At 71.4% G+C, this 57217-nt stretch carries 49 protein-coding genes and 1 tRNA gene (1 of these 50 cut by a window edge); 17 read left to right on the top strand and 33 right to left on the bottom strand.

Annotated features, from left to right (window positions below):
• Together GPA03_RS07720 and GPA03_RS07715 are read right to left on the bottom strand one after the other, a co-directional pair.
• On the bottom strand, positions 1 to 277 hold the 5' end (the start) of the coding sequence (locus GPA03_RS07720) for a helix-turn-helix transcriptional regulator (RefSeq protein WP_162458295.1). The gene continues 2612 nt to the left of window position 1, outside the view; the window shows 277 of its 2889 coding nt (coding positions 1-277); its start codon is at positions 275 to 277; its stop codon lies beyond the left edge, outside the window.
• Positions 278 to 425: 148 nt separating this feature from the next.
• Positions 426 to 587: a hypothetical protein gene (locus tag GPA03_RS07715; protein ID WP_156251438.1), complete on the bottom strand. Its 162-nt coding sequence runs from the start codon at positions 585 to 587 to the stop codon at positions 426 to 428.
• A 173-nt stretch (positions 588 to 760) separates the two neighbouring features.
• Here GPA03_RS07715 and fgd point away from each other — a divergent pair, with 173 nt between their 5' ends.
• Positions 761 to 1768 (top strand): glucose-6-phosphate dehydrogenase (coenzyme-F420), encoded by a 1008-nt coding sequence (gene fgd, locus GPA03_RS07710; RefSeq protein WP_156251437.1) that lies wholly within the window; start codon positions 761 to 763, stop codon positions 1766 to 1768.
• On the opposite strand, the gene GPA03_RS07705 is transcribed toward fgd, so the two are convergent.
• Positions 1765 to 3321: a sugar ABC transporter permease gene (locus tag GPA03_RS07705; protein ID WP_156251436.1), complete on the bottom strand. Its 1557-nt coding sequence runs from the start codon at positions 3319 to 3321 to the stop codon at positions 1765 to 1767. The two genes, fgd and GPA03_RS07705, sit on opposite strands and share 4 nt — an antisense overlap.
• 181 nt (positions 3322 to 3502) lie before the next feature.
• Between GPA03_RS07705 and GPA03_RS07700 the strand changes: the two genes are divergently transcribed.
• Positions 3503 to 4450 (top strand): alpha/beta hydrolase, encoded by a 948-nt coding sequence (locus tag GPA03_RS07700; protein WP_156251435.1) that lies wholly within the window; start codon positions 3503 to 3505, stop codon positions 4448 to 4450.
• Positions 4451 to 4481: 31 nt separating this feature from the next.
• Entirely contained in the window at positions 4482 to 5810 is a 1329-nt protein-coding gene (locus GPA03_RS07695) for a hypothetical protein (RefSeq protein ID WP_156251434.1), read from the top strand.
• On the opposite strand, the gene GPA03_RS07690 is transcribed toward GPA03_RS07695, so the two are convergent.
• From GPA03_RS07690 to GPA03_RS07680, 3 genes are read right to left on the bottom strand one after another with little or no spacing between them, the layout of a single operon-like run.
• Positions 5786 to 6448, bottom strand: coding sequence for a hypothetical protein (locus GPA03_RS07690; RefSeq protein WP_156251433.1), 663 nt, complete (start codon positions 6446 to 6448; stop codon positions 5786 to 5788). The genes GPA03_RS07695 and GPA03_RS07690 overlap by 25 nt on opposite strands.
• Positions 6445 to 7026, bottom strand: a complete 582-nt coding sequence (locus GPA03_RS07685; RefSeq protein ID WP_156251432.1) for a hypothetical protein — start codon at positions 7024 to 7026, stop codon at positions 6445 to 6447. Before GPA03_RS07685 ends, GPA03_RS07690 begins: the two co-directional genes overlap by 4 nt.
• Positions 7026 to 7688, bottom strand: a complete 663-nt coding sequence (locus tag GPA03_RS07680; RefSeq protein WP_156251431.1) for a hypothetical protein — start codon at positions 7686 to 7688, stop codon at positions 7026 to 7028. The genes GPA03_RS07685 and GPA03_RS07680 overlap by 1 nt, the downstream gene beginning before the upstream one ends.
• Before the next feature lie 143 nt (positions 7689 to 7831).
• On the opposite strand from GPA03_RS07680, the gene GPA03_RS07675 reads away from it, so the two are divergent.
• Positions 7832 to 8155, top strand: a complete 324-nt coding sequence (locus GPA03_RS07675) for a histone-like nucleoid-structuring protein Lsr2 (RefSeq protein WP_156251430.1) — start codon at positions 7832 to 7834, stop codon at positions 8153 to 8155.
• A 12-nt stretch (positions 8156 to 8167) separates the two neighbouring features.
• Here GPA03_RS07675 and recD read toward each other — a convergent pair whose 3' ends face one another.
• The 13 genes from recD to GPA03_RS07610 form a co-directional block, all read right to left on the bottom strand.
• Positions 8168 to 10015 (bottom strand): exodeoxyribonuclease V subunit alpha, encoded by a 1848-nt coding sequence (recD, locus tag GPA03_RS07670; protein WP_170296880.1) that lies wholly within the window; start codon positions 10013 to 10015, stop codon positions 8168 to 8170.
• Entirely contained in the window at positions 10012 to 13398 is a 3387-nt protein-coding gene (locus GPA03_RS07665) for a UvrD-helicase domain-containing protein (RefSeq protein WP_156251428.1), read from the bottom strand. The genes recD and GPA03_RS07665 overlap by 4 nt, the downstream gene beginning before the upstream one ends.
• Positions 13395 to 16793, bottom strand: a complete 3399-nt coding sequence (gene recC, locus GPA03_RS07660) for an exodeoxyribonuclease V subunit gamma (protein WP_156251427.1) — start codon at positions 16791 to 16793, stop codon at positions 13395 to 13397. Before recC ends, GPA03_RS07665 begins: the two co-directional genes overlap by 4 nt.
• A 209-nt stretch (positions 16794 to 17002) precedes the next feature.
• The gene (locus tag GPA03_RS07655; protein ID WP_156251426.1) at positions 17003 to 19630 is read right to left on the bottom strand and encodes an exo-rhamnogalacturonan lyase family protein; all 2628 of its coding nucleotides are present in this window, start codon (positions 19628 to 19630) and stop codon (positions 17003 to 17005) included.
• Positions 19627 to 20295, bottom strand: coding sequence for a DUF1961 family protein (locus GPA03_RS07650; protein WP_156251425.1), 669 nt, complete (start codon positions 20293 to 20295; stop codon positions 19627 to 19629). Before GPA03_RS07650 ends, GPA03_RS07655 begins: the two co-directional genes overlap by 4 nt.
• Positions 20292 to 20975 (bottom strand): rhamnogalacturonan acetylesterase, encoded by a 684-nt coding sequence (locus GPA03_RS07645; RefSeq protein WP_241681154.1) that lies wholly within the window; start codon positions 20973 to 20975, stop codon positions 20292 to 20294. Before GPA03_RS07645 ends, GPA03_RS07650 begins: the two co-directional genes overlap by 4 nt.
• The gene (locus GPA03_RS07640; RefSeq protein ID WP_156251424.1) at positions 20972 to 21856 is read right to left on the bottom strand and encodes a carbohydrate ABC transporter permease; all 885 of its coding nucleotides are present in this window, start codon (positions 21854 to 21856) and stop codon (positions 20972 to 20974) included. The genes GPA03_RS07645 and GPA03_RS07640 overlap by 4 nt, the downstream gene beginning before the upstream one ends.
• Positions 21856 to 22833, bottom strand: coding sequence for an ABC transporter permease (locus GPA03_RS07635; protein WP_156251423.1), 978 nt, complete (start codon positions 22831 to 22833; stop codon positions 21856 to 21858). The genes GPA03_RS07640 and GPA03_RS07635 overlap by 1 nt, the downstream gene beginning before the upstream one ends.
• 40 nt (positions 22834 to 22873) lie before the next feature.
• Positions 22874 to 24430 carry an extracellular solute-binding protein gene (locus GPA03_RS07630; protein WP_156251422.1) on the bottom strand — a complete coding sequence of 519 codons (1557 nt, stop codon included), beginning with the start codon at positions 24428 to 24430 and terminating at the stop codon, positions 22874 to 22876.
• Positions 24431 to 24457: 27 nt separating this feature from the next.
• A complete protein-coding gene (locus GPA03_RS07625) occupies positions 24458 to 25132 on the bottom strand; it encodes a YesL family protein (RefSeq protein ID WP_156251421.1) in 675 nt (224 codons plus the stop codon).
• 636 nt (positions 25133 to 25768) lie between these two features.
• Entirely contained in the window at positions 25769 to 26935 is a 1167-nt protein-coding gene (locus GPA03_RS07620; RefSeq protein ID WP_241681153.1) for an ROK family protein, read from the bottom strand.
• Between the two features lie 103 nt (positions 26936 to 27038).
• Complete coding sequence (locus GPA03_RS07615; protein WP_156251420.1) at positions 27039 to 28079, bottom strand: DNA polymerase IV; 1041 nt, start codon at positions 28077 to 28079, stop codon at positions 27039 to 27041.
• A gap of 46 nt (positions 28080 to 28125) precedes the next feature.
• Positions 28126 to 28608, bottom strand: coding sequence for an aminoacyl-tRNA deacylase (locus GPA03_RS07610; RefSeq protein WP_194239513.1), 483 nt, complete (start codon positions 28606 to 28608; stop codon positions 28126 to 28128).
• A gap of 56 nt (positions 28609 to 28664) precedes the next feature.
• Here GPA03_RS07610 and GPA03_RS07605 point away from each other — a divergent pair, with 56 nt between their 5' ends.
• Together GPA03_RS07605 and GPA03_RS07600 are read left to right on the top strand one after the other, a co-directional pair.
• The gene (locus GPA03_RS07605) at positions 28665 to 29225 is read left to right on the top strand and encodes a GNAT family N-acetyltransferase (RefSeq protein ID WP_156251418.1); all 561 of its coding nucleotides are present in this window, start codon (positions 28665 to 28667) and stop codon (positions 29223 to 29225) included.
• 10 nt (positions 29226 to 29235) lie between these two features.
• A complete protein-coding gene (locus GPA03_RS07600; RefSeq protein WP_156251417.1) occupies positions 29236 to 29979 on the top strand; it encodes a glycerophosphodiester phosphodiesterase in 744 nt (247 codons plus the stop codon).
• A 9-nt stretch (positions 29980 to 29988) separates the two neighbouring features.
• On the opposite strand, the gene GPA03_RS07595 is transcribed toward GPA03_RS07600, so the two are convergent.
• A complete protein-coding gene (locus GPA03_RS07595; protein WP_156251416.1) occupies positions 29989 to 30450 on the bottom strand; it encodes a VOC family protein in 462 nt (153 codons plus the stop codon).
• A complete protein-coding gene (locus GPA03_RS07590; protein WP_156251415.1) occupies positions 30447 to 31022 on the bottom strand; it encodes a DinB family protein in 576 nt (191 codons plus the stop codon). Before GPA03_RS07590 ends, GPA03_RS07595 begins: the two co-directional genes overlap by 4 nt.
• 61 nt (positions 31023 to 31083) lie before the next feature.
• On the opposite strand from GPA03_RS07590, the gene GPA03_RS07585 reads away from it, so the two are divergent.
• On the top strand, positions 31084 to 32055 hold the full coding sequence (locus GPA03_RS07585) for a helix-turn-helix transcriptional regulator (RefSeq protein WP_156251414.1): 972 nt from the start codon (positions 31084 to 31086) through the stop codon (positions 32053 to 32055).
• Positions 32056 to 32477: 422 nt separating this feature from the next.
• Here the strand turns inward: GPA03_RS07585 and gndA are convergent, their stop codons facing one another.
• From gndA to GPA03_RS07555, 7 genes are all read right to left on the bottom strand, one after another.
• Positions 32478 to 33926 carry an NADP-dependent phosphogluconate dehydrogenase gene (gndA, locus tag GPA03_RS07580; protein WP_156251413.1) on the bottom strand — a complete coding sequence of 483 codons (1449 nt, stop codon included), beginning with the start codon at positions 33924 to 33926 and terminating at the stop codon, positions 32478 to 32480.
• 225 nt (positions 33927 to 34151) lie between these two features.
• Entirely contained in the window at positions 34152 to 35573 is a 1422-nt protein-coding gene (locus GPA03_RS07575; RefSeq protein WP_156251412.1) for a dicarboxylate/amino acid:cation symporter, read from the bottom strand.
• 142 nt (positions 35574 to 35715) lie between these two features.
• On the bottom strand, positions 35716 to 35808 hold the full coding sequence (locus GPA03_RS23135) for a putative leader peptide (protein ID WP_421958405.1): 93 nt from the start codon (positions 35806 to 35808) through the stop codon (positions 35716 to 35718).
• 73 nt (positions 35809 to 35881) lie between these two features.
• Positions 35882 to 36694 (bottom strand): ABC transporter ATP-binding protein, encoded by an 813-nt coding sequence (locus tag GPA03_RS07570; RefSeq protein ID WP_156251411.1) that lies wholly within the window; start codon positions 36692 to 36694, stop codon positions 35882 to 35884.
• Positions 36691 to 37743, bottom strand: coding sequence for a FecCD family ABC transporter permease (locus GPA03_RS07565; RefSeq protein ID WP_156251410.1), 1053 nt, complete (start codon positions 37741 to 37743; stop codon positions 36691 to 36693). The genes GPA03_RS07570 and GPA03_RS07565 overlap by 4 nt, the downstream gene beginning before the upstream one ends.
• Complete coding sequence (locus GPA03_RS07560; protein ID WP_156251409.1) at positions 37740 to 38780, bottom strand: FecCD family ABC transporter permease; 1041 nt, start codon at positions 38778 to 38780, stop codon at positions 37740 to 37742. The genes GPA03_RS07565 and GPA03_RS07560 overlap by 4 nt, the downstream gene beginning before the upstream one ends.
• Before the next feature lie 46 nt (positions 38781 to 38826).
• Entirely contained in the window at positions 38827 to 39885 is a 1059-nt protein-coding gene (locus GPA03_RS07555) for an ABC transporter substrate-binding protein (RefSeq protein WP_156251408.1), read from the bottom strand.
• A 182-nt stretch (positions 39886 to 40067) separates the two neighbouring features.
• Here GPA03_RS07555 and GPA03_RS07550 point away from each other — a divergent pair, with 182 nt between their 5' ends.
• The gene (locus GPA03_RS07550) at positions 40068 to 41741 is read left to right on the top strand and encodes a thiamine pyrophosphate-binding protein (protein ID WP_156251407.1); all 1674 of its coding nucleotides are present in this window, start codon (positions 40068 to 40070) and stop codon (positions 41739 to 41741) included.
• Between the two features lie 41 nt (positions 41742 to 41782).
• Here GPA03_RS07550 and GPA03_RS07545 read toward each other — a convergent pair whose 3' ends face one another.
• Positions 41783 to 43678 carry an FAD-dependent monooxygenase gene (locus GPA03_RS07545; protein ID WP_156251406.1) on the bottom strand — a complete coding sequence of 632 codons (1896 nt, stop codon included), beginning with the start codon at positions 43676 to 43678 and terminating at the stop codon, positions 41783 to 41785.
• A 99-nt stretch (positions 43679 to 43777) separates the two neighbouring features.
• Between GPA03_RS07545 and GPA03_RS07540 the strand changes: the two genes are divergently transcribed.
• From GPA03_RS07540 to GPA03_RS07510, 7 genes are all read left to right on the top strand, one after another.
• Positions 43778 to 45250 carry a fumarylacetoacetate hydrolase family protein gene (locus tag GPA03_RS07540; protein WP_156251405.1) on the top strand — a complete coding sequence of 491 codons (1473 nt, stop codon included), beginning with the start codon at positions 43778 to 43780 and terminating at the stop codon, positions 45248 to 45250.
• Complete coding sequence (locus GPA03_RS07535; protein ID WP_156251404.1) at positions 45247 to 45936, top strand: GntR family transcriptional regulator; 690 nt, start codon at positions 45247 to 45249, stop codon at positions 45934 to 45936. The genes GPA03_RS07540 and GPA03_RS07535 overlap by 4 nt, the downstream gene beginning before the upstream one ends.
• Positions 45937 to 45965: 29 nt before the next feature.
• Positions 45966 to 47507, top strand: a complete 1542-nt coding sequence (gene hpaE, locus GPA03_RS07530; protein ID WP_156251403.1) for a 5-carboxymethyl-2-hydroxymuconate semialdehyde dehydrogenase — start codon at positions 45966 to 45968, stop codon at positions 47505 to 47507.
• Positions 47504 to 48667: a 3,4-dihydroxyphenylacetate 2,3-dioxygenase gene (gene hpaD / locus GPA03_RS07525; protein WP_156251402.1), complete on the top strand. Its 1164-nt coding sequence runs from the start codon at positions 47504 to 47506 to the stop codon at positions 48665 to 48667. Before hpaE ends, hpaD begins: the two co-directional genes overlap by 4 nt.
• 130 nt (positions 48668 to 48797) lie before the next feature.
• Entirely contained in the window at positions 48798 to 49592 is a 795-nt protein-coding gene (locus tag GPA03_RS07520) for a 2-keto-4-pentenoate hydratase (protein ID WP_156251401.1), read from the top strand.
• Positions 49589 to 50371 (top strand): aldolase/citrate lyase family protein, encoded by a 783-nt coding sequence (locus tag GPA03_RS07515; protein ID WP_241681152.1) that lies wholly within the window; start codon positions 49589 to 49591, stop codon positions 50369 to 50371. The genes GPA03_RS07520 and GPA03_RS07515 overlap by 4 nt, the downstream gene beginning before the upstream one ends.
• Positions 50372 to 50376: 5 nt before the next feature.
• Positions 50377 to 51849, top strand: a complete 1473-nt coding sequence (locus GPA03_RS07510) for an NAD-dependent succinate-semialdehyde dehydrogenase (RefSeq protein ID WP_156251399.1) — start codon at positions 50377 to 50379, stop codon at positions 51847 to 51849.
• Positions 51850 to 51922: 73 nt separating this feature from the next.
• On the opposite strand, the gene GPA03_RS07505 is transcribed toward GPA03_RS07510, so the two are convergent.
• The 4 genes from GPA03_RS07505 to GPA03_RS07490 all read right to left on the bottom strand — a co-directional run bounded on the left by GPA03_RS07505 (position 51923) and on the right by GPA03_RS07490 (position 55063).
• Positions 51923 to 52867, bottom strand: a complete 945-nt coding sequence (locus GPA03_RS07505) for a hypothetical protein (protein ID WP_156251398.1) — start codon at positions 52865 to 52867, stop codon at positions 51923 to 51925.
• A gap of 131 nt (positions 52868 to 52998) precedes the next feature.
• Positions 52999 to 53071, bottom strand: a tRNA-Arg gene (locus GPA03_RS07500).
• Between the two features lie 94 nt (positions 53072 to 53165).
• Entirely contained in the window at positions 53166 to 53459 is a 294-nt protein-coding gene (locus GPA03_RS07495; protein WP_156251397.1) for a hypothetical protein, read from the bottom strand.
• Between the two features lie 68 nt (positions 53460 to 53527).
• Positions 53528 to 55063 (bottom strand): molybdopterin-dependent oxidoreductase, encoded by a 1536-nt coding sequence (locus GPA03_RS07490; RefSeq protein ID WP_162458294.1) that lies wholly within the window; start codon positions 55061 to 55063, stop codon positions 53528 to 53530.
• Between the two features lie 111 nt (positions 55064 to 55174).
• Between GPA03_RS07490 and GPA03_RS07485 the strand changes: the two genes are divergently transcribed.
• Both GPA03_RS07485 and GPA03_RS07480 read left to right on the top strand, forming a co-directional pair.
• A complete protein-coding gene (locus GPA03_RS07485; protein WP_156251395.1) occupies positions 55175 to 55894 on the top strand; it encodes a response regulator transcription factor in 720 nt (239 codons plus the stop codon).
• A gap of 8 nt (positions 55895 to 55902) precedes the next feature.
• Entirely contained in the window at positions 55903 to 57036 is a 1134-nt protein-coding gene (locus GPA03_RS07480) for a sensor histidine kinase (protein ID WP_162458293.1), read from the top strand.
• Positions 57037 to 57217 lie beyond the last annotated feature (181 nt).

Below are 57217 nucleotides of genomic sequence, written 5' to 3'. Positions count from 1 at the left end.
CGGAGGCCTCGTGGAGCTGGGAGGCGATCTCGAGCACCGGCAGGAACGGCGGTGCCGCCTGGCCGAGCCCCAGGCAGTGCCCGAGCAGCACAAGCCCGCCCTCGCCGGCTACCTGATCCGCGAGCTCGGTGATCAGCCGGGTCTTGCCGATGCCCGCGTCGCCGGCGAGCACCACAGCGCCGGCATCGCCCTCGAGGGTCCGTTCCCACGCATCGCGCAGCGCGCCGATCTCGCTCTCGCGTCCGATCAGCGGTGCTGTGAGGGCGGGCGTTGCCACATCCGGCATGGTCTCATGCAGCGCCGACACGGCGCTGGGCAGGGCCGTCATTCACCTACCCCAGAAAAGCCGAAAGCCCGGTGGTTGTGAAACCACCGGGCCGTCGGGTCGAGTCCGCCGGGGAGACATCCCCCGGCTCGCCGGGCGCTCATGCGACGCGGACGAGAGTCTCGCGTGCCTGCCGCTCAGCTCGCCGCTGCAGCAGCAGTGCCCGGAGGCGTGCGACCTTCCGGAGCGCCTGCGCGCGCCGGACGTCGCGAAGCTGCTCGCGTCGATACTCGTGCTCAGATGCATAGAACTGCGGTTCCATGACCGTTCCTTCCTTCGTGGTGTGCCACCTACTCTGGCGGTGAGGCCCCAGTCAGGGCTATGGGAATTCCGCGCACCGTTGTGCCTGAGGACCCCTTACCCCGTGCCCGACGGCGGTCGCCGGGGGTAAGGGGTCATGTCGCCTCCGGGTCGGGGAGGTGCGAGGATCGACCCATGACGCTTCCTCTTCGTCTCGGTTACAAGGCATCGGCTGAGCAGTTCGACCCGCGGGAGCTGGTCGAGCTCGCCGTGATCGCGGAGCAGCGCGGCTTCGAGTCAGCGACGGTCTCCGACCACTTCCAGCCGTGGCGCCACGAGGGCGGTCACGCACCGTTCTCGCTGTCGTGGCTGGCCGCCGTGGGTGAACGCACCAGCACGATCCAGCTGGGTACCTCGGTGATGACGCCCACGTTCCGCTACAACCCTGCCGTCCTCGCGCAGGCGTTCGCCACGATGGGCGTGCTCTACCCGGGGCGCATCTTCCTGGGTGTCGGCTCGGGCGAGGCGCTGAACGAGATCGCCTCCGGCTGGACCGGCGACTGGCCGGAGTTCAAGGAGCGGTTCGCCCGGCTGCGGGAGTCGGTCGAGCTGATGCGGGCGCTCTGGACGCAGGACCGGGTCACCTTCGAGGGCGAGTACTACCGCACCCAGGACGCCTCGATCTACGACCGCCCCGAGGGCGGCGTCCCTGTGTACATCGCCGCCGGTGGCCCGATGGTCGCGCGGTACGCCGGCCGCCGCGGCGACGGCTTCATCTGCACCTCCGGCAAGGGCGCCGAGCTCTACACCGAGAAGCTGATCCCCTCCCTGGCGGAGGGCGCGGAGAAGGCCGACCGGGACGTCGAGACCATCGACCGCATGATCGAGATCAAGCTGTCCTACGACACCGACGGCGATCTCGCGCTGGAGAACACCCGCTTCTGGGCGCCGCTGGCGCTGTCGAAGGAGCAGAAGCACGACATCACCGACCCGGTCGAGATGGAGCGCGCAGCCGATGCGTTGCCGATCGAGCAGATCGCCTCGCGCTGGATCGTGGGCTCGGACGCTGACGAGGTCGCCGCTCAGGTCCGCCAGTACATCGACTGGGGCCTGAACCACCTCGTGTTCCACTTCCCCGGCCACGACCAGCGCCGCGCCATGGAGCTCTTCGAGCGCGACCTCGCGCCGCGGCTGCGCGCCTAGGCGTACCCGTGCACGGACGGCTGCTGCGGGTGCGGCGGCTGCAGCGCCGCCCGCCGCAGCCCTAGCTGGCCCAGGACACCCAGCGCAGCCACCACCAGCAGCATCGGGAGCGGGTAGAGCAGGCCGAGCAACCAGGCGTGCTCCTCGTTGTGGAACCCCAGCGAGCCGGCCATGCGCACGAGCGTCATCGGTGCGGTGGCGAGGTCGGGATCGTTGCTGACGATCAAGGCGGGCAGCAGCGACTGCGCCTGCGTCACCAGCAGCACCGCGCCCAGACCTGCCGCCGCTGCGCCGAGCACTCGGCCGTCCGCGCGCGAGCGCTCGCGCATACCCGCGAAGAGCATCGCCATCACGATGACAGCGCCGACCACGATCGTCGGCCCGGGGATCAGGCCGGTCCAGGTGTTGAGCGTGCCCATGTCACGCTGGTGCAGGAACCGCGCCAGCGTCAGCGGACCCGGCCCGACGAACAACCAGGGCGCGAGCGGGAGCAGCAGCCACATGCTGTGTCGCCCTGCCGGCTGGCACCAGCCGATCGCTGCGCCGGCGGCGACGGCCACGGAGACCTGCAGCACGGTCGCGATCGCCACCGGGCCCCACGTGGCGAGCATGACCCGGACCGGGGTGACCTGCCCGTCCGGGGCGGTGCTGAGTCCGCCGGTCAGCACCGGAAGGAAGACCACCAGGCAACCGAGCAGCACCAGGACGGCGACGACCGCCCCAGCGACACCGAGGCCAGCGGATGGCGCCCGGGTCGCGGCGACCTCGCCCTCGACGCCCAGCCGCATCCGCAGGAGCAGCACCGCGACCACCGCGATGACGCCCAACGCACCGGCCAGGAGCAGCAGCGCGCCGGCGACGGCAGCACCTCTGCCGAAGTCGGCCATCATGTATGCCAACCGATACATCAGCGCCATCGGGGTCTGGGTGGCCTGCTGCGGGCCGGTGAAGGTGTAGGGGACGTCGAACAGCTGCGCACCCAGTGCCAGCGCCCCCGTGACCCCGAGGATCAGGACCGCGGCCACGCCGCGCCCGGGCTCACGGACCCTCAGCACCAGTGCGAACGCCGTGGCGAACCCGGCGGTCAGCAGCGGCAGTGCCGCGAGCGTGATCGCGACGACGACGAACGTCCGCGCCTGCTCGGGAGAGCCGATCCCGTCGCCGGCGAAGAACCGGGACAGCCCGATTCCCAGCGGCGCGAACAGGGCCGCCAGCACCCCGACCACGACGCGGACCACGAGCGAGAGCCGGTGCGGCGTCGTCATCGCGGCGCCGATGACAAGGCCGAGCGCCGCTGCGGCCACGGTGACAGGCAGCACCGTGAGGATGCTGAACCCGAGGGCCGGTACCAGCTCCGGCATGATGCTTGCCCAGTTCTGCAAGCCGGCCGGGTCGGAGCCGCCGCTGAACGGGCTGCCGCTCCTGGTGCTCTCGGTCAGGGTCCTCACCGTCGGGACCAGGAGCTGCCAGATCACGAGCGCGTACAGCGCCGCCACCCCGATCCAGCCGACCGTTCGTCGGTTCGACGGCTGCGCCGGCTGTGCGTAGCCCACGTCACCTGGCTGTGCGTGCGGCTGGCCGCCGTACGGCCCGGCGGCGGGTGGGTACGAACCAGAGTCTGTCGGCGGCATCGACATGGGTCTCCTCTTCCTTGACGGCCACCACCTAAGCAGAGCCGCACCTGCGAGCACAGGTCACAGCTCCCCATCCGACACGATGGGCGAGGATGGGTCGATGACGTGGAGCGAACCGCAGCCCGATGTCCTCGGCGGCGACTGGATGGCCCGCACGCTCGAGGTGACCGACGACAGCGGACCCGGTGTGGCCACCCTCGTGCACCGGACCGATGCCGGCACCCGCCCGCGGGCGATGGTCTACCTGCACGGCTTCGTGGACTACTTCTTCCAGGAGCAGCACGCCCAGCGCTGGATCGATCACGGCTACGACGTGTACGCGCTCGACCTGCGCGACTACGGTCGCTCGATCCGGCCCGGCCGCACCCCGAACTGGATCACCGACCTGCGGGACTACGACCTCGAGCTCGACGCCGCACTGGCGTTCGTGCGCGCGCAGGGGCACGAGACCGTGGTGCTGAACGGGCACTCGACCGGCGGGCTGATCGGCGTGCTGTATGCGCACGACCATCCCGGCGCGGTCGATGCGCTCGTGCTGAACAGCCCGTGGCTCGACCTCAACGCCTCCTGGTTCGACCGGGTGATCACCACGAGAGTCGTCGATCGGATCGGCGTCACCCACCCCCGGCAACAGGTCTCCTCCGTGGCTGAGCCCTACGGGCGGTCCCTGCACTCCGGTTCGGGTGGTGAGTGGGACTTCGACCTCGCGTGGAAGCCCCACGCGGGCTTCCCGGCACTCGCCGGCTGGGCGCGTGCGATCCGGCGCGGCCATGCCCGGGTCGCGAAGGGGCTCGCCATCGTGGTGCCCGTGCTGGTGGCCACCTCGGGGCGCAGCGGGCACCGCAAGAAGCCGACCGAGCAGGAGCTCGCGAGCACCGACGTGGTGCTCGACGTGACCCAGATGTGGAGGCGTGCCCCGCTGCTCGGTCCGCGGGTGCGGGTGCTGCGCGTCCCCGGCGGACGCCACGACCTCACCCTGTCGAGCAAGCCGGTTCGCGAGCGCTACGAGACGCTGCTGTTCGGCTGGCTGGAGCGCGCACTTCCCTGAGGTGGTCCTCGCTCCCCTACAGTGACCACCGATGACCCAGACCGTCGAGGCGCAGGCGCAGCAGGAGAGCTGGTCACAGCTGCTGGGACTCGGACTGCTGCGCACGAGCTGGCGGCTGCTCGCAGCGCACTGGTGGCGCCTGCTCGCGATCGCCGCGTGCTCGTACGTGGCGCACGACCTGGTGATGCGGCTCGCGGTGCTCGCATACCGGGGCGGTGCGCTGCCCGGGCTGCTGGTGTTCTCGTTCGTGCCGTTGGTGCCGCTGCTCGCGATCGTGGCGATGCTGCTGGTGCTGCGCAAGCGGCAGGGGGCGCGGGGTGGTGCGGGAGCGGTGATCGCCGCGATCGGCAGCGTCCTGGTCCCGTTCCTGGTCGTCTACGAGAACCGGGGTCAGTTCTCCGACGACCTCTCGGAGTTCCTCCTCGGGGGCTTCACCCAGGTGCAGGAGGAGCACTTCGCCAGCGGTTCGCTCGATCAGGCGGCGTACGACAACCTCGTCCCGGACGGCAGCGCGCCAATGGTGATCGCCGTCGTGGTCGTCGCATTCTTGCTCCGCGCGGTCGGTGCCCGGGCCGCCGGCAAGGACTCGCTGTGGCAGGGCGGTGCGGGCAGGCGGGGGCTTCGTGCGGTGCTGCGCGCGCTCGTCGGCTACGCCGAGATCGTCTGGATCGTCATCGGTGTGGTCGTCATCAACACGGCCCTCAAGGGCCTGCACGACTGGTGGCAGCGGCGTCGCATCGGCCGCTCGCTCGCCGACTGGTGGGAGTCGGTGGACGTCTCCTTCCCGGCCTTCGGCGCTGTCGGCGAGTGGGGCGTCACCGTGGCCGGGACGATGCTCGACGGCGTGGTGACCGGTCTGGTCACGCCGCTCGCGTGGTTGACGATCGGGGTGGTGATCTACGGTCTCTCGGCAGCCGAGGGCATCTCCGACGACGAGGTCGTCGCCGCGATGCAGCGGCAGAACCGGCTCGCTCGGGTGACGCAGAAGGTCAACCCTGCGCTCGTCACGGCCGCCTGGCACAGGATCGCCGACACCGAGGGGCACTTCGGGGCGCTGCTCGGCGGCGTCGCGATGATCCTGCGGTCCCGGTTCGTGCCGGTGCTGGTGTTCTGCGTGGTCTACGCGCTGCTGACCACGTGGCTGCCGTTCGCCGTCTGGGACCTGCTGCGGAATCTCTTCCCGCGCTTCTCCTACATCGACTGGCTCGCCACCTACGGCCCGGCCCAGGCGTTCGCGCACATCCTCGTGCTGTGCGTGACCGCTCCGCTGCTCGCCGCGTTCACCGACGCGCTGCTCGCGCGGTTCGGCGCAGCCTCGCAGCTACGCCTGCCGGATCAGCCGATCTCGAGCTCGATGTAGCCCGGGTCCAGCGTTGCCTCCGTGATCCTCACCGAGCGCGGCTCCGCGTCGGCGGGCACGAGAACCAGCAGGGCTTGCTCGGGCCCGATGTCGTCCTCGGGGCTCAGTCTGCGGCAGGTGTAGCTCCACTCGTACCCGTCGGCGAAGCTCTCCACGAAGTGGTTCGCGAGGAACTCCCGCCCTCGGTCGTCGACGAGCGCGACCTCGCACGCACTCACGTCGTCGTTGGTCGACTCGGTACGCAGCACCACCCGCCAGGCGTGGAACCCGGCGGGCGGACGCCACTCGCTGCCCCCCAACGATGGCGAGTCGCCCAGGTCCCTCGCCTCGACGAGAGAGATCGTGATGCCCGCCAACGTGGCCGCGCCGTTCGCGTCGACCGCCGCGGGCTCGCGCGGCTGTGACTGCAGCCAGTACGTGCGGAAGTAGTCGGTGGAGATCCACGCCGTGCCGAGCAGCCCGATCACGAGCGCCACGGCCCAGAGCACGCGAGCGAGGGGGAGCACCGTGCGCCGAGGCTGGTCCGGCCGCGGTTGCGAGCCCCAGACCTGGGCCGGCGGCTCAGGAGCACGGACACCCCGCGGCGGGGTGGCGATCTCGGCCTCGGGGCGTGGGTCCCGCGCGGCCGGCTCGGTCATCGCTTACCCACCGGGAGGGTCTCGGTCTCGGTGAGGTCGAGCACCTCGACCACGTCGTCCGGGTCGAGGTCGAGGGGGATCTGCGCGTACTGCATCGGCATCGGCCCGTAGATCTTCAGCTCGGGGTCGAAGACGAGCATCAGGCCGTCCAGCGTGTCCGGCGCCACCTCGAACGCCAGGTCTCCGCGCACCCAGATGTCGGCACCGGCCAGCCACGGCCTCGCCGGGCTGCGGTTGGAGACCGGGAACTGGCGGCCGTCCTCGGCGCGCAGCACGAGGGCGGAGCTGCCCGGAATCCGGACCTCGTCCTCGGTCGCGTAGGACAGGTTGACCACCACCCAGACGCCGTCGGTCGTGGTGGGCGGCGGGGGCTCGAACCGGCCCGCCTCCACGATGCTCGCCGCGGCCTGCGCATGGTTGACGTGCACCGTGTACGGGAACGCCGACACGTCCTCACCCATGGCGCCGGTGGCTGCGACCGGGCCGTAGGGCAGCAGCCGCGCGTCGGCGAGGTTGCTGGTGATCCCGACGACCACGGCGAGCACGGCCAGCGCGATGATGACCCAGCGGCGGCGCATCAGAGATCGTCCTCGGGCTCGAACATCGTCGCTGGCAGCTCGGTCCGCGGCAGCGCCACGTGCCACGTGTCGCCCAGCGACATCCACCGTTCCTCGTTGGACATCGGGCCGAACATCCAGAGCGACTCGGTCATGACGGCGTCCAGCACCTCCGGCACCGCCGCCGCGTCGGAGACCGGCCACAGCAGCGCCACCTGGGTGCGCACGCCGGGCAGCGCTGCGGTTCCCGAGGTGCCGTCGGCCACCCGGACCGCCTCGGCCGCCACGCTCAACGTGCTGAGCAGCACACCCTGGGGCAGCTGCGGCTCGATCGCGTCGCTCGCGGGGCCGGCGAACGTGAGCGAGATGGGGCTCTCGGTCGTGTTCTCGACCTCCACGACGATCCCGAGCCATGCCTGCGCGCCGTCCACGTAGTCCAGCCCGGAGCGGCGCGTCTCGTCCGAGACGAAGAACGCGAGCGGGCGCATCGTCAGGGGCCCCAGGTCGATGTCCTCGCCGGCACTCGCCTCGAAGGATCGCGGCTCGGTGCTGCCGAACCCGCCCAGGGCACCCACGATCACGGGGATCAGCAGCAGCCCTCCGAGGAGCAGCCGCCGCGGCCACGTGGCGAGCAGCACGGTCACCACGGTCCGCGCCGTGATCGCCCCCGCCTCCATGCTCACGCCCGCAGGCTACACACCTGTTCCCCTCCGGCTCCGGGTCACGTCCTGCTCGATGGACAGAGCTGACCACCCGTTCCGGCCGGCCGTAGCCGGGCGGCGCCATATCATCGGCGCAGCACCAACGGACGATCCGAGAGGACCGCATGGCCACCAAGACGGTGACGCTGCTCGTCGACGACGTCGACGGGACCGCCGCAGACCGCACGGTCGAGCTCGAGCTCGACGGCGAGTACTTCGAGATCGACCTGAGCACAGCGCACCACCACGAGCTCGTCCGCGATCTCGCCCGCTACATGGCGGTCGCCCGCAAGGTGGCCGGCGACGGCGCACCCACCCCGTTCTACGCCAGCACCAAGGCCGACCCCCGCGCTGTGCGTCAGTGGGCCCGCTCGAACGGGATCGACCTCCCGAGCGGCAAGCGCGTCCCGAAGGATGTCATCGAGCAGTTCCACGCCGCGGGCAACTGACCGCGGCGGACCTCATCGCGTGAGCCGCTCCGCGAGACCCGACGCTCGTGGCGCCGTCTCCCCGACGGCGGCCCGTACCGCCGCTGCTGCCCGCTCGCGATCGTTGCCCGTCACCACCCGCACCCGGCTCTTCGCGCGCGTGACCGCGGTGTAGAGGAGCTGGCGCGTCAGCAGCCGCGAACCATCTTCAGGCAGCAGGACCGTCACCTCGTCGACCTGGCTGCCCTGGCTGCGGTGCACCGTCATGGCGTGCGCCGAACGCACCTCGGGCAGCCGGCCCACCGGGATGAGCTTGGGATCCGCCCCACCCGATGCCACAGCGGCCACGAGGCGGGACCGCTCGGGGTCATCGACCGGCAGCACCACGGCCAGGTCGCCGTTGTACAGCCCCAACCCGTAGTCGTTCTCCGTGACGATGACCGGCCGACCCACGTACCAGGTGCCCAGGCTGTGCCGCTGCCGCGCCCCCAGCGCGCGCTCGATCCTGCGGTTCCAGTAGCCCTCGCCGAACGGCCCCTCACGGTGGGCGCACAGCAGCCGGTGCTGGTCGAGCACCCTGATGACGGCAGCGGCGCCGGCGTCTCCTGACGCCGCCTCCTGCAGCGCGACCGCATGGTCGATCAGCATCTCTTCGACGTCGTCGATCGTGACGAGCTCGACGACGCCCGCATCCTCGTCATCTGCGGCGGACGAGGTGGTGAGCAGCTCGACGGCCCGGTCGGCATCGCCGTCGCGGATCGCGGCTGCGAGGCCGCCGATGCGGCCACCGAACCGGTGGCTGTGCAGCAGCCTGCGCACCTGTGCCGACTCCTCGCCCATGTCGAGGCCGGTCACGAGATCACCGAGCACGGCGCCGGCATCCACCGACGCGAGCTGATCGGCGTCGCCCACCAGCACCAGCCGGGCGTGCGGCCGCATGGCGTCGAGCAGTCTGGCCATCATCGTGAGCGAGACCATCGAGGTCTCGTCGACCACGACCACGTCGTACGGCAACCGGTTCGAGCGGTTGTGCCGGAACGGCCGACCGGGCACGGCGCCGAGCAACCGGTGCAGGGTGCGCGCCGACTCCGCGACCGCCATCACCCGGTCGGTGACAGGACCGGCGGGGAACCAGCGCTGCCCCGTCGTCTCGGTGACGGCCTCACCCATCCGGGCGGCCGCGCGACCCGTGGGCGCCGCGAGCGCGATCCGCAGCGAGGGGTCGCTCTCGATCAGCACGCCCAGCAGACCGGCGATCGTGGTCGTCTTGCCCGTGCCTGGACCTCCCGTGATCACTGTGGTCCAGCCTCGGCACGCAGCCTCCGCCGCGGCACGCTGCTCGGCGAACGTGTCGCCGCCGCTGGCGCTCGCCGGGCCGTCGATGCTCGCCGGGAAGTACCGGTGCAGGATCTCGTCGAGCCCGTCGGCACTGGAGGGCGCTGTGGCACCACGCTCGCGCAGGTCGCGCACGACCTGGCCCTCCTCTGCCCAGTACCGGTCGAGGTAGAGCCGGTTCGCGTCGAGCACGAGCGGTGTCACCGCGTCGTTCCCGGGTTCCCGCACCAGCGTCGAGGACAGCAGCGCGGCGCGCCACTCCTCGACCTCCCACTCCTGGTCGAGCAGCTCCCGCACCCGGCTGCCGCCGAGATCGAGGCACACCGACCCCTGCCGCACGGCCCGCACCGCCAGCGCGGCGGCCACCAGCACACGTTCGTCCTCGCAGCCGCCGAGCGCGGCGAGCCGGCGCGCGACGTGCACATCCGCGGCGCTCAGGCCGTCCGGGTGGTTGAGCTCGGCGAGCAGCCCGGTCGCCGACCGCGCCCGCTCGCGCCCGAACGGGTCGATCTCGACCGTGGCTCCACCGGCTTCCACCTCGCTCACACCGTCACCCCCACGCCGTCGAGAAGATCCGAGATCTCGGTGACCAGCGCGGCCGGCGGCTGCCAGGAGAAGACGCCGCACGGGTGTCCGTCGACGACAGGGGTCTCGGGCCCGCACATCCCCCGCACGTAGAGGTAGAGCACCCCGCCGAGGTGGCGCTCGGGCTGGTAGCCGGGCAGCCGCCACCGCAGGAACCGGTGCAGCACCACGGCGTACAGGAGCGCCTGCAGCGGGTAGGAGGAGTGGGTCATGGCCTCCGCGAGCCGCACCGGGGCGTACGCGCTCGCCCGCAGCTCCTCGTCGAAGGACCCGAGCCAGTTCGTCTTGTAGTCGACCACGAGGTAGCGCTCGCCGACCCGCAGCATCACGTCCACCGACCCGGTGAGGTAGCCGCGCAGCCGTTGCGCGGCGTACGCCGGGTCGGACACGATGTCCGCGTACGGGAGCAGCGGGTCGCCGGGCTGCAGGTGCCGCCGCAGCAGCGGACCGAGGTCGGCCAGCGTGGAGTCAGCACCGCTGCCGCCCTCGGCGGGGCCGGCGTCGCCACCGTGCAGCGGTAGCTCGAAGTCGAGCTCGGCGAGCCTGTTGGTCAGCCCGATCTCGCGCAGCGTCGTGCCGGCGAGCGGCCCGAGCGGGGTGTCGCAGACGGCGACCAGCGCATCCGCGAGCGCCTCGGTCTTGGCCGGGTCGGCGAGCTCGGCCACCGGCCACCGCACCCGCGCCTCGGCGATCCTGGCGAGCATCTCCTCCCGTAGATCGCCGCCGTGCTCGGGGGCAGCAGGGTCGGCGAGCTCGAGCACCTCGTGCACGAGCGAGCCGAAGGTGGCCCCGGCCGGCAACGCGGCCATCGGCGAGACCAGGTCGTTCTCGAGCTCGGCGTGGCTCCTCGGCTCGACCGTGGGCTCGTCCTGGCGGGTGGTGTACTCCGGCTCGCTGTCCACCATCGGGCCATCCGCCGCCGTGACCCGGGTGGCCAGCTCGGCCTCGGCGGCCGCGCTGAGCGCCGAGTAGGAGGTGCGCCGCCACACGGTGTCGATGCGTCGGTCCCACCGCCGGGCGCTGAGCTCGCGCCGCACAGGCTCGCCCACGGTGTCCGCGAGCTGCGCAGGTTCGGCGGTCTCGACGCTGAACGCGCCGACCTTCTCCCAGCGCCGGGCGTACTCCTCGGTGGTGGCGTGGTCGAGCACGGGCACGCTCTCGGGAACGGCCGCGGCGTTCGGTGCCCGGCCGAACACGAGCCGGTGCAGAGCAGACTGCGGGGTGTTCCGGTTGCTCGGCAGCCACCAGGCGACCACCTGGGACTTCGCGCGCGTCAGCGCCACGTAGAGCAGCCGCAGGTCCTCACCGAGGTCCTCGGCGCCCGCAGCGCGCAGGTGCTCGCCCGCGAACGGCGCGCCGCCCACGTCGAGGCACCGGTTGCCGTGCTCGTCGTGGAACAACGGGAAGTCCGGGTCCATGATGAAGTTGTCGGCCAGGAACGGCAGGTAGACGACGCCGAACTCCAGGCCCTTGCTGCCGTGGATCGTCAGCACCTGCACCGCTGCCGCATCGCTGTCGAGCCGGCGTGGTCGCTCCGCCGCTGCGGCGCCGCGGGCGCCGTCGCGCATCTGCTCGCGCAGCCAGCTGCTCAGCGCGATGACACCGAGGTCGTGCTGGTGGGCGTGCTGATGCAGCACCTCGGCCACGTGCCGCAGGTCGGTGAGCAGCCGCTCGCCGCCGACCGTTGCGAGCACACGCCCGATCAGCCCCCGGCCGGCTGCCGCCTCGAGGACCGCGGCGATGCCCCTGTCGCGAATGAGGTCGCTCCACTCGCGCAGCATCTCGGCGATCTCACCCGTGATCCGATCGGCGAAGTCGGCGCCGAGATCCTCGGCGGTGTGACCGAAGAAAGCCGTGAGCCCAGCCGCCCGCACGCGCCCGGTGATCTGCGGCCGCTCGATCGCCTCCAGCAGCGTCAGCCACTGGCGGGCGCCCTCGGTGCCGAACACGCTGCCGCCGGAGGACAGCACCGTGGGGATACCGGCCTCAGCCAGGGCATCGGCGACGTACCCGGCCTGTCGATGGCTCTGGCACAGGACCGCGACATCGCTGGCCCGGAGGTCACGGTCGGCGAGCCGCGCGCCCGCGGTGAGGAGCTCACGGACATCGGCCGCGAGATCTCGTGCGACGTGCTGCCGCAGCGGGCCGATCCTCGGCGAGTCGCCGGCGAACAGGGCCCGGTCCACGAGCCGGAGCCGGAACGGTGCCGAGTGCGGTGCCCCGATGAGCCGGCCCTGCTCGTGAGCCGCCGCGACCTCGCGCACGACGATCCGCCGGTCGCCGAGCTCCGCGCCCTGCAGCAGCGCCTGCATGCGTGTCAGCAGCGGCGCGTCGGACCGGTAGTTCTTGTCGAGGGTCGCGATGGCGTCGGCGCCGGCACGGGCCTGCAGGTACGTGACGACGTCACCGCCACGGAAGGCGTAGATGGCCTGCTTCGGGTCCCCGATCAGCACCATGCGCGCGTGGCCGCTGAAGGCGCGGTCGAGCACCTGCCACTGCACCGGGTCGGTGTCCTGGAACTCGTCGACCAGCACCACGGACCACCGTTGCCGCATCCGTGTCCGCGCGGGCGAGTCGGCGTGCTCGAGCGCCTGGGCGAGCTGGCTCAGCAGGTCGTCGTAGGACAGCAGCCCGAGCCGGCGCTTGCGGATCTCGAGCTCGTCGCGCACCGCCTGCGCGAACCCCAGCCGACGCGCTGCGGGCGAGCCGGGTCCGGCTGCCTGCGGCTCGAGCCGTGCCGAGGGGTCGGCCACGGCGGCCTTGGCGATCTTCATCGCCAGCTCACGCGTGAACACGGGGTTGGTGTCGTCCTTGAAGCCGCGCAGGTAGAGGTCGTCGACGACCTCGCCCAGCAGGTCGTCGAGATCCTCGACGAGCGTGGCGCCCACATCGGTGTCACCTGCGACACCCAGCCCCTTGAGGACCAGCTGGCAGAACTGGTGCGTCGTGACGATCGTGGCGGCGTCGAACCTTCCCAGCGCCTCCCGCAGCCGGCGGCGGCGCAAGCCACGCTCCTCGGGATCGACGTCGAGCAGATGGCTCGTCAACCCACCGTCGTCTGGGGGGGTCGTGGGCTCCTCGCCACGCGCCGTCGCCGCGAACGCCCGCTCCACGGCGACCAGCCGTTCCCGCACGCGCTCCCGCAGCTCCTGGGAGGCGGCGCGCCCGAACGTGACGACCAGCATCTGCTCCAACGGCGCCACGCCCTCGGCGACCATGCGGGCCACGAGCGCCGCGATGGTCCAGGTCTTCCCGGTGCCGGCGCTCGCCTCCAGCATCGTCGTGGAGCGCTCCGCCGGAAGCTCGCCGAAGGCGTCGAACGCCTGCGGTTCTGTCACGTTCATGCCCTCCCCCGCTGCTCGTGCTCGAGCAGTGGCTTCCAGAGCCGCACCGCGTACTGGCCGAACCTCGTGCTCTGGGTAGGACTCCAGAGCTCCTCGCTGCGCGCCGGCTCGGCCAGCAGACCGCGCTGCTGCTCGACCGGCAGCTCGGGGTCCGGCCGTAGCGGCAGCTCCGGGCCCCACACGTACTCGTAGTACTGGTTGGCCTGCTCGCCCTCGAACCTGCCGCCGTGCCACGCCTCGTAGGCCACGTACGCGCGGTTGCTGTCGGTGCCGGGCGTCTCCGCCCACACCGCCGAGGTCTTGAGCGGCAGCGGCAACGGCTCCCGCTGGCCGCGTGCGTAGATGTCGAGCAGCTCGCCGAGGAAGGCTCGGGCGTTCTCCGGGTCGACCGGGCCGAGCAGCGAGCGCCGCGGCGACCGCCCGCCGTAGACCTCGGCGGTCCAGGCGACCTCCGGCTGCGCCACCGTGAGCGCCAGCAGGTCCACCCACGCCGCCAGCCGCTGCCTCGCGCCGAGGCTGCTGTAGGTGACGCGGACGATCCGGTGCCCGCGCACGTCGGGGACCTGCCCGGTCACATGCACCCCGTCGACGTCGATCGTCACGTCGACCGTCTCCGCCGGCTGCGTCCTGGCCTCCGCGCTCGCCGCCTCGAGGGCGGTCACGGCGGCGTGCACCTTGTCGAGCACCGGCTGCCCGAGCTGCAGCGGGGGGATCTCGCCACGGGCGCGCTCGGCCGTCTCGAGGGCGTCGAGATCCTCGCCCGCGAGCATGCGCGAGAGGACCCGGTCGCCGATCGCCCAGGCCTGCAGGCTGTCGAGCTCGACAGGGATCGAGTCGGAGGGCTCCTCGTTCTCCCACGGCAGCGCGATGTCCAGGCGGCGCCGCACGAACGCCCGCACCGGGTGGGAGAAGAAGTACTGGAGATCGGCGAGCAGCACACCCGCTCCGCCGTCGTCATCGGCCACGGGGGCGAGCGGTTCGACCAGGAACGGCGGCACCCGCCGCCGTGGCCCCGAGGCCGCCCTCGCTCCCTCGAGCGCGGCGGCGTCGAAGGCGAAGGGGCGCGGCGGCTCGCGGCGGCTGAGCGCACCGGCCGTGAAGTTGCGCGGGTCGAACGGCTGCAACGGGTGACACACCACGACCTGGTCACGAACCGGACCGGCGCTGGTGACGTCGAGCGCGTCGAGCACCTCGCCGATCGGCACGGCCGGCGGGCGCTCGCCGCCCTTGACCTCGTCGGCGCCGGTGTAGGTGAGCACCAGGTGCTCGGTGGCGGCGAGCAGGGCGTCGAGCAGGAGCTGGCGGTCCTCGCCACGGACATCGCGCTCGCCGGTACGCGGCATGCGCGCGAGCGCGTCGTCGCCATCGGTGCTCGCCAGGCGCGGGTACGCGCCGTCGTCGAGGCCGACCAGCGCGATCACACGGTGCGGGACCGACCGCATCGGCACCATCGTGGAGACCGTGAGCGCACCGGTGCGGAAGTTGGCCCGGGTGGCCCGCCCCGAGAGCCGTTGCTCGAGCAATGTGCGGACATCCGCGAGCCGCAGCGGCACGTCCTGGCCGCCGGCGGCGTCGCGGATGGTGGCCAGCTCGCGGTCCGCCTGGGCACGCTGCCAGGCGTCATCGCTACCGACCGCGCCGAGCCCGTCGATCGCGTCGCCGAGCGCGGCGACCCACTCGGAGGCGCGCCGTGCCGCGCCGAGCGCCCGGACCGTGCTCTCCAGCCGATCGATCAGCTCGGCGAGCCGGCCGGCGAGATCGATCGCGGCGCTGCCGACGTCGTCGAGAGGCAGCGTGCTGCCGAATCGGCGCTGCCCCTGCTCGGCCATGCCGACGCCGACCAGCAGCCGGTCGAGACCGAGCTTCCAGGTGTTGTGCGGCAGGGCGGCCAGCCCGAACGGCTGGCGAAGGTCGGCCGCCAGACCCCAGCGCACCCCGGACTCGACGACCCACTGACCGATCTGCTCGAGATCGTCGTCGCTGAACCCGAACCGGCGGCGCACCACCTCGGTGCTCGCGAGGTCGAGGATCTCGCTCACCGCCGCACGCCCGCCCGCGACCTCGACGACCCGGGCCGCGAGATCGAGCAGCGGGTTGGTGCGGGCGAGACCGCGGTCGGCGAGCCGCACGCGCAGCTCGTGAGCAGGGTGCCCGCCGCGCACGACCTCGGCCAGCCCGAAGCCCGCCTCGAACAGCGAGGCGAAGGACTCGATGTCGGGACACATCACGAGGATGTCGCGCGGCTCGAGCGTGGGGTCGTCGGCGAGCATCCCGACCAGTACCTCGCGGAGCACCTCGACCTGGCGGGCCGGACCGTGACAGGCGTGGACCTGGACCGAGTCGTCGGTGGCGGCGAGCACGCGACCGGCACGGGTGGCGGCATCCGGCTCGACATCGGCACGCAGATCGTGCTGGAGCCAGCCGAGCAGGGTCTCCGGTGCGTCGTCGGAGACACTGTCGACCGAGACATCACCCGCGGGCTCGAGCGTGGAGAGCGTGCGCTGCAGCTCGCGCGCGTCCCGCCCCAGGCTCGCGAGGAGCGGGTGGTGCACCTTCAGCGCCGTCTCGTCACGAGCGCGCAGCACGGGACCATCGGCCACCACGGGCCGCAGCTTCTCCCACGCCACGGCGGAGGCCTGCGGCAGCCACAGGTGCACCTCACGCTGCTCCCCCACCGCCGCCAGCAGCTCGACCTCGGTCACGGGCAGCCTCGTGTGACCGAACAGCGAGAGTCGGTCCGGGAGCGCGAGCTCCTCGCCGGCACGGATCCGCGCGAGGACCTCGGCGTGCCGCACATCGGGTGGCGGCACCGCCAACCGCTGCTCGAGGCGGCGATACAGCTCCGCCTGCCAGGCAAGGTCGGCATCGAGGCGGTGGCCATGACCGTCGGAGTCGTCGCCGGCGCGCCAGGCCGCGAGGATCGCGGGCCGCTGCACCGCGTAGCCGGAGAGCAGGCCCGCGAGTCGTCGCGCGACCGAGTAGCGCCTGTCCTGACGCTGCCCGGCCCGGGCCGGGCCGCCGTCGTCAGCCTCTGCAGCACCGAGGTGCGTGGCGAGCGTGGCAGCCCATGGCTCGGTGACCACCTCGTCGATCGTGGCGAGCAACGGCCACGCGAGCCGGTCCGGGTCCCACGGATCGGTGCGCTCGGTCCCCGTCAGCTGGGCGACCAGCGACCGGGGCGAGACGAGACGCACACCCGCGCAGACACCATCGGTTCGGTCCGCCGCTGCACCGAGCCGGTGCGAGAGCCGCTGCGTGAGCCACCGCTCGACGCCACGCGCGGGGACCACCACGACCTCCTCCGCGAACGGATCCGCCATCGGGGTCGCCAGCAGCCGGCCGAGCTCGTCGGCGAGACGGTCGGTCCGGTGCGCGCGGTGGATGTGGACTGCCACCTCGGCAGGCTATCGGCGCTGTGCGACATCCCGGTCCCGGCAGCGCTGCCCGGCGACGAGAGCTAAGCGGGCCGCCCGCACCGGTCGAGGCGAGCGGCCGAGCCCCCCGCCCGCCGAGTTCGTCGCAGAACGTCGAGTTCGCTCGGTGCACCCGACGAACTCGACGGTCTGCAGCGAACTCGGCGCCGGAGAGCCCGTCCCGACCTACCTCAGTCCATGCCCTCAGGCAGCCGGTGCCCGATCAGTGCGAGGCACTGCATGGTCGCGAGGCTGCCCTGCGCGGCGTCGTTGGTCCAGAGCGTGGGGGCGTCGTCGACCGGCGACATCACCTCCGGCGGCTCCCGCCGCACCGAGGTGAAGTCGCCGCGCATCCGCTCCCCGCCCGCGAAGAATGCCTCCCAGGCGCGGTCGGCGAGGTCGTCGCGGCCGAGCCGGTTCGCCGCGTACGCCAGGATCCGCGAGTGGGCCTGCTCGAACGGTGAGCCGTCGTGCTCGGTGCCGAGCTCGGCGACCTGCTCCTCCGCGGTCCCCAGGTACAGCCGGCAGTACTGCAGCCAGGCATCCCGGAACCCCGGGGCCGCCTCCTCGTCCACCAGGTCGACCAGCTCGCTGCAGATCTCCACCAGACCGAACATGATCGACAGGTGCGAGGCACTCACCCTCCTCCGACCGACGTCGAACCGGCCGGTGTCGAGGTCGTAGAGACCCTCACCGGTGAAGAACCCGCGCGGCATGGCGCCGATGTCGCTCATCGTCCCCAGCAGCCGGTCGCGCGAGCGCTCGTTGCCGGTGATCTCCCAGTCCGCCAGCCAGGTCGATGCGAGCGCGCTCCAGTCGGTACCCAGCCCGACCCCGAGCGCGTTCCGTTGCGGCCGGTAGGTCGCCGCGTCCGGGCGCACCTTCCGCACCGGGTCCAGCCCCAGGAAGGTCTGGTCCGAGTCCCGCAGCTCCAGCATGAGGTCGCGGGAGTGCTCGTCGGCGGTGAGGAAGTAGTGGTGACGGCGGTAGGCGGGTGAGCTGATCCGCAGCTGCTTGGCGCTGCACCCCCAGTGCTGCACGTTGTGTCGCGTGCCCAGGCCCTGCCACTGGCCCGCGTGGTAGACGTCCACATCGCCCGTGTGCCGGGTGAGCCGCTCAGCGAGCCGGAACACGTCCGCCCGCCCGGTCCGCAGGAACGCCGTCCACAGCCACAGGTCCGGGGAGAGCTCGGAGTTGTCCCAGGCGTACCCGCCGACGTCGTACCGCCACACGTGCCGGTCGGCGTCGTAGGCATGCATGAGGTCGCCGTAGTTCCAGAACCCATACCAGGAGCGCTGGTCGACCTGACCCACGTAGAAGTCGAGCAGCGCGCTCAGCCGCTGCTCCAGCTGTGCCCGTGCGGGCGTCGAGGAGTCCGGGAGGTCCCAGTCCCCCAGCACCCGCGCGGCGTGCAGCGCTTCAGGCGTGACGGCCAGGCGCGGCGGCTCCACCACGTGCGCGACATCCGCGGCGAGCTGCTGCACCGACGGCGTGCCCGGGTAGGCGATCACCTCGAGCTCGTGCGTGCGGGCGATCCCGTGGGCATCGCCGAAGCCCGGCTCGTAGTCCTCGTAGGTGATGTCGAGCGCGTCGAGCTGGTCGGCGTACGTCTCCTGCCCCAGGCCGTCGTGATAGAAGCGCAGGTCCATCGGCTCGGCGTCGGGCGACCACAGCCACATCGTGATCGAACCGGCCTCGCCGGTCCCACCGGCGACGTCGATCCCGGTGGGGTGCGACTGCCAGAATCCGGTGAGCCCTAGCGCGAGCCCGCCGCCCGGGTCCCCGAGGTAGCCCACGCCGTCGGAGCGTGTGCCCTCGGCGACACCCACCCACGCGTGCCCCGGCCTGGTCCGCTTGCGCACGGTGAAGCCGTTCGCGGAGTGCTGCCGCAGGCTCCAGGAGTCCCACGTGGGGATCCATCTGCTGAGCCTCGCGACGTCCTGGTCCCAGGTCTCTGGCGACGGCGTGGCGTCACCGTTCATCTGCGCGTCCCGGACCGCCTGCCCCGGGTCCCGGCGCAGCCCGGTCAGCCCCCGCACCGCCTCCCGCAGCAGCCCGCCGTCGGCGCCCGCGATCCGGACGTGCCGGTCGTGCGGCTCCGCGCGCAGCGGCACGTCGAACCGGACTCCGATCGAGGAGAGGAAGTCCTTCTCGGCGTCGCCGTCCCAGATGAAGGAGTGCACTAGCCGCAGGTGCGTGGAGCCGGCCACCGCCACCAGTCGCACCGTGAAGGGCAGCCATCGCTTGCCCGCATCGGTCCGGTGCCGCCCCTGGATCCGCACCACCGCGCGCACCGGTCCGGACTGCTCGACGGTGACGCACTCGACCTCGCCCGTGCCGTGATCCCGCCCGCCGTGATCGGGTTCCGGGGTGCGCTGCACGCTCGAGACCAGCCGGCCGTTGCGCCCGACGGCGGTGCCTCCGATCGCGATCTCGCTCACCAGGGCATCTCCTGCCCTGGGGATCGTGACGCGCATCTCGCCCACCGTGAGCACGACGGCGTCGCTGGTCTCCTCGACGCTCACCGGCTGCGCCACGCTCGGCTGCTCCGCCCGCACAAGCCGGTACCCGGCGGCAGGGTCGTCGCCGGCGGCCAGCGCGATCCCGGTCCACTTCACGCTGCCGTCGGGCCAGGTGGCGAGCGGCCAGAGCTGCGCGGCGACAGGCGCCCCGTCGGCGGCGACCACACCAAGGGACCCCAGCTCGGTCACCGCTCCCCGAGGAAGCGGGGCACCCAGGGTGGCGCCCGCGGGCAGGGCGGCCGGTGGGACGTCGTCGATCCATCGGAGCGGGATGTCGATCGTGGGCGTGTTCGTCATGAGAGGGGCTTCACCTCGAGGTTGCGGTAGTGGGCGGAGAGCGGGGCCATCTGGCGGAAGCCGATGCGGCCGCCGCCGAGCGGCGGCCCAGTCGTGCCGTCGTCGGTCCAGCGGAACAGCTCCAGGTCGTCGATCGCGAAGGCCACCTCGGGCCCGTGCTTGGTGACGCGCACCCGGTAGTGACTGTCGACGTCCTCGAGCGGCGGCAACGGGTCGGCGCCCTGCGCCACCAGGTGGAAGCCCGGGCTCTTGCGCAGGTTGCAGGTGTGGAACCGGCGCTCGGCGGGCCACTTGCGGCGGTAGTAGGACACGTGAAGGGTGCGCACGTCGCCCGAGTGGTATTGCGGGTAGAAGCCGGTGCGGGGCGCGAGCGCGGGGTCGAAGAGGTCGCGGCCCTCGGTGCCGGTGGCGGCGAAGAACAGCATCGCGAGGCCCGCGCCGGCGAGCGGCCGGAAGTCCCAGGAGACCTCGATGTCGGGTCCGAAGACCTCGGGGCACCAGTACGTGACGTGCGCGTGGTCACCGCGATCCGCAGCGACCAGCGCAGCCTCGTCGGCGGTGCTGAACAGCCGCACGCCGCCGTCGAGCTGCTCGACGCCCAGCGGTCCTTCGGCCACCCACCCGTCGAGGTCCGCGGCGGAGGCGAGTGCGTTCGTGTAGGTCATGGGCGCACGAACCAGGAACCGAGCGGCTCGCTGTGGTTGTCGAGGCCGCGGATCACGCGCAGCTGCTGCGCCACGAAGGCTGCGACGGTCTTGGCACCGAACGCACCGAAGTGGGTGTTGTCCTGCGCCCCGCCGTCCGGGTTCGTGTGGCCGAACAGCCGCCAGCTGTCCTGCTGACCCATCCAGGCGTACAGCCAACGCGTGAAGCCCAGCAGCTCGATCACCGGGACGTTCAGCTCGGCGCCCAGGGCACGCACAGCGGCCGGGTACGGCCCGTGCGAGAGGCGCAGGTCGCCGTCGTCGGTGAAGAGGCGACGTTCCACGCTCGTGCCGAGCACAGGCATGCCGCCCACCGCGCGCACCTCATGCACGAAGGCGCGCAGGTTGTCCGAGTAGCCGCCGGTCGCGGCCAGTGCGTCCGGGTCCTTCTGATCGTTGTGACCGAACTGGATGACGACGACGTCGCCTGGCCGCGTCTGGTCCAGCACGTCGCGCCAGCGGCCCTCGGCCCGGAACGACGCCGTGGTGGCACCGCCGATCGCCTCGTTGTGGACCGGCTCCTCGACGAACAGGTGAAGGGCCGCACCCCAGCCCGCGACGCCGGAGTCGTCGAGCGGACCCGGTGCCACCGTGGAGTCACCAGCCAGGTGGATAGTGATGGATGTGTCGCTGCCGCTCACCCCTTCACGCTGCCGATCAGCATGCCCTTGGCGAAGTGCTTCTGCAGGAACGGGTAGGCCAGCAGCACCGGGATGGTCGCCACCATGACGACGGCGAACTTGATGCCCTGCGCGGGTGGCGGCACGTCGCTGTTCATGTCGTCGGCCGTGAGGGTCGCGGAGGCGGTCACCTGGCGCAGGATCATCTGCAGGGTCCACTTGTCCTGATCCCCCAGGTACAGCAGCGGCGACATGTAGTCGTTCCACAGCCCCACCGCGTAGAACAACCCGAAGGTGGCCAGCACCGGCTTGCTCAGCGGCGCCACGATGCTGCGCAGGATGCGGAGCTCGTTGGCGCCGTCGATGCGTGCGGACTCCTCCAGCTCCTTGGGCAGCTCCTGGAAGAAGTTCTTGATGATGATCAGGCTGAAGGGGTTGATCGCCATCGGCAGGATCAGCGCCCAGTAGCTGTTGAGCAGGCCGAGCTCCTTCACGATGAGGAACGTCGGGATCATGCCTGCCGAGAACACCATGCAGAACACGATCAGACTCATCATCGTGCGTCGGCCGGGCAGGTCGATCTTCGAGAGCGGGTAAGCCATCAGCGCGGTCAGCGCGAGCTGGATCACGGTACCGACGCCGGTGACGATCACCGTGGTGACGAACGCCCGCACGAAGACCCGTGACGACAGGATCGACTCGTACGAGGCCGTGGTGATCTCGCTGGGCCACAGGAAGAACGGCCGCGTGGTGATCTCGAGCTCCGTGGCGAACGAGCCCGCGAGCACGTAGAGGAACGGCAGCAGCGCGACCACGCCGATGGCGATGAGGACCACCGCGTTGACGCCGTCGAAGACACGGCCCGCGCGCGTGTTGAACCGCTGGTAGGTACGCCTGTCCATCAGAAGATCCCCGGCTGCTTGAGTCGCTTCGCAAGAGCGTTGGTCCCGAAGATGAGGATGAGACCCACGATCGCCTTGGCCAGCCCGACCGCCGTCGAGTAGGAGTAGGCACCCTGCTGGATGCCGGTGAAGTACACATAGGTGTCGAACACATCAGCGACGCTGCGGTTCAGCGCGTTGGACATCAGGTAGATCTGCTCGAAGCCGGTGTCCAGCACGTTCCCGGTCTGCAGGATCAGCAGCACCACGATCGTGGAGCGGATGGCCGGCAACGTCACGTGCCAGACGCGCTGCCAGCGGCCTGCGCCGTCGATGATCGCGGCCTCGTACTGCTCCTGGTCGACGCCGGCCAGCGCGGCCAGGAAGATGATCGTGCCCCATCCGGTGTTCTTCCAGACCGACTGCAGCAGGATCAGCGGGCGGAACCAGTCAGGGTCCGCGAGGAAGTTGGTGTTGCTGCCGAGCGCGTCGTTGATGAAGGTCCAGAGCGGGCCGTTGCCGACGGCGAACAGCAGCCCGGTCAGGGAGACCACCACCGTCCAGGACAGGAAGTGCGGGATGTAGACCAGGGTCTGCACGGTGCGCTTGAGGATCTGCAGGCGCACCTCGTTGAGGAGCAGGGCCAGCACGATCGTCAACGGGAACGCGATGAACAGACCGAGCGCCGCCAGGATCAGGGTGTTGCCCAGGATCCGCGGGAAGTCCGGATTGCTGAAGAAGCTCTCGAAGTGCTCCCAGCCGACCCACTCGCTGCCCTCGATCCCGAGGAAGGGGATGTAGTTCCGGAAGGCGATCTGGGCCCCGTACATCGGCCAGAACCGGAACAGCGCGAAGTAGAGCACCCCGGGAAGCAGCAGCAGGAACAACCATCGGTACCGCACCAGGTTGCCCAGCAGGTTCCTGCGGTTCGGCGGTGGCTCGCGCCGGACCAGGGTGCCGTCGTCGATCGACTCGACGTCAGCGGTGGCAGTGGTCATGGTCTCTTCCTCGGGGGCAGGAGCAGGTCACGCAGCGCCGTCAGCCGAGCTGGCTGTAGAGCTCGTTGATCTCTTCGGTCACGGCATCGCCGCCGCTGGTCCGCCACAGCTCGATCGCTGCGTCGAGCCCTGCGTCGTCGATCTGACCCGCGAGGTACTGGATGCGGGCGTCGCCGATGATGTTGTCGAGCTGGGTGCCGTTGGTCGTGTAGGTGTCCGAGACCAGACCCGCCGCCGGGTTGAAGACCGCGTTCGCCGCGTCCTCCTCCTGAAGCTGCAGTCGCAGGTCGTTGAAGGCCACGTCGTCCTCGGTCTCGGGCTTGGCCTGGTAGGCCTCGTAGCCGGCCACGTTCATGCCGAGCTGCGCCCAGGCACCGGTCACCTGGTCGGTGAAGTCCTGACGCTCCGGGTTCCACACGAGGTACTCGCCCTCGACCGTGAAGTTGTCACCCTCGATGCCGTTGTTCATGAGGATCTGCGCCTCGGTGCTGTTGAGGTCGTTGAGAATCTGCAGCACCTGCTCGAGCTGGGCCTCGTCCTGCACCGAGGACCGCGGGATCGCCAGGAACCCGGCGTACCCGGTGGTCGGCAGCGCGAAGGTGCCGTTGGGTCCCTCGAGCTGGCCCACGAGCGCGACCTTCTCACCGGGGACCTCGCCGGCGTCGCTGAACAGCCCGCGCAGCTGACCCGCACGCGACTGGACGTCGATGATGATGCCGCCCTTGCCGTTGAGGAACGGCTCGTTCCAGGTGGCCGGGTCCATCGTCGCGTAGTCGGGGTTGACGTAGCCGTTCTGCACGAGGTCGCGCTCGAACTCGACGGCCTCGCGCCACTCGGGCGTGGTGAAGGCCGGGACGAGCTCGCCGCCCTCGTCACGCCACATGTTGCCGGCGCCGTACCAGACCTCGATCGTGTCGTACGGGCTGTTGGTGCCGATGCCGCCGGGCCACTGCGGCGCGATCAGGCCGTAGGTGTCGTCGGCACCGTTGCCGTCGGGGTCGTCCTCGGTGAAGGCCCGCGCGATCTCGTACAGGTCGTCGGTGGTCTCGGGGATCTCGAGTCCGAGGTTGTCGAGCCAGTCCTGGCGGATGATGACGCTGGCGCGGATGATGTCGCGCGCACGGTACACCCCGAAGATCTGGCCGTTGATGCCCGAGTTCAGCTCGACGTCGGGGTTCTCGGAGACCAGGTTGGGGTAGTCGCCCGAGTGGAGGTACTCGGTGAGGTCCCAGAACCCGCCGGCCAACGCCGTCGAGACGAATCCCTGGTCCTTGCCCGTGATCACCATGACATCGGGGATGTCGTCGCCAGCGAGCACGGTGTTGATGCGCTCGCCGTAGGAGGAGTTGGGCACCCACTGGACCTCGAGCGGCACGCCCGCGATCTCGCTGAGGCCCGCACCCACCGGGTCGTCGCTCTCCGGGGGGACCTCGGCGAAGTAGGGCGCCATGATGGTGAGGCCGTCGAGCGCCTCGCCGTCGCCGCCACCGTTGCCGCCGTCACCGCCGTCTCCGCCGGAGCCGCCACCGCTGCAGGCGGTGAGCACCAGCGCACCCGCCACGGCCGTGGCGATCGGTGCGATCCGTCGCATTCTCATAGATGTTCCTTTCGTGGTGAGTGAGGGTCACTCAGAAGGGGTCGGGGTCGAGTCGGAGAGCGCCGCGACCAGGCGGTCGTTTCGCGCGTGGCAGGAGGTGCAGATGGCGGTGACCGCGTGAAGCCAGGCGCCGATGGCCAGCACCGGCAGCAGGCCGGGGAGGAACCGGACCAGCAGCACCGCCATCACCGTGACCACGGCGACGAGCGCGGTGGCCGGCAGGTCGTGGAGGAGGTACCGCAGGGCGGTCGTGGGATACGTGCGCAGCGGGATGTCGTAGTGGCTGTACATCGTGAAGGCGAAGACCGCGGCCATCCCGACGACGCCGAGCGCGATCCACAGCGCCACCACGAGCACACCCCCACCGGGGGCGAACGCGTACAGGTTGGCGCCCAGCACGAGCGCGACGGCGGCGAACGGCCACAGCACCGCGTTCGCCCGCAGGAGCTCTCGGCGCCACACCCGAGCGAAGGTCCGGAACAGCGGCTGGGCGTCGCCACGCACTCGTGCTCGCGACACGCTGGCTGCCGCGACGAGCGCCGGCGCCAGCCCCAGCACGATCCCCCCGAGCAGGGAGAACGCGATCACCAGCAAGTTGAGCCCGGCGACCCAAACGAGGAGCTCGGCCGCGTCGTAGAGCCGCCCGCCGGGCAGCCCGGAGGATGCGGGAAACGCTTTCCTGGGCGTGGTGACCGTGCTCACCGGGCGCTCCCCTCGAGATCTCCGTCGACGTCAGGTCGTGCGCTCGTCGCCTCAGCGGCAACGATTCATTGAATGGATTCATGACGGTACAGGCGAGTCCTGCGAGTCGTCAAGCCCAGACCCGCACCTCTCCCCAGCCGGACGCCGCCGCCGAGGCGCACACCGCCCCGGAGTCGCCGCCGATCGCGCACCCGGCCCCGATTCCGGCGTCGAACGCGCGCTATGTGCCGCTGTCAGCCTGAGAGCAGCAGCAACCCAGCGATCGGCAGCCGTGAACGGAAGAAGGCGCGCGTTCAGCAGCGGAGCTCGGGCCGGGATAGGCGGCGGGCGGCAACTGCACTCCGGGGTGCGCGTTGCGCCTGGTGGCGTGGAAGTCAGTTCCGCAACTGCAGTCCCGGGTTCGCGTTGCGCCCGTGGCGTTCGGGTCAGTTCCGCAACAGCACTCCGCCATGCGCGTTGCGCCCGTGGCGTTCGGGTCAGTTCCGCAACAGCACTCTGCCATGCGCGTTGCGCCCGTGGCGTTCGGGTCAGTTCCGCAACGCGGCGGGTGCGCGGCGACATGCCGAGCCGGTCGACGGCCGATCGAAGCGGTCACGCAGCGCCACTCCGGTACCCGACTGGAAGAGCCGCTGCCGCTCAGGCACCGAGCGGGGCGGCGAGGAGCCGGGCGAAAGCGGCTTCGGCGGCGCCGATCATCAGCCGGTCCTCGCCCAGGGCGGCGACGCGCAACTCGAGCTCGTCGGCGGCGCCTGGGATCACCTGCTCGACGACGGCGCTCAGCAGGCCCTCCATGTCCCGTTCGGCGAGGGTCGCCAGGAAGCCGCCGAGGATCGCGACCGAGGGGTTGAGCACGTTGACAGCGTTCGACAGCGCGGTCGCGAGGATGCGGCGCTGCCGCTCGACCTCGGCGGCCACCGCGGGATCCGCAGAGCCGGCGATGGCCGCCGCGAGCGTGGGCTCGTCGGCGCTGTGCAGGCCAACCACGTCGAGCAGCCTGGCCCGGCTGACCTCGTCCTCGAGCACCCCGTCATCGGCGCGGCGGTCGGCGGCCTCCATGATCCCCGGCCGGTTCTGCCCGAACTCCCCGGCATACCCGGAGGCGCCGGCGACAGCTCGCCCGGCCACCACGAGGCCGCCACCGATACCGCTCGCGCCGCCGTTGAGGTACACCAGGTCATCCACGCCGCGCCCGGCTCCGAAAAGATGCTCAGCACCGGCGCCGAGCGTGGCGTCGTTGCCCACCGCCGTCGGCAGCCCTGTGGTCTCGGCGACCAGGTCCCGCACCGGGGCGTCCCGCCACTCGAGGTGCGGCGCGAGCCGCACCAGGCCGTCCGAGGCCCGCACCAACCCCGGCACGGCGAGGCCCACGCCCACGATCCGGGCGCCGTCGAGCTCGCGCTCCTGCCAGCGGGAGATGACCGACCTGGTCAGCTCCGCCGTCTGCTCGGGGGTCACGAGGGACTCGTGCTCGACACGTTCGCGCACCACCACGCGGCCGCCGAACCCGACGGCGGCGATAGTCACGGCGTCGACCTCGGGGTTGACGGCGATCGCGGTCACGCCGGGATCTGCGGACACCACCGGCGAGGGCCGGCCGACGCGGTTCGTCCCGGCCGGCGCCCGCTCCTGCGCGAGCCCGAGCTCGACCAGCTCACCGGCGAGCGCCGCGACGGTCGAACGGTTCAGCCCCGTGGTCGCCGTCAGCTGCGAGCGCGACTGCGGCCCCTCCCGATGGATCAGCCGCAGCACCGTGGACAGGTTCCGCTGCCGGACCCCGTCAGCCGCTCCGGCTCGCTCCACCACACCGAAACCCTAGCGGCGCCCTCCCCAGCCACCGATGACTCCACCCCTGCGCGGGTCTGGGCGAGCGCGTCGGCACCGAGACGCGTGGGTCCGGGCGGGAGCGCTACTCGAGATCGAACCTGACTCCGAGGAGCCGCACCGGGCGGTCGAGCTCGAAGCGGCCGAGCACGATCTCGGCTCGTTCCCGCAGCGACTCGCGGTCGACCGTCGGCGCTGCGAGCTTCGCGGTCTTCGTCCGCGTGAAGAACGTCGCGGTGCGGACCGTGACCGCCACGTGGGTGGCGATCCTGCCCTCCTCGAGGAGGAGGGAGTGGACGTCGTCGACCAGGGCGAGCACCGCCGTCGAGATCTCCTCGCGGGTGGCGAGGTCGGTGGGGTAGGTGACCTGCTTGCTCAACGATCGGCGCACCCACGCCTCGGTGGAGACCGTGCGGCTCGCTCCGCCGCGCGCGAGCCTCCGCAGCGCCGGCCCGATCGTGGGACCGAACCAGCCCGCGAGCGCCTGCTCGTCGGCGTGACCCAGGTCAGCGATCGTGGCGATGCCGTGCGCGGCGAGCTTGGCGGACGTGCGCGAGCCGATGCCCCACAGCTCCTGTGCCGGCCGCGCGCCCATCAGCTCCCACCAGTTGTCCCGACTGAGCCGGAACACTCCCCCGGGCTTGCCGAAGGACGTCGCCATCTTCGCGCGCTCCTTGGTGTCACCGATCCCGACGGCGCAGCTCAGCTCGGTCCGCTCCCTCACCCGGGTGCGGATCTGGTCGGCGAGCGCGAACGGGTCATCGACGTCGGCCCCGAGGAACGCCTCGTCCCACCCCCAGACCTCGACCGCGTGGCCGAACGTGCGCAGCGTGTCCATCACCTCGATGGAGGCGGCCTCGTAGGTGGGGTGGTCGCTGCGCAGGTACACGGCGTCGGGCGCCTTGCGCAACGCTGCCCGCAGCGGCATCCCGCTGCGCACGCCGAGGGCACGAGCCTCGTAGGTGGCGGTCTCGACCACCTGCCGGGGCCGCGTGGGATCGCCATCCCCGCCGACCACGACGGCCTTGCCGGCCAGCTCCGGACGCCGCCGGATCTCGACCGCCGCGAGGAACTGGTCGAGGTCGACGTGGAACAGCCACCACGTCGGAGAGTCCTCCTGGGCCACGGGGACCACGCTATGCCTGACCACCGACGAGCGGGGCGCTACCGCCTCAGCCGGCGATGTCCGCGAGCGTCGCGCCGAGGCCGCGCACGAGATCGTCGACCGCGACCCAGACGCTGTACCCGTGCGCGCCGCTGCCCATCGAGACGCGCCGTCCGGCGAGCGAGGCGTCCACGTAGGTGGGGTACTCGTGCAGGCTCCCCAGCGGGGTGATGGTCCCTCGCTCGTGCCCGACGGCGTCGAGCGCCTCCTGCGCCGACGGGAACTTCAGCTTGTTCACCCCCAGCAGCGCACGCAGCTTCGCGAAGGACACCGACGCATCGCCCGGCACGATCGCGAACACGTACTGGTCGCTGCCCGCGCGCATCACGATCGACTTCGCGATGTCGGCCGGGCGGATCCCCAGGATCGCGGCGGCCTCCTCGAGGCTGTTCGCATAGGGGCGTTCCTTGACCTCGATCGGGATGCCCCGCGCCTCGGCGTCGGCGCGGACGCGGACCAGACCCTCGGGCTCGCTCACCTGCACGAGCATACGAGCCGGGCACATGACCGTGACCGCCTGCATCGGGGGCCGCAAGACTGGCCGGCGTGACGATCACGATCCGCACCGAGAACCCCACCGATCCCGGCGAGGTGGCCGCGATCGCTGCCGTCAACGCAGCCGCGTTCGACCGCCGGGAGCACGGCGCGCTCCCCGCCGCCCTGCGCGCGACCGCGCACCATCGCCCCGCCTGGTGCTTGGTGGCGCTCGACGGCGCAACGATCGTCGGGCATGTCATGGTCGGCACCGCCTTCCTCGAGCAGGCGGACGGATCCGTGCTCGAGGTCCCGAACCTCAGCCCGCTCGCCGTCGCACCCGCCCGGCAACGCGGAGGCATCGGACGCGCGCTCGTGGAAGCCGCTCTCGCGGCGGCGGACTCCGACGGCGAGCCCTTCGTCGTCCTTGAAGGGTCACCTGCCTACTACGGTCGCCTGGGGTTCGAGGATGCGCGCGAGCACGGCGTCACCCTGCCGCTCCCGGACTGGGCACCACCGACAGCGGGACAGCTCCACCCGCTGAGTCGCTATCGCAGGCTGCCCGGCACGATCGCGTACCCGCCCGCCGTGCAGGCAGCCTTCGACGCGCTCGAGCAGCCGAGGGACGCCTAGTGTCATCCTCATGAGCAAGCGCCCCGTGATCGTCGCGCACCGCGGCAACTCCGTCATCGCCCCGCAGAACACGATGGCCGCGTTCGAGGCCGCCTGGCGAGCCGGCGCGGACTACGTCGAGCTCGACATCCAAGTGACGTCCGACGGCGAGGCCGCCGTCATCCACAACAGCACACTCGACGAGACCACGAGCGGCACCGGCCCGGTCGCGCAGCACACCGCGGCCGAGGTGGCACTCCTCGATGCCGGCTCCTGGTTCTCGCCGGTCTACGCCGGCGAACGGGTGCCGTTGCTCTCGGACGTGGTCGAGTTCCTGCGCACCCATCCCGAGATCGGACTGGTCCTCGAGGTCAAGGGCGACTGGCCGACCGAACCTCTCAGGCGAGTGCTCGACGGCGTCACGCACCCCTTCCTCGAGGGTCGCCTCATCGTCGAGAGCTTCTCGCTCGCCACGATGGCGACGGCGCGCGACGCTGCCCCGCAGCTGCGCCGCGAGCTACTGATCGACGAGATCCCTGACAACCTGCTCGGCCTGCTGTCCGAGCTGGGCGTCAGCGGCTGCAACCCGAACGGCCGGCGGCTGCTCGAGGACCCGAGCCTCCTCGGTGTGCTGCAGGGTGCCGGGCTCACGGTGATCCCGTGGACGCTCAACGAGCCCGAGCAGTGGGCGCTGGCCCTCGAGGCGGGCGTCGACGGCATCGTGACCGACCGGCCCGACCGCCTCGCCGGCTGGCTCAGCGGCCGCGGCGTCTAGCCGCGCACCTCAGTCCAGGCAGAACTCGTTGCCCTCGGGGTCGGCCATGACGATGAACCCGATGCTCAGCGGCTCAGCGGGTTCGTGCCGCCGCAGCCGGGTGGCGCCGAGCGCCACCAGCCGGTCGCACTCGGTCTCGAGGGCGGACATGCGCTCGTCGTCGCGCAGCTCCGAGGCGGTCCGGACGTCGAGGTGGACGCGGTTCTTGGCCACCTTGTCCTCCGGGACCTGCTGGAAGAAGAGCCGCGGGCCAACACCCTCGGGGTCCTCGAGCGCCGAGGCGGTGTTGCGCTGATCCTCCGGAACGCCCGAACGCTCCAGGAACTCGTCCCAGGCGGTGAGCGGATCGGCGCCGGGCGCCAGCTCGACCCCGGGCGGCGCGGGGTGGACGTAGCCGAGCACGTCGCGCCAGAACGTCGAGAGGGCGCGCGGGTCGCGCGCGTCGAAGGTGACCTGGAACGTGCTGCTCATGCGGCTTCTCCCTGGGTGTGCAGGTAGAGGTCGCGCAGCAGGCAGACCTCCGACAGGTGGTGGATCAGCTCGCGGTGGATGTGCAGCACCAGGGCGGCGAGCGGCGCCTCCGCATACGGACCCTCGGCCTCGCCGCACGGTCGGGCGAGCCCGTCCTCATCGAGCGCCTCGACGCCAGCGATCCAGACCGCGTACTCGGCCTCGAGCTGGGCGAGTGCCTCCTGCGCGGTGGCCGCGTACTCGAAGGACTCGTAGTCGATGGCGTCGCGCCCGAACTGCGAGGCGTTGCGCAGCCCGAGCACGCCCACGATGACGTGGCCGAGCCGCCAGGCGATCGTGGTGACGGGAGAGGGGCTCGGCTCCGGCACGGCGAAGTCGATCGTCATCGCGCCTGAGCCGGCCTGCACGGGTGCGGTGCCGGTGCCGCGCGGGCGGACGCTCCAGGAACCCGGCGCCGGTTCCCAGAAGTACTCCTCGTCGGTGAGCCCGGCGAACCGGGGCCGGACGTGGTGGTTCCAGTGCCAATCGATCTGGTCCCGGAGCAGGGCGTTCCAACCGGTGATGGTGCTCATGGACCCAGCATGCCGCCGATACCGGACAGATTCGTTCCGTGATCGATGCAAGAGTGCAGGGATGAACACCGAAGGAACCACGGAGCGGGTGCTGCGGCTGCTCGGGCTGCTCCAGCAGCGGCCCTCCTGGACGGCCGGCGACCTGGCGGCCGAGCAGGGAGTCACCGAGCGCTCGGTCCGGCGGGACATCGAGCGCCTGCGGGCCCTCGGCTACCCCGTGCGGGCCACGGCCGGCGTGGGAGGCGGCTACCGGCTCGGGGCCGGTACCCGGCTGCCGCCGCTGCTGCTCGACGACGAGGAGGCCACCGCAACGGCCATCTCGCTGCGGCTGGCGGCCTCGAGCGCCGTCGCGGGAGCAGGCGAGGCTGCTGTCCGCGCCCTCGCCAAGCTCGACCAGGTGATGCCCCCGCGGCTCCGGGCCGAGGTGCATGCGTTGCAGCAGGCCACCGACACCCTGGTCGCGACGAGCGTCGAGGTGGACGCCGACGTGCTGGTGACGCTCGCCCGTGCGTGCCGCGACCAGGTCAGGGTCCGGTTCGGCTATGCCCGCGCGGCCGGCGAGGAGCAGGAGCGCACCGTCGAACCGGTGCGGATGGTGACCACCGGGCAGCGGTGGTACCTCATGGCCTGGGACGTCGACCGCGAGGACTGGCGGACCTTCCGCCTCGATCGCGTCCGCCACGCTGAGGCCACCACCTGGCACTTCCGTACCCGCGAGCACCCCGACCCGGTGCGCTACGTCCAGGACGCGATCACGACAGCGCCGTACCGCCACCACGTGCAGGTCCGGCTACGCGCCGCTGCTGACGAGGTTCGGCGCCAGGTCCCGCCTCAGGTCGGCCGTGTGGAGGACGACCGCGACGGCTGGTGCGTCCTGTTCGCCGGCGGGGACGACCTCGACTGGTTGACGATGCACATCGCCGCTCTGAACCTCGAGACCGAGATCCTCGAACCACCCGAGCTCCGCGACGCCGCCGCACGACTCGCCGAACGCCTCACCGCGATCTCGGAAGGACCGGACGACCAGATCTGAGGCCCGCCACCCGGTGCCCTACGACGGCCCCCGCTCTGTCCGCGTTCCCCGCAGGGCCGCGCCCCTACGCGAGGCGCGGCCCGTGTGCAACAAAGTCGTGGCCAGATGAGCGATTCCGCCGATATCCACGCCGATCGCGGCACCTGGCCACGAGTTTGTGGCAGGGCAGGCAGCGGCACGTCTCACCAGCGCGACTCGCGGACGCGTGTGTTGGCACGCCAAGCGGGCTCGGCGACCAGCAACCACCGCGGCGGTTCACTGGTGCGCGGCGAGGAGATCCGCGATGGTTTGCGCGCGCTGGGGCGATGCCTTCAGCGGTCTGTGCGACGTACCGCAGGCGACACGCACGGGCGCCAGAGTGCCGACCAACAGCCACCGGGCGCCCGCCCGAGGCGTGCCGAGGCATAGCCACCGGACGCCGGTCAGTGGGTGTCTTCGGCCTCGATCTCGGTGCGATCGCCCGACCACAGCGTGTGGAAGGTGCCCTCACGGTCGACGCGCTTGTAGGTGTGAGCGCCGAAGAAGTCGCGCTGGCCCTGCACGAGCGAGGCGGGCAGGCGCTCGGCGCGCAGCCCGTCGTAGTAGGCCAGCGACGCCGCGAAGGCCGGTGCGGGGATGCCGGACATGGCGGCGCCGGCGACGACCCGGCGCCAGGAGTCCTGCGCGCCCGCGAGCGCCTCACGGAAGTAGGGCGCGGTGGCCAGGCTGACCAGACCGGGATCGGTCTCGTACGCCTCGGTGATCCGGTTGAGGAACCGCGCGCGGATGATGCAGCCGCCGCGCCAGATCTTGGCGATCTCGCCCTTGGAGATGTCCCAGCCGTACTCCTTGGCGCCGGCGATGATCTCGTCGAAGCCCTGGGAGTAGGCGATGATCTTCGACGCGTACAACGCGCGCCGGACGTCCTCGACGAACGCCGCCTCGTCGTCGACCTTCCAGGTCTGGTCGGGGCCTGGCAGGTCGCGGGCGGCGGCGCGCGCCTCGCGGTCGGAGGACAGCGAGCGTGCGAACACGGCCTCGGCGATGCCCGAGACCGGGACCCCGAGGTCGAGCGCGGTCTGCACGGTCCAGGCGCCGGTGCCCTTGGCGCCGGCCGAGTCCAGGATGACGTCGACGAGCGGCTGACCGGTGGCGGCGTCGACCTGGCGCAGGACCTCGGCGGTGATCTCGATCAGGTAGGAGTCGAGATCACCCGAGTTCCACTCGGCGACGATGTCGGCGATCTCGGCCGGGCTCTTGCCGGTGCCCTGCCGGATCAGGTCGTACGCCTCGGCGATCAGCTGCATGTCGGCGTACTCGATGCCGTTGTGGATCATCTTGACGAAGTGGCCCGCACCATCGGTGCCGACGTGCGTCACGCACGGCTCGCCCTCGGCGACCGCCGCGATCGAGCGCAGGATCGGGCCGAGCGTCTCCCATGCCTCCACGCTGCCGCCCGGCATGATCGAGGGGCCCTTGAGCGCGCCCTCCTCGCCGCCGGAGATGCCGGCGCCCACGAAGTTGATGCCGGTCTCACGGACGGCCTTCTCGCGGCGGATCGTGTCGGTGAAGAGCGCGTTGCCGCCGTCGACGATGATGTCGCCCGGCTCGAAGACGCTCACGAGCTCGTCGATCACGGCGTCGGTGGCCCGGCCGGCCTTGACCATGATGATCGCCGTGCGGGGCTTGACCAGCGAGTCCGCGAGCTCCTGCACCGTCGCGGCCTTGACGAAGCCGGCCTCGGGGTGAGCCTCGAGCAGCGCGTCGGTCTTGGCCGTGGTGCGGTTGTAGACCGCGACGACGTTGCCCTCGCGGCTCGCGAGGTTGCGCGCCAGGTTCGACCCCATGACAGCGAGGCCGACCACGGCGATGTTGGCGGTGGGCGTGGTCATCGTGACTCCGATCGTGCGCGTGCGTGCGGGCGCCGCCGATGACGGACACCGGCGTAGACGATGCCAGCATCCCGTACCCCGTGCGACCCCGTCTCACAGTCGCCACGCTTTGCCGCTCTCGGCGGCGTGGAACGCACGCCAGAGGGCGCCGGCCTGACCGCGGCGCATGGTGTGCCACACCCGGCGGTCAGGCTGGCGCCCTCTCGGCGTGCCCGAGCAGACCTCTTAAGCGGTGGCGGGCTCGGGCCGGCGAGCCGGTCCGCGCTGCTCGTTCGCGGCCTCGCGCTCGGCGGGCTCGTCGTCGCGGAAGAGGTCCTCGCCGTTCGCCGAGTCGTACTGCTCCTGGTCGAGGATGCCCTCGCGCTTGGCGACGACGGTCGGCACCATGGCCTGACCGGCCACGTTGACGGCCGTGCGGCCCATGTCGAGGATCGGGTCGATCGCCAGCAGCAGGCCGACGCCCTCCAGCGGCAGCCCCAGCGTCGAGAGCGTCAGCGTGAGCATCACGGTGGCACCGGTGACGCCGGCGGTCGCGGCCGACCCCACGACCGAGACGAACACGATCAGCAGGTAGTGCCACAGCGAGAGCTCGAGGCCGAAGAACTGGGCCACGAAGATCGCCGACAGCGCCGGGTAGATCGCGGCGCAACCATCCATCTTCGTGGTCGCACCGAACGGCACCGCGAACGAGGCGTACTCACGCGGCACACCGAGGTTGCGCGTGACGACCCGCTCGGTCACCGGCAGCGTGCCGATCGAGGAGCGCGAGACGAACGCGAGCTGGATCGCCGGCCACGCACCCCGGAAGAACCGCAGCGGGTTCAGCCCGTTGGCGCGCAGCACCACCGGGTACAGCAGGAACAGCACCAGCGCCAGGCCGATGTAGATCGCGACGGCGTAGGTCCCCAGAGGTGCGAGGGCGTCCCATCCGTAGGTGGCCACCGCGCGGCCGAGGAGACCGATCGTGCCGATCGGCGCGAGCCGGATGACCCACCACAGCACCTTCTGCACGACGGCGAGCGCCGACTTGTTGAACTCGAGGAACGGCTCGGCGGACTTGCCGGTCTTGAGCGCCGCGATGCCGACGACGATGCCGATCACCACGAGCTGCAGCACGTTGAAGCTCGCACCGTTCTCCGAGGCCTCGAGGCCGAGGAAGTTGCCGGGGATCAGGCCGGTGAGGAAGTCGGTCCAGGACCCGGTCCGGCCTGGCTCGCGGACCTGGGAGGCGTCGACGCCCGACCGCGCACCCGGCTGCAGGATCAGGCCGAGCGCGATGCCGAAGGACACCGAGACCAGCGCGGTGATCGCGAACCAGAGCAGGGTCTGCCCGGCGAGGCGGGCAGCATTGGTGACCTTCCGCAGGTTCGCGATCGAGGCGATGATGGCCGTGATCACCAGCGGCGGCACGATCGTGCGCAGCAGCGTGACGAAGCTCGAGCCGATCACGCTGAGAGTCTCGGTGAGGCCGTTGGCGATGTCCTCGCCCTCCTCGTCGACGCCCGCGGGCCCGATGGTCAGCGCGATCCATCCGAGGACGACGCCCAGGATCAGCGAGATGACGATCTGGGTGGAGAACGAGGGCAGCTTCAGGCGCCTGCGCTTCTCGGGTGCCTCGGACTCAGGTTCTGCGGCTGTGGTGGACATGGTCCCTCTCGATGTGTGTGGGTGGTTCGTGCGACGGCTGGGCGCGGCAGGGTCAGCTCTGGCGGAGCGAGGCCGCACGGTGCTCCGGAGAGGCCCGGTGGCTGCTGCGACCGATGGCGGCAGCGCTGCCGCTGCGGTGAGATCAGATGGCGCGCCGACACAGCGCGCTGGCGACCCGGAGCAGGTCGACGGCGCGTCGGCTCGTGAACGAGCCAGCTGCCAGGTGTGTAGCCATCACGCCACGACGGTAGCCAGCGGGTTCCCGCCACGAGCGAACCAGCCGAGCGGTCTCACGATGTGGACGAGGGTCAGCGAGCAGCAGTGGCGACGTGGTGGCGGCCGAGCGGCAGCACGAGCGGCTTGCCGGTGGTGGGGTCGGGCACGACCATGTTGTCGAGACCGAAGACATCCCGCACGCAGGTCTCGGTGAGCACGTCGGAAGGGGCGCCGGCGGCGTAAAGGCGCCCGCCCTTGATCGCCACGAGATGGTCGGCGTAGCGGGCGGCGAGGTTGAGGTCGTGCAGCACCATCACGATCGTGGTGCCGAAGTCACGGTTGAGGTCGGTCAGCAGGTCGAGCACCTCGACCTGGTGCGTGACGTCGAGGAAGGTGGTGGGCTCGTCGAGCAGCAGCAGCTCGGTCTGCTGCGCGAGCACCATCGCGACCCACACACGCTGCCGCTGCCCGCCGGAGAGCTCGTCCACGGCGCGGTCGGCGAGGTCGGCCGTGCCGGTGACGTCGAGCGCGCGGGCCACGGCGGCATCGTCGTCGGCGGTCCAGCGGCTGAGCATCCCCTGATGGGGATGGCGGCCACGGCCCACCAGATCACTGACCGAGATGCCCTCGGGCGCGATCGGCGACTGCGGCAGCAGCCCCAGCGTGCGCGCGACCTGCTTGGTGGGGATCTCGTGGATGGCCTTGCCGTCGAGCAGCACGGCACCGTGGCGCGCGGGCAGCAGCCGCGACATCGCCTTGAGGATCGTGGACTTGCCGCACGCGTTCGCGCCGACCACCACCGTGATCCTCTCCGGCGGGATGCTCAGATCGAGGTTCTCGACGACGGACCGCTCGCCGTAGCCGAGGCTGAGCTGCTCGGCCCGGAGGGTGTGGGCGTGGCTCATAGGGAACCTCCGGACCGGTTGCTGCGGACGAGCAGGTAGACGAGGAAGGGCGCGCCGAGCGCGCCGGTGATGACACCGACCGGGAACCTGGTGCCCAGCGCGTACTGCGCGAAGAAGTCGGCCACCAGCACGAGCAGCGCGCCGAAGAGCCCCGAGGCCAGCACGGGGCTGCCGACCGGGCCGAGGATCCGGGCAGCGATGGGCCCGGACAGGAAGGCGACGAACGCGATCGGCCCGGCGGCCGCCGTCGCGAAGGCCATCAGCGCGACCGCCACGACGATCAGCAGCACCCGGGTCCGCTCCACGGGCACGCCGAGCGCGGCCGCGGTCTGGTCGCCGAGCCGCATGGCCTCGAGGTCGCGCAGCAGCCACAGCAGCACGGGCGCGAGCAGCACCACGGCGATCACCAGCGGCAGCGTGCGCTCGTAGGTGGCTCCGTTGAGGTTGCCGGTGAGCCAGCGCATCGCGACCTGCATGTCCCAGGCCGCGGCGCCGGAGAGCACGTAGGACACCACGCTGCTGAGCATCGCGGCGATGCCGATCCCGATGAGGATGAGCCGGGTGTTGGCGACGCCGCCCTGCTTGTAGGACAGCAGGTAGATGGCGAAGGCGGTCACGAGCGCGGCCGCGGTCGCCATCGCCGAGACGGCGGTCGGGCTGAGGTTGAGGACCAGGATCCCGATGACCGCCGCCGCGCTGGCACCGGAGCTGATCCCGATCACGTCGGGACTGGCGAGCGGGTTGCGCAGCATCGTCTGGAAGGTCGCCCCCGCCAGGCCGAACGCGAAGCCGACCAGCAGCCCGGTCACGGCGCGGGGCAGCCGCAACGTGCCCACCGTGAAGGAGGCGCCGTCGACGTCGCCACCGAGGATCACCGCGATCACGTCGGAGGCCGGGTAGTAGGTCCGGCCGAGCATGAGCGAGAGCCAGAACACGGCCAGCACCGCGAGTGCGAGCCCCACGTGCACGAGCCAGCGTCGTCGCGCCCGCCGGGCGCGGCCCGTCGTGACGACCTCGATCGTCGAGGGGGCCTCGGTCAGGGTCGTCACAGGTCGCGGACCTTCTGGCGGCGCACGATCCAGATGAAGAAGGGAGCCCCGACGATCGCGGTGATGATGCCTGCCTGGATCTCCTCGTTGCCACCGACCAGGCGGCCGAGCACATCGGCCGCGGTGAGCAGCGCCGCACCGCCGAGCGCCGACAGCGGGATCAGCCACCGGTGATCGATCCCGGCCAGCAGCCGCACCACGTGCGGCACGACCAGCCCGACGAACCCGATCGGCCCGGCGACCGCCGTCGCCGCCCCGCACAGGACCACACCCCCGACAGCGGCGAGCAGCCGTGCCCGGCTGACGTTCTGGCCGAGCCCCACCGCCAACTCGTCGCCCAGGGCGAGCGAGTTGAGCGCGCGGGCCGAGGCCAGCGAGAGCAGCAGGCCGGCCACCAGGAACGGCAGCACCAGCCCGATCGTGGACCACGAGCCGCCGCCCACGCCGCCGATCTGCCAGAACCGGAAGGACTGCATGTCCTGCGCGCGAGGCAGCAGGATCGCGCTGACGAGCGCGCCGAGCGCCACCGAGGTCGCCGCGCCCGCGAGCGCGAGCTTGAGCGGCGTCGCGCCACCGCGCCCGAGCGACCCGACCACGTACACGAACACCGCGGCGACCGCCGCGCCGAGCATCGCGACCCAAATGTAGGTGACCTGCGAGGACAGCCCCAGGAACACCATCCCGATCACGACGGCGAGCGACGCTCCCGAGTTGACCCCCAGGATCTCGGGGTCGGCGAGCGGGTTGCGGGTGACCCCCTGCATCACGGCACCCGAGACCCCCAGTGCCGCCCCGACGACCAGCCCCAGCACCGTGCGCGGGACCCGTTTGAGCACGGCCGCCTGCGCCGTCGTGTCCTGCGCTCCCCCGATCCCGGCGACCAGGTCGTCCCACCCCACGTCCAGGACGCCGAACGTCAGGGATGCGGCGGCGACGCCCGCGACCACGACGAGCAGGCCGAGCCCACCGAGCACGCGCACGGGTACCGGTCGCCGCACTCGGTGGGCGACCGGCTTCACCGCCAGGGTGGCCGTCACAGTGCTCTCCGTGCTCTTCGTGTCGTGGTGCGCGAGCGCTCCGATGTCAGGACGCCTTGCCTGCCGCCTCGTCGAGCATCGGCAGGTAGTTCTCGATCAGGTGCGAGATACCCAGCGGGCTGGGGTTGGCCGAGGATGCCGTGGCCGGGTCGACGGTCTCGTCGAGGAACACGATCGCCCCGTCGGCGACAGCCGGGATCCGCGAGAGCAGCGGGTCGGCCTGGATCGTCGCCAGCTCCTCGCCGGTCCCGTACGTCACGATGACGTCGAAGTCACTGAGCTCATCGACCGCCTCGGCGGCTGCCGAGCTGAGGAACTCGTCGGTGCCGGCGGCGGTGACGGCCTCGGGGACCTCGAAGCCCGCCTGCTCGCTGAGGAACACCTGGCGGGGGTCCACCATCGTGTAGAAGCCGACGCTCGAGAGGTCGGTGACGTCGAACCAGGCGAAGGCGGCGCCGTGGCCGTTGCCGAGGTTCGCGTACCCGTCGACGGCGTCGCTGAGCTGACCCTCGAGATCCGCCACCAGGGCCTCCGCCTCGGTCTGCAGGCCGAGCGCGGTGCCGTTGAGCGTGATCGTCTCCTGCCAGGTGGTGCCCCAGGCGACCTCCGGGTAGGCGACGACCGGAGCGATCTCGCTCAGGATCGCGTAGTCGTCGGCCGACAGACCCGAGTAGGCGGCGAGGATCACGTCCGGCTGCGCGTCGGAGATCGCCTCGAAGTCGACGCCGTCGGTGCCGTCGTACATCTCGGGCGTCTCGGCGCCCATCTCGGTGAGCTTGTCCTCGACCCACGGGAGCACGCCGTCGCCGTCGTCGTCACCCCAGGTGGCCTCTTCCATGATCACCGGGACCACGCCGAGGGCGAGCGCGGCTTCCTGGTTGCTCCACCCGACCGTGGCGACCCGCTCCGGCTGCGCCTCGATGACCGTCTCGCCGAGCCCGTGGGTGATCGTGATCGGGAACTCTGCGGACGCCGCAGGCGCCTGGTCCTGAGCGTCACCACCTGCCGCGTCGCCCTCTCCGGACGGGCTTCCGGCGCATGCGGCGAGGCTGAGAGAGAGCGCTGCTGTCGCGATGACGGCAGCGGCGGGGCGCGAGACGCGCATGGAGAGACTCCGTTCGGGGAAGATCGGGAACTCGGCAAGGCTAGCCTTACCTAATTGATTTACGGAAGCCTGGCGTTGTGTGAATTGGATCGCTCTCTGGACACCGCTCCTATGCTCGGGGCCATCCGGCACCTCGCCACCCACGCGAGGCCGCCGGCGAGACCGACCCACAAGGACCGCTCGTGACCACTCTCTCCGCACACGTCGCCCGCACGCTCGGCCGCTACGTCGACCACGTCTTCGGCGTCATGGGCAACGGCAACGCCCATCTCATCGACGCGCTGGAGCGCGAGACCGAGGTCGGCTACACCGCCATGCGCCACGAGGCCGGCGGCGTCGTGGCCGCCGACGTCTACTACCGCGCCTCGGGCCGCCTCGCCGCCGCGACCGCGACCTACGGCGCCGGGTTCACCAACACGATCACCGCTCTCGCCGAGGCCGCCCAGGCGCGGGTGCCGCTGCTGCTGATCTCGGGCGAGGCGCCCACCTCGGGGCTGCGACCGTGGGACGTGGACCAGATCGCGCTCGCCTCCGGGGTGGGGGTGCGCACCTACACGGTCGGCCGCGCCGATGCCGGCGGCACCGTGGTGCTCGCGATCGAGCACGCCCTGTCCTACCGCACCCCCGTGGTGCTCGCCCTTCCCTACGACGTGATCACGACCGAGGTCGCGCACACCGACGACGGCGGCCCCTCTTTGGAGCCCCGGGTGGCGCTCCCCGCGGGCCCGGTCGGGGAGGTCGCGCGCGCACGAGTGGCCTCGTTCGCGCAGGCGCTCGCCTCCGCGGAGCGCCCGCTCGTGCTCGGTGGCCGAGGGGCATGGCTGGCTGACGCGGGCGCAGCCCTCGGCCGGATCGCCGACATGACCGGCGCGCTCACGACCTCCAGCGCGCTGGGGCGCGGGCTCTTCCCGCGGCAGGAGTTCGACCTCGGCGTAGCCGGCGGCTTCGGGGCCGACGGCGCGATGGAGCTCGTCGCCCAGGCCGACGTCGTGCTCGTGGCCGGCGCCGGGCTCAACCAGTTCACGATGCGGTTCGGGTCGCTGTTCTCGCCGAGCGCCCAGGTGCTGCAGATCGACGCCGCCGACACCGCCACGCACCCGCAGGTCTCGGGGTTCATCAGCGGCGACGCCAGGCTGGTGAGCGAGGCGCTCGCGACCGAGATCACCCGGCTCGGCGCGCCGTCGAGCGGGTGGCGCGAGAGCGTGGACGTCACCGCCGCGCGCGCCTACGAGGGTGGTGACGGTCTGGCGTCGGACGGCCGCCTCGACCCCCGCACCGCCGCGACCCGCCTCGCCGAGCTGCTCCCGCAGGACCGGGTGGTGGTCTCCGACGGCGGCCACTTCCTGGGCTGGTCGAACATGTACTGGCCGGTGGCCTCGCCCGACCGCATGATCATGGCGGGCATCGCGTTCCAGTCGATCGGGATGGGGTTCCCGAGCGTGGCGGGCGCGGCACAGGCCAAGCCCGGCTCCGCCGTCGTGCTGACCACGGGGGACGGCGGTGGCCTGATGGCGGCCGCCGACCTCGAGTCCGCCGTGCGGGTCGCGGGGGGCCGCGGGATCGCCGTCGTCTGGAACGACGGCGCCTACGGCGCCGAGGTGCACGTGTACGGCAGGCAGGGTCTCGCCCAGGGGCCGATGCTGATCCCGCAGGTCGACTTCGCGGCGCTGGCCACGGCCGTGGGCGCGCAGGGCGTGGTGGTGCGCACGCCGGACGACCTGGAGGCGCTGGCGGAGTGGTCCGCGCGCCCGGTCGCCGAGCGGCCGTTCCTGCTGCTCGACCTGCGGATCTCCCCCGCTGTGGTGGCGCCGTACCAGGAGGAGATCCTGCGGGCACGGATCGCCCCGCCACGCTGAGCCGAGCCGAGCACCGACGCCCCGCAGCGCTCGCGGGGGCGTCAGCGAGCAGGCAGCAGGTGCCGCGCGAAGAACGCGGCGAGCTCGGCGTGGGCGGTCAGCGGGAGCACGTGCGCGACGTACTGGTCCGGCCGCACCACCACGACCACGCCGTCACGGGATAGCCCGCGCGCCTCGAAGATGTCGCTGTCGTTCCACGCGCTGGGCGCGGCGGCGAACACCTTCTCCCAGTTCTGCAGCCCGAGCGCACCGCACACCGGCCGGAACACGGCGGGCACCGTGGTGACCTCGATGTCCTCGAACCCCTGCTGGTAGATCGCCTTGACGTCGAGCACGGCGTCGGCGTCACCGTCCGCCGGGGTGTGGCGCAGCAGCGGCGAGTCCTCGCCCGTACCCATCCACTCGGCCCACGCCGACAGCGCCGAGTCCGCGGCCGGGGCGGACCGGTCGGCGAACGCGTACACCCGCCAGCGCCCGTCGGCCTTGGCGTGATGACCGAGGTGAGTCACGTTGCCGTCGCACGCGAGCGTGACGGTCGACGAGGCGAAGCGCTTGCCGATCGGGAAGCCGGTCGCGAGACCCTGGTGCTCACCCCCACCCGTGATCGCCGAGGGCTCGTACTGCGTCATGAAGCCCGAGGGGAACTCCGCGGTGGCGAGGTAGTAGGTGGCAAGATCATCGGCGTCGGTGATCTCCTCGGGCTTGCGCGCCATCAGCGACGACCACTCCCGGTCGAAGTCGATCAGTTGCTGCGCCACCGGCTGCCGCTCCGCCGAGTACGTCGACAGCAGCGACTCCGGGCTGCGGCCGCTCAGCACCAGGCCCAGCTTCCAGCCCAGGTTGAAGCCGTCCTGCATCGAGACGTTCATGCCCTGCCCGGCCTTGGCGCTGTGGGTGTGGCACGCATCGCCGGTGAGGAACACCCGCGGCGTACGGTCGGACCCCTCGGGCACGTCGTCGAACTTGTCGGTCACCCGGTGGCCGACCTCGTAGACGCTGTGCCAGGCGACCTCACGGACGTCGATCGAGTACGGGCTCAGGATCGCGTTGGCCCTCCGCACGATCTCCTCGATCGGGGTCTGCCGCACGCGGTGGTTGTCGTCCTCGGCGACCGCGCCGAGGTCGATGTACATCCGGCTGAGGTAGCCGCCCTCTCGGGGGATATGCAGGATGTTCCCGGCGGCGGAGGTGATCGCGCACTTGATGCGCCAGTCGGGGAAGTCGGTGTTCACGAGCACGTCCATCACGCCCCAGGCGTGCAGCGAGATCCCGCCGAGGTGCTGGCGGCCGATCGCCTCGCGCACCGTGCTGCGGGCGCCGTCGCAGCCAGCCACGTACCTGGCGCGGACCGTGCGTTCCTCGCCCTCGCGCTCCCCCGCCACGTACCTGAGCCGGACCTCGACCGGGTACTCGGCACCCTCGTGCACCTCGAGCCCGACGAGCTCGATGCCGTAGTCGGGCACGATCCGCCCCGGCCCGTGCGCGGCCGCCTCGGCGAAGTAGTCGAGCACCCGCGCCTGGTTGACGATCAGGTGCGGGAACTCGCTGATCTTGAAGCCGTAGTCCTCGGTCCGGGAGGTCCGCATGATCCGGCCCGGATTCTCGGGGTCGGGCCCCCAGAAGTTCATCCAGCCGATGTTGTACGCCTCGGCGATGATCCGCTCCGCGAACCCGAACGCCTGGAAGGTCTCGACGCTGCGCGGCTGGATGCCGTCGGCCTGACCCAGCGGCAGCCGCCCGTCGCGCCGCTCGATGATCCGTGTCACGACGCCCGGGAACTGCGACATCTGCGCCGCCAGCAGCATCCCGGCCGGGCCCGAGCCGACGATCAGCACGTCGACCTCGTCCGGCAGCTCGGTGGGACGCGCCGTGCCGACCCCGGCGGCGGGCAGCACGGTCGGGTCGCCCGAGACATAGCCATGGTGATGGAACTGCACGGAGCCTCCTGACGTCGTCGTCGATGATGCGGTCGCCAGCCACGGCACTGCTCGCATCGTATACGATCGACGTCAGGGAATCCCGAGGGAAGGACCTCCATGACGACGGCGTCGCAGGACCCACGCTTCGCGCTGCTCCCGTGCCGGCCGGGCAAGATCATCGCGGTCCATCTGAGCTACGCCTCGCGCGCCGATCAACGCGGCCGGCGACCCGCGCACCTCTCCTACTTCCTCAAGCCCTCGAGCTCGGTCGCCGCCTCGGGCAGCACCGTGGAGCGGCCCGCCGGCACCGAGCTGCTGGCGTTCGAGGGTGAGATCGCCCTCGTGATCGGCACCGAGGGCCGCCGGCTGTCGCTCGCGTCCGCCTGGGACCACGTGGGCTGGGTGACCGCCTCGAACGACCTCGGCCTCTACGACCTCCGCGCGAACGACAAAGGCTCCAACCTCCGGTCCAAGGGCGGCGACGGGTTCACACCGATCGGCCCGACCCTTCTCGACGCACGCGGCCTCGACCCCGGCCGGCTGCGCGTGCGTACCTGGCTCAACGGCAGGCTGGCGCAGGAGGACACGACCGCCGGCCTGATCTTCCCGCTGGCGCAGATGGTCGCCGATCTCTCCCAGCACCTGACGCTCGAGGTCGGCGACATCATCCTCACCGGCACCCCCGCCGGCTCGAGCGTCTTCGGCCCCGGCGACGAGGTCGAGGTCGAGGTCGACGCCCCGACCGCCCCGGGCGCGCCCACCACCGGGCGCCTCGTCACCACCGCGGCTCAGGGCGAGGTGCCGTTCGATCCCGCACTCGGGTCCCTGCCCGCCGTCGACGACCAGCAGCGCACCGAGGCCTGGGGGTCGCGCGCGGCTGCCGGACTCGCGCCGCTCGGTCTGTCCGAGGAGCTTCGCGCCAAGCTCGAGCAGGCGCCCACGGCCGGTCTCTCCGGCCAGCTCCGCAAGCGCGGCCTCAACAACGTGGTGCTCGACGGCGTCGCTCCCCTCCGCGCTGGAGCGAAGGTCGTGGGGGTGGCCAGGACCCTGCGGTTCGTGCCGAACCGCGAGGACCTGTTCACCGGCCACGGCGGTGGATACAACGCCCAGAAGCGCACCTTCGACGCCGTCGGCGAGGGCGAGGTGATCGTCATCGAGGCCCGCGGCGAGACCGGCTCCGGCACGCTCGGGGACATTCTCGCGCTACGCGCCCGGGCACGCGGCGCTGCGGGAGTCGTCACCGACGGCGGGGTACGGGATGCCGCGGCCGTCGCCGACATCCTGCCGGTGTTCGCCGTCGGGCATCACCCCGCGGTGCTGGGGCGCAAGCACGTGCCGTGGGAGTCCGACGTGACGATCGCCTGCGGCGGCGCCACCGTGCAGCCGGGCGACGTGATCGTGGGCGACGACGACGGCGTGGTGGTCATCCCCGCGGGCATCGCCGAGGAGGTCGTCGACGCGACGCTCACCCAGGAGGCGGAGGACGCGTGGATCGCGGACCGCGTCGCGGAAGGGCACCCGGTCGACGGGCTGTTCCCGATGAACGCGCAGTGGCGCGCCCGGTACGAGCAGGAGCGTGGCCGGCGATGACCGAGACCACCCTGAGCAAGTCGCAGCAGGCGTACCTGTGGATCAAGGAGCGCATCGCCTCGCAGCGGTTCACCCCTGGCTACCGGCTGGTGCTGGGCTCGATCGCGAACGAGCTCGAGATGAGCGTGGTGCCGGTCCGGGAGGCGATCCGCCAGCTCGAGGCCGAGGGCCTGGTCACCTACCTGCGCAACGTCGGTGCGCACGTGGCGATGATCGACGCCGACAGCTACAGCTCGAGCATGCAGGCGCTCAGCCTGATCGAGGCCGCCGCCGTCGCGCTGGCGGCACGCGAGCTGACGACCTCCGACCTGCGCAGGGCCCGCGAGATCAACGGCCGCATGCTGGCGCGGCTCCGCAGCCCGCACGGTTTCGACCCGCACGCCTTCACCACGCTCAACCAGCAGTTCCACTCTGTCCTGTACCGGAGCTGCCCCAACGCGCGGCTCGTCGAGCTGGTCGACGCGGAGTGGGCGCGGCTCGGCAACATGCGCGACTCGATCTTCACGTTCGTCCCCGACCGCGCCGCGGTGTCGGCCGCGGAGCACGACGAGATCGTCGACCTCATCGAGCGCGGTGCGCCCATCACCGAGATCGAGGCCCAGATGCGCCGACACCGAGCCGCCACCCTGCAGGCGTTCCTGCGCCACACGCACCCGGACGAGCCCGTCCAGCTGCCCGAGCTGTGAGTCAGCCGCACACCCAAGGAGCGATCAGCATGAGCCACGCGATCGACCAGTACGTCCCTGCCGACCTGCCGAGCCGGATCCAGCACTACATCGGCGGCCGCAGCGTCGACTCGGTCGGCGGCGCCACGTTCGACGTGCTCGACCCGGTCAGCAACCAGGTCTACGTGCAGGCCGCGGCGGGGACGAAGGCCGATATCGACCGCGCGGTCGCCGCTGCTCGGCAGGCCTTCACCGAGGGCCCGTGGCCCGGGATGCTCCCGCGCGAACGGTCCCGGGTGCTGCACAGGATCGCCGACATCGTCGAGTCCCGTGACGCCCGGTTGGCCGAGCTGGAGTCCTTCGACTCGGGGCTGCCGATCACGCAGGCGCTCGGCCAGGCGCGGCGGGCCGCGGAGAACTTCCGGTTCTTCGCCGACCTGGTCGTCGCGCAGGCCGACGACACCTTCAAGGTGCCCGGCAGGCAGATCAACTACGTCAACCGCAAGCCGATCGGTGTCGCCGGCCTCATCACCCCGTGGAACACCCCCTTCATGCTGGAGTCGTGGAAGCTGGGCCCGGCGCTGGCCACCGGCAACACCGTGGTGCTGAAGCCCGCCGAGTTTACGCCGCTGTCCGCCTCGCTGTGGGCCGGCATCTTCGAGGAGGCTGGGCTGCCGGAGGGCGTCTTCAACCTGGTGCACGGCATGGGCGAGGAGGCCGGGGACGCGCTCGTCAAGCATCCCGACGTGCCGCTGATCTCCTTCACCGGTGAGAGCCGCACCGGGCAGCTCATCTTCGGCAACGCGGCGCCCTACCTGAAGGGTCTGTCGATGGAGCTCGGCGGCAAGAGCCCCGCGGTGGTGTTCGCCGATGCCGATCTCGATGCCGCCGTCGACGCGACGATCTTCGGCGTCTTCTCCCTCAACGGCGAGCGCTGCACCGCAGGGTCCCGGATCCTCGTGCAGCGCGAGATCTACGAGCCGTTCGTCGAGCGGTACGCGGCGCAGGCGAAGCGCGTGGTCGTCGGGTACCCGCACGAGGAGAGCACCGAGGTCGGCGCGCTCGTGCACCCCGAGCACTACGACAAGGTGATGAGCTACATCGAGATCGGGCGCGGCGAGGGCCGCCTCGTCGCCGGCGGCGGCCGGGCCGAGGGCTTCGAGGTCGGCAACTTCGTGGCGCCGACCGTGTTCGCCGACGTGCCGCCGACCGCGCGGATCTTCCAGGAGGAGATCTTCGGTCCGGTCGTGACGATCACACCGTTCGAGGACGACGCCGAGGCGCTCGCCCTGGCCAACGACACCAGGTACGGGCTCGCCGCCTACGTCTGGACCAACGACCTCAAGCGCGCCCACAACTTCTCGCAGGCCGTCGAGGCCGGGATGGTGTGGCTCAACTCCAACAACGTGCGCGACCTGCGGACACCGTTCGGCGGCGTCAAGGCCTCGGGTCTCGGCCACGAGGGCGGCTACCGCTCGATCGACTTCTACACCGACCAGCAGGCCGTGCACATCACGCTCGGCAAGGTGCACAACCCCACGTTCGGCAAAGTGGCCGACGCTGGACCAGAACAGCGAGGACACGGATCATGACCGACCGCAAGGACATGACGCTGACGTCGTCGGGCTTTTTCGTCTCCGACGAGGCACCGATCAGTTGCGCGAACCCGACCCCCACGCCGCAGGCGCCGCCGCCGGACATCCTGCGCTGCGCCTCCATGGAGCTGGTGGTCACCGACCTGGCCCGCTCGCGCGACTTCTACGTGGAGGTGCTCGGGCTGACGGTGACCGAGGAGGACGACAGCACGCTCTACCTGCGCTCGCTCGAGGAGTTCATCCACCACAACCTGGTGCTGCGGCAGGGCGAGACGGCAGCGGTGGCCGCCTTCAGCTACCGCGTGCGCGCCCCCGAGGACCTCGACAAGGCGGTCGCGTTCTTCACCGAGCTCGGCTGCCGCGTGGAGCGCCGCGCGGAGGGCTTCGTCAAGGGCGTGGGCGACTCGGTGCGGGTGGAGGACCCGCTGGGATTCCCGTACGAGTTCTTCCACGACGTCGAGCACGTGGAGCGGCTCGCGTGGCGGTACGACCTGCACACGCCCGGCGCGCTGGTCCGCCTCGACCACTTCAACCAGGTGACGCCTGACGTGCCGCGCGCCACCAAGTACATGCAGGATCTGGGCTTCCGTGTGACCGAGGACATCCAGGACTCCGACGGCACGGTGTACGCCGCGTGGATGCGGCGCAAGCCGACCGTCCACGACACCGCGATGACCGGCGGTGACGGCCCCCGCATGCATCACGTCGCGTTCGCCACCCACGAGAAGCACAACATCCTCGCGATCTGCGACAAGCTCGGCGCGCTCCGGCGCTCGGACTGCATCGAGCGCGGCCCGGGCCGGCACGGCGTGTCGAACGCCTTCTACCTCTACATCCGCGACCCCGACGGGCACCGCGTGGAGATCTACACGCAGGACTACTACACCGGCGACCCGGACAACCCGGTGATCACCTGGGACGTGCACGACAACCAGCGGCGCGACTGGTGGGGCAACCCGGTGGTGCCGAGCTGGTACACCGAGGCCTCCCTGGTGCTCGACCTCGACGGCAACCCGCAGCCGCTCGTGCCCCGGACCGACTCCTCCGAGCTCGCCGCGACCATCGGGGCCGACGGGTTCTCCTACACCCGTCAGGACGACGAGCAGGAGATGCCGGAGTGGAAGCAGGGCGAGTACAAGCTCGGGCACCAGCTCTGATGGTGCCCAACCGGCGTGCTGGCGGCTGCCCCGCCCCGCCGCGCCCGCGATCTCGTCGCCGGAGCCGGGTAGATGCGGGTGGGGCTTCGGACATGGGCCGACAGCTCAGCGATCGAAAGAAGGTGACGCCATGCTCGACCCCGAGCTGATCACCGCGATCGCCGACGAGCTCGCCGAGGCGGAGCGCACGCACGCCCTCGTGCCCCGCATCACCGCCCGCTACCCGGAGGCCACGATCGAGGACTCCTACGCGATCCAACGCGTGTGGCGGGACCGGCAGATCGCCGCGGGCCGCAGGCTGGTCGGCCGCAAGATCGGGCTGACGTCCAAGGCGATGCAGGCGGCGACCGGCATCAGCGAACCCGACTACGGCGTCATGTTCGACGACACCATGCACGACGGCGGTGACCGTGCTCTCCTGCTGGATCATGATGCCTTCACCAACGTGCGGATCGAGGTGGAGCTGGCCTTCCGGCTTTCGGCTCCGCTGGCGGGACCGGACTGCACGCTCGAGCAGGTGCTGGCCGCGACGGCGGAGGTGATCCCGGCGCTCGAGGTCCTCAACTCGCATATCGAGCTGCAGGGCCGCACGATCGTCGACACGATCGCCGACAACGCCGCCTACGGCGCCATGGTGCTGGGCGGCACGCCGATGCCACCGGACGCCGTTGACCTGCGCTGGGTGGCCGCGCTGCTCGCGCGCAACGGCGAGATCGAGGAGACCGGCGTGGCGGCGGGCGTGCTCGGTCACCCGGCCAGGGGTGTCGCGTGGCTCGCGAACAAGCTCCACCAGCACGGCGACCGCCTCGAGGCCGGCGAGCTCGTGCTCGCGGGTTCCTTCACCCGACCGATGTGGGTGTCGCGCGGCGACACCGTGACGTGCGACTACGGACCGATGGGGACGATCACATGCAGCTTCCGATGACCATCCGCGAGGCGATCGCCGCCTCCGAGCGCCCGCTGATCGGGATGTGGTGCTGCTCGGGCAGCCCGCTGGTCGCGGAGATCTGCGCCGGTGCCGGCATGGACTGGCTGCTGATCGACGGCGAGCACGGCCCGAACGATCTCGGCACGATCCTGGCGCAGCTGCAGGCGGTGGCGGCCTACCCGGTCACGCCGGTCGTGCGGGTGCCTGCCAACGACCCTGTCAGGATCAAGCAGGTGCTCGATCTGGGTGCCCAGAGCCTCATCGTGCCGATGGTGTCCTCGGTCGAGGAGGCGCAGGCGGCGGCCGCGGCCGTGCGCTACCCTCCCGGCGGCATCCGCGGGGTCGGGTCCGCGCTCGCGCGCTCGGGCCGGTGGAACCGGGTCGAGGGCTACCTTGCCGACGGCGATGCGCACGTGAGCCTGATCGTGCAGGTCGAGACGATGGCCGGGGTCGCGGCAGCCGCCGAGATCGCGGCTGTCGACGGCGTGGACGCCGTCTACGTGGGCCCCTCGGACCTCGCCGCATCGATGGGGTTGCTGGGCCAGCAGACCCACCCCGACGTGACCGCCGCGGTGCTGGCCACCTTCGACGCCGTGCGCGGTGCGGGCACGGCGGTCGGGGTGAACGCGTTCGACCCGCACGCAGCACAGCGCTACCTGGAGGCCGGCGCCTCGTTCGTGACGATCGGGGCCGACGTCACGCTCCTCGCCCGCGGCGCCGAGGACCTCGCCGCCCGCCACACCAGCCCCACCCCTGGCTCTCGACGGAAGGGATGACCGAGATGACCTCGTCCGAGGAGACCGCACTGCTGGCAGCTGTACCCGACGGGCTGTTCATCGGCGGGCGATGGCGCCCCGCCGAGGACGGTCGCACGCTCGCGGTAAGCGACCCGGCCACCGGTGAGGTCATCAAGGAGATCGCCGACGCCTCGGTGGCCGACGGCACGGCGGCGATGGACGCGGCCTGCGAGGCCTTCCCGAGCTGGTCCCGCACCCCGGCGCGCGAGCGGGCCGAGATCCTGCGCCGCGCGTTCGACCTGCTGCAGCAGCGCGCGGAGGAGCTGGCGCTGCTGATGACCCTCGAGATGGGCAAGCCGCTCGCCGAGTCCCGCGGCGAGGTCACCTACGGCGGCGAGTTCCTGCGCTGGTTCAGCGAGGAGGCCGTGCGGGTGCATGGCCGCTACGGCACCAACCCCGAGGGCACCGGGCGGATGATCGTCACCCAGCACCCGGTCGGCCCGTGCTTCCTCATCACACCGTGGAACTTCCCGCTCGCGATGGCCACACGCAAGATCGCGCCGGCCCTCGCCGCGGGCTGCACCGTGGTGGTGAAGCCCGCGGCGCTGACGCCGTTGACCACGAGCTTCTTCACGCAGATCCTCGTCGATGCGGGGCTGCCCGACGGCGTCGTCAACGTCATCAACACCTCCTCTTCGGGTGAGGTGTCGGAGCCGATCATCACCGACCCGAGGCTGCGCAAGCTGTCCTTCACGGGCTCGACAGGCGTGGGCCGGGCGCTCCTCGAGCAGGCCGCCACCGGAGTCCTGCGCACGTCGATGGAACTGGGTGGCAACGCCCCCTTCGTGGTGTTCGACGACGCCGATCTGGACAAGGCGGTCGACGGCGCTCTGCTCGCGAAGTTCCGCAACATCGGCCAGGCCTGCACGGCTGCCAACCGCTTCATCGTGCACCGCGACGTCGCCGAGGAGTTCGCGCGCCGCGTCACCGAGCGGGTGCGATCCTTCAGCACCGGGCGCGGGACCGAGGAAGGCGTGACGATCGGGCCGCTCATCGATGACAAGGCGGTCGGCAAGGCCGACGCCCTGGTGAGCGACGCCGTCGAGCGCGGTGCCACGGTGCGCACGGGCGGGTCCAGGATCGAGGGCCCTGGCTCGTTCTACGAGGCCACGGTGCTCAGCGACGTGCAGGCGGGCAGCGCCATCCTGCGCGAGGAGATCTTCGGTCCGGTGCTGGCGATCGTTGCCTTCGACGACGAGGACGACGCGGTGCGCATCGCGAACGACACCGAGTTCGGGTTGGTCTCGTACGTGTTCACGCGCGACCTGGCGCGCGGCCAGCGGATGATCGAGCGGCTCGAGACCGGGATGATGGGTCTCAACGTCGGGGTCGTCTCGAACGCGGCCGCGCCGTTCGGCGGCTGGAAGCAGTCCGGTCTCGGTCGCGAGGGCGGCTTCGAGGGCATCGGCGAGTACTTGGAGACCAAGTACACGCTCACTCCGGATCCGTTCGGGTAGCCCTCCCAGGCCCCTTGCCTGCGAGCGTCGGCGGCAACGCGCTCAGCAGGCCGCCGGTCGCCCTGGACCACGCCTACAGCTCGGGTGCGGTACCGCGGGGACCGACCAGGGCAGCCGCGACCCGCGGCTCGACCCGGTCGCGGGTGGCGGCCCGGCCGAACGAGGCAGCGAGTACCACCACCACCAGCATCGCGAGCACCATGTGGACGAGTCCTGGCACGGTCGCCGCGGCACCGCCGAGACCGAGCGCCAGGGTGGCGGCCAGCGCATCGTTCTTCGAGATCGCGGCGAGCACGGTGGAGCCACGCGACGCCGGGTCTCGGCGGGTGCCCCAGAGCGCCAGGCACACGGTGACCGCGAGCCGCACCAGCGCCGCGGCAGCACCGATCCCCACCGCCCAGCCAGCACCCGCAGCCAGATCCTCCGACTGGAACGACTGGCCGAACACGAAGCAGGCGGCCGCCATCGCCACCAGGGTGAGACCGAAGTGCAGCCGACGCGGGATCTTCTGGACGTACCGCCGCAGCGCCATCCCCAGCAGGCTCGGCACCACGAGCGTCACGAGCAGCCGCCAGGCCAGACCCAGCGGGTCGTCGAGACCCACCGTGACGAGCAGCAGCGCAGGGGTCAGCACCGTACCCACCAGGTACACGCGGATCGCGAGCCGCGTCACGAGGCGCGCATCGGCACGCGCCGCGGCCGCGTACACCGGTAGCCCCGCCGCCGCGGGCATCGCCATGAGCACCGTGAACCCCGTGAGCGCCGCGTTGTCCACGCCCATCAGCAGGTGCAGCACGGCCCAGGGCAGCATCCACAGCACGGTCCCAGCGAGGTAGTGCCACGCGAGCAGCCGGTGCAGCGCACGCCGGTCGCCTGGCACACGCTCGAGCCGGCGCGGCAGCATCCCCACCGACAGGATCAGCTGCACGGCCGCCGAGGCGAACAGCACGGGCTCGTGGGGGAAGGCGATCTCAGGAACGAGCCAGCCGAGGGCTCCACCGACCAGCAGGGCACCCACGAGGATCACGCTCGATGCCACATGGCCCCTCAAAGGTCGTACGAATTCCGGCACCAGCGTAGGCGACAACGCAATCGGCGCCACCGCTGGTCTCCCAGTGGTGGCGCCGATCGTGTCGCTGTCTCAACGAGCGCGCCCGGAGGGACTCGAACCCCCAACCTTCTGATCCGTAGTCAGATGCTCTATCCATTAAGCTACGGGCGCTTGTCCGCCGACTCACCGGAGGACCGCAGAGCATGTTACCGCTTCGGGCACCATGATCGCGAACCGGGCCGGTGTTGCGCCCGCCACACCTGGGTCAGCAGGCCTCGTCGTCGGAGGTCATCTCCTCCTCCGAGGTCATCTCCTCGTCCGTCATGTCCTCGGTCATCCCCTCCTCCGACGTCATCTCCTCGTCGGTCATCTCCTCGGTCATGTCTTCCGAGGTCATCTCCTCGGTCATGTCCTCGGTCGGCTCGCACGACGTCGTCGGCTCGGTCATGTCCTCATCGCCCATGTCGCCGTCGCTGCCGCCCGTCTGACACCCCGCGAGCGCGAGTCCGGCAGCGAGCGCGAGCGCCACCGAGGCGGTGCGCATCCTGGTCATGGTCATCGTCTCTTCCCTTTTCCCTCGGTTCCCTCGTACCGGGACATCCGTCCCCGTGCCGGCGACGACGGCGCTCAGCCGACGACGTCGAACTCTCGTGCGTGCCACCCGGTCGCCCCGTCGGGGGCAGGCGGCGCTTCCATGTCGGTCTGCGTGTTGCCCTCGGCGTCGACCGCGCGGACCACGGCCCGGTGCGAGCCGGGCTCCAGCCCCGGTACGGGCAGGCGCCACTGCACCCAGGTGTCGACGTCGGCGACCGGGGCAAGCTCGCACTCCTGCCACGGACCGCCGTCGAGCTGGACCTCGACCGCGCCGACACCGGTAGCGGGTAGCCACGCGACCCCGCCGATCACGGCGTCGGCGCCGACCTGCTCACCCTGCGCCGGCACGTCGATACGTGACGCGAGCTTGATCGGGCCCTCCTTGGCCCAGCCGCGCGGCACCCAGTAGCCGTCGCGGTCGTCCCAGGTGGTGAGCTCGATCGTCTCGAGCCACTTGGTCGCCGACACGTACCCGTACAGCCCCGCGACCACGAGCCGCACCGGGAACCCGTGCTCGGGCAGCAACGGTTCGCCGTTCATGGCGTACGCGACCAGCGCTGTGCGCTCACCATCCAGCGCCGCCAGCGGGAACCCGCAGGTCCATCCGTCCACCGATGTGCTGAAGACCTGCTCGGCGCCATCGCGCACCCCCGCCCGCTCCAGCAGGTCGAGCAGCGGCACGCCCTGCCACACGGCGTTGTCGACGAGATCGCCACCCACGTAGTTCGACACGCACTGCAGCGTCACCGGCATCTCGACGCTCGGCATCGCGAGCAGCTGCTCGAAGTCGATCTCCAGGGGCTCGGCGACCATGCCATCGATCCGCAGCCGCCACGTGCTCACGTCGACACGGGGCACGGTCAGCGCCGTGTCGATGCGGTAGAACTCCTCGGCGTCGGTCACATACGGCGAGATCCCCTGGGCCTCGAACCCGGCGTTGTCGGGCAGCGGCACCGTGCTCACCGGCTCCGGCAGCGCGATCTCTGGCACCGACGTCGGCCCGCCCACGTTCGCCACCACGCGGCTGATCGCCGCGACGCCGGCCGCAGCGAGCGCCGTCAGTCCCGAGATCGTCAGGAACTGCCTTCTCGACGGCGGAGCATCCCGCTCGCTGTCACCACGCCTCGCGACCTCGCCTCCCAGGACGCGCCAGGCCAGCAGCCCCACCACGTTCGCGACGATCGCCCCCAGGAGCGCCAGCAGCAGCGACGAGCGCGGATCGGCGATCTGCGAGGCGATGCCCACGACCGACAGCACGAGGACGAGCAGCGGCACGAGCCATGGCGCGCGCCGCGACATCACGCCCGCGAGCGCGCCCAGCAGGAGCGTCACGATCACGGTGCCGGTCACGAGGGCGGCCTTGTCGTTGGTGCCGAAGATCGCAACCGCGAGCTCTTTGAGGCTCGCGGCGAAGGTGTCCACGAACTGCGAGCCCACTGCCAGCAGCGGCGTCTCGGTGGCACCGGTCGCCGCCGCCACGAGCTCACCCGCTGCGAGGGCAGCCGCCACGGTGACCGCACCGGCCACGGCGCGCTGCCACCGGGGCCGCTCGGATACGTGTTCCGCCATGTCGGCGACGGTAGGGACCGGATCGCAACGGCGTCGATCACAGATCTCAACGTTCTCGAACATCTCCGTTCCGCTCGCCCGGGCACCGCTGCCCGGCCGTAGCCTGGGCCGGTGCCAGCGGACCGGACCAGCGTGCTCGTCGTCGACGACGAGCCGATGGTGCGCGAGGTCGTGGCCCGCTACCTCGAGCTCGACGGCCATCACGTGCACGAGGCCGGAGACGGCGCCGCTGCCCGGGATCTGCTGGCCCGCGAGCACATCGACCTCGTGGTCCTCGACGTCATGCTTCCTGAGCTCGACGGCCTCAGCCTGCTGCGACAGATCCGCTCCCAGGGCGACCTGCCCGTGCTGCTGCTCACCGCGAAGGGTGAGGAGACCGATCGCCTGCTCGGGCTCGAGCTCGGCGCCGACGACTACGTGGTCAAGCCCTTCTCCACCCGGGAGGTGGTGGCCAGGGTGAGGACGATCCTGCGGCGAGCATCGCCGTCGGCCAGCGCACCCGAGGCGAGCCCGCAGATGCCGACCGAGCTCACCTTCGGCGACCTGCGCATCGACCTGGCGGCGCGTGTGGTGACTGTGGCGGGCGCGGAGAAGCCGCTCACCGCGAAGGAGTTCGATGTGCTGGTGTTCCTCGCGTCGTCGCCCCGGCAGGTGTTCAACCGGGCGCAGCTGCTCGAGCGGGTGTGGGACTCCTCCGCCGAGTACCAGGACCCGGCGACCGTGACCGTGCACGTGGGTCGACTGCGCCAGAAGCTCGAGCCGGACCCGGAGCACCCACGCTGGATCACGACCGTGTGGGGCGTCGGCTACCGGTTCGACCCGGCCGGATGAGGCCGCCGGTGGCCGCGAGCTGGTTCTCCGGCATGGCGATGCAGCCCGGCGTCGCGGCGTTGACGCTCGCCGGAGCGGTGCTGCTCGCGATCGTGCTCGGCCTGGTGCTGCGCCAGGTCACGGCACGCATGCGAACGCTGCGCGGGCAGCTGCTGCTGATCACGCTGGCCGGGGTGATCGTGGGCGCGCTGTGCGCGTGGCAGGCGACCACGCACATGCTGCTCGACGCCCAGCTGCTCGGACCCGTGCTCGTGGTGCTGGTGATCACGGCCCTGGTGGCCGCGATCATCGTGCTGATCGCCAGCGGGTCGTTGAGCACGGCGGCGGCGCGGCTGGCCGCCACGGTGAAGGCCGTCGAGGAGGGCGAGCGCGAGATCCGCACCGAGGTGGGCCGCCGCGACGAGATCGGCCACGTGGGCGCCGCGATCGATGCGCTGTCGGTGCGGCTCGCCGAGCTCGAGGCCGAACGCGAGCGGCTCGACTCCGAGCGTGCCGTGCTGCTCACCAGCATCAGTCACGACCTGCGCTCGCCGCTGGCCGCGCTGCGGGCCGCCCTGGAGTCGTTGGTCGACGGCGTCGCCCCCGACCCGGAGCGCTACCTGCGTTCCATGGAGGCCGATGTCGAGACCCTCACCCACCTGGTCGACGACGCGTTCCTCGTCGCGTCGATCAGCGGCGGCCGGCTGCACCTGGAGCAGGAGGTGCTCGACCTCGGGGACTGCTGCGACACCGCGATCGAGGTGCTCGGCCCGCTCGCCGACGCCCGGCAGGTGAGGCTCGCACTCCAGGTGAGCGACCACGTGCCGGTGCGCGGGAACGTGCAGGCTCTCGGGCGGGTGCTCCGGAACCTCATCGACAACGCGGTGCGGCACACTCCCACCGGCTCCACCGTGACGGTGACGGTGGACCAGGACGACGAGCCGCGCGTGCGCGTCGTGGACGAAGGGCCCGGCTTCGCTCGCGACTTCCTCGACCGCGCCCTGGACCCGTGGGCCCGTGCCGACGAGGCGCGCACCCGCAGTACGGGCGGCGCCGGCCTCGGCCTCGCGATCGCCGCAGGCCTGGTGGACGCCCACGGCGGGCGCCTCTGGCTCGACCCCGGCCCCGGCGGCCGCGTGACCTTCACCCTGCCAGCAGCCTGACCGGCCCTCCAGCCCTGCCCGCTGGCCTCCCAAGACCGCCGAGTTCGTTCCGGACCCTGACTGCCAGACTGCTTGTGAGTCAGTTGTCCTCGATTTGAGGAGCTGATTGTTGTGTCTGTTCGAAGGTTCCGTACTGCGGAGCAGAAGCGAGAGCTGGTCTATGAGTATGTCGGGCTTGGGT

It is taken from the genome of Pseudactinotalea terrae, assembly GCF_009733845.1.
Classification (GTDB): domain Bacteria; phylum Actinomycetota; class Actinomycetes; order Actinomycetales; family Beutenbergiaceae; genus Pseudactinotalea; species Pseudactinotalea terrae.
Note: the sequence above shows the minus strand (reverse complement) of the source record. Positions and strands in the feature narration are given on the sequence as shown.

What these genes read in the sequence shown, in the direction of transcription:
- GPA03_RS07715 (WP_156251438.1), bottom strand. Translation starts at nt 587, where the DNA reads ATGGAACCGCAGTTCTATGCATCTGAGCACGAGTATCGACGCGAGCAG.
- fgd (WP_156251437.1), top strand. Translation starts at nt 761, where the DNA reads ATGACGCTTCCTCTTCGTCTCGGTTACAAGGCATCGGCTGAGCAGTTC.
- GPA03_RS07700 (WP_156251435.1), top strand. Translation starts at nt 3,503, where the DNA reads ATGACGTGGAGCGAACCGCAGCCCGATGTCCTCGGCGGCGACTGGATG.
- GPA03_RS07695 (WP_156251434.1), top strand. Translation starts at nt 4,482, where the DNA reads ATGACCCAGACCGTCGAGGCGCAGGCGCAGCAGGAGAGCTGGTCACAG.
- GPA03_RS07690 (WP_156251433.1), bottom strand. Translation starts at nt 6,448, where the DNA reads ATGACCGAGCCGGCCGCGCGGGACCCACGCCCCGAGGCCGAGATCGCC.
- GPA03_RS07685 (WP_156251432.1), bottom strand. Translation starts at nt 7,026, where the DNA reads ATGCGCCGCCGCTGGGTCATCATCGCGCTGGCCGTGCTCGCCGTGGTC.
- GPA03_RS07675 (WP_156251430.1), top strand. Translation starts at nt 7,832, where the DNA reads ATGGCCACCAAGACGGTGACGCTGCTCGTCGACGACGTCGACGGGACC.
- GPA03_RS07665 (WP_156251428.1), bottom strand. Translation starts at nt 13,398, where the DNA reads ATGAACGTGACAGAACCGCAGGCGTTCGACGCCTTCGGCGAGCTTCCG.
- GPA03_RS07655 (WP_156251426.1), bottom strand. Translation starts at nt 19,630, where the DNA reads ATGACGAACACGCCCACGATCGACATCCCGCTCCGATGGATCGACGAC.
- GPA03_RS07650 (WP_156251425.1), bottom strand. Translation starts at nt 20,295, where the DNA reads ATGACCTACACGAACGCACTCGCCTCCGCCGCGGACCTCGACGGGTGG.
- GPA03_RS07640 (WP_156251424.1), bottom strand. Translation starts at nt 21,856, where the DNA reads ATGGACAGGCGTACCTACCAGCGGTTCAACACGCGCGCGGGCCGTGTC.
- GPA03_RS07635 (WP_156251423.1), bottom strand. Translation starts at nt 22,833, where the DNA reads ATGACCACTGCCACCGCTGACGTCGAGTCGATCGACGACGGCACCCTG.
- GPA03_RS07630 (WP_156251422.1), bottom strand. Translation starts at nt 24,430, where the DNA reads ATGAGAATGCGACGGATCGCACCGATCGCCACGGCCGTGGCGGGTGCG.
- GPA03_RS07610 (WP_194239513.1), bottom strand. Translation starts at nt 28,608, where the DNA reads ATGCTCGTGCAGGTGAGCGAGCCCGAGGGTCTGGTCCGCGTCCGCGCC.
- GPA03_RS07600 (WP_156251417.1), top strand. Translation starts at nt 29,236, where the DNA reads ATGAGCAAGCGCCCCGTGATCGTCGCGCACCGCGGCAACTCCGTCATC.
- GPA03_RS07595 (WP_156251416.1), bottom strand. Translation starts at nt 30,450, where the DNA reads ATGAGCAGCACGTTCCAGGTCACCTTCGACGCGCGCGACCCGCGCGCC.
- GPA03_RS07590 (WP_156251415.1), bottom strand. Translation starts at nt 31,022, where the DNA reads ATGAGCACCATCACCGGTTGGAACGCCCTGCTCCGGGACCAGATCGAT.
- GPA03_RS07585 (WP_156251414.1), top strand. Translation starts at nt 31,084, where the DNA reads ATGAACACCGAAGGAACCACGGAGCGGGTGCTGCGGCTGCTCGGGCTG.
- gndA (WP_156251413.1), bottom strand. Translation starts at nt 33,926, where the DNA reads ATGACCACGCCCACCGCCAACATCGCCGTGGTCGGCCTCGCTGTCATG.
- GPA03_RS07575 (WP_156251412.1), bottom strand. Translation starts at nt 35,573, where the DNA reads ATGTCCACCACAGCCGCAGAACCTGAGTCCGAGGCACCCGAGAAGCGC.
- GPA03_RS23135 (WP_421958405.1), bottom strand. Translation starts at nt 35,808, where the DNA reads ATGGCTACACACCTGGCAGCTGGCTCGTTCACGAGCCGACGCGCCGTC.
- GPA03_RS07570 (WP_156251411.1), bottom strand. Translation starts at nt 36,694, where the DNA reads ATGAGCCACGCCCACACCCTCCGGGCCGAGCAGCTCAGCCTCGGCTAC.
- GPA03_RS07555 (WP_156251408.1), bottom strand. Translation starts at nt 39,885, where the DNA reads ATGCGCGTCTCGCGCCCCGCCGCTGCCGTCATCGCGACAGCAGCGCTC.
- GPA03_RS07540 (WP_156251405.1), top strand. Translation starts at nt 43,778, where the DNA reads ATGACGACGGCGTCGCAGGACCCACGCTTCGCGCTGCTCCCGTGCCGG.
- GPA03_RS07535 (WP_156251404.1), top strand. Translation starts at nt 45,247, where the DNA reads ATGACCGAGACCACCCTGAGCAAGTCGCAGCAGGCGTACCTGTGGATC.
- hpaE (WP_156251403.1), top strand. Translation starts at nt 45,966, where the DNA reads ATGAGCCACGCGATCGACCAGTACGTCCCTGCCGACCTGCCGAGCCGG.
- hpaD (WP_156251402.1), top strand. Translation starts at nt 47,504, where the DNA reads ATGACCGACCGCAAGGACATGACGCTGACGTCGTCGGGCTTTTTCGTC.
- GPA03_RS07520 (WP_156251401.1), top strand. Translation starts at nt 48,798, where the DNA reads ATGCTCGACCCCGAGCTGATCACCGCGATCGCCGACGAGCTCGCCGAG.
- GPA03_RS07515 (WP_241681152.1), top strand. Translation starts at nt 49,589, where the DNA reads ATGACCATCCGCGAGGCGATCGCCGCCTCCGAGCGCCCGCTGATCGGG.
- GPA03_RS07510 (WP_156251399.1), top strand. Translation starts at nt 50,377, where the DNA reads ATGACCTCGTCCGAGGAGACCGCACTGCTGGCAGCTGTACCCGACGGG.
- GPA03_RS07495 (WP_156251397.1), bottom strand. Translation starts at nt 53,459, where the DNA reads ATGACCATGACCAGGATGCGCACCGCCTCGGTGGCGCTCGCGCTCGCT.
- GPA03_RS07490 (WP_162458294.1), bottom strand. Translation starts at nt 55,063, where the DNA reads ATGGCGGAACACGTATCCGAGCGGCCCCGGTGGCAGCGCGCCGTGGCC.